Raw genomic sequence first — 44,008 nt, 5'->3', positions numbered from 1 at the left:
GGCTCAAAATAGGCTCAATCTGACTCCCGCGCTGCTGTAAAGATCCAATTTCCCAGACTTTCCCAAGAAACTGTGAACTGCTTGTCATCATCCAGGACTTCATTTTTCCCTATCCTGGACGTAAACCCCGATCAAACGATGCAAATGCCGGACCCAGTGTGGCGCCGTAGAACGAACCGGTCGGGTGCCAGCACAACACATCGGACCGTCGGCCTGTAACGGCCAAGATAATAATTGACTTCGCTGGGCTCGGAGCCGTCATTGGTGCGAGTTTCACAGATTCGCCGCCCCACTGCCTTGCCCCATTGGACCCCCAAGGCCTTGGCCTCGTTGTTGGGAAACTGGTTCAGGAAGGCAATGCGCTCAAACAGGAAAGGTTGTTGGAAGACTTCAGCCGCCGTCTCTGCAAAAGCAATCCTGTAGGTAACTTCCGAGTTGGCATCACGTGGTCCGGCGCCAATTCCAAAAGGTTCTCCATAGGCCTGAACAATCCCGTTGGCGGCAAGAAAACCGGCGGCCGTGGCCACGCTGTAATTATAGGCCGCCTGGCGTGGAGAAATCCCTTGGTCCCGCACCTCTGCAAGGCCGCATCCACAGACTGAAAGACGGTCTTCTAGTGCTGTGGTTTGATGATCTGTGCCCCATAGGAAGATCAGTGATAAAGGGCGCCATACGGGGAGAAGGGCAGCCTGTGATCAAAGTGGCGACGCTGGTGCGCCAGCGGTGGCCAGTAGAAATTTTCGCCTGGAAAGATTGATTTCCATAATTGTAATTATATGTGTCTAGAATAACTATCTTTCCCTCTGAAATTCAGTGGTGAAGAATCGCCGAATCTCTTGCGGGAATGTAATAAATTGTTGCAGAATGACATAAGAGATCATGAAGCCAGTTGCGTCTTGATGCAGATTAGCAACCTGCTGCATGCAATTCATGCAGTCCCCTTGACGGTCTGTCCTGGGTTGAAGACCTCAGCCCAACGCCGGCGCGTGTAGTCCAACTGGCAGAGACAGGCGACTTAAAAATCGCCTCAGTGCGGGTTCAAATCCCACCACGGGCATGGTTTCCCGCCACGTACGGTATTTTGAATCTCTGTGACCCCTCCGCTGGTAGACCCATGCCCATGCCATCATTCAACACCCTGCTGCTTCTGGGACTGGTTGGCGTTCTGGGGGTGACCTATCTGGTCCTGGCCCCTGGCGCCTTGATGGCCTGGCTCCACCGACGTTGGCACGGGATGGGCAAAGTGGAGCGGTTGCTAAGCTATGGACTGGTGTTTCTTTTGTTTCCGGGGTTGATTCTGCTGTCCCCCTTCGTGAATTTACGTCCTGCGGGACGCTATGACAAGCCATGACCAAAGGGCACGTGCTTCTGCTGGGCCTGGCCTTGTTGGCTGTTGGCGGGATGCTTCCCCAGGTGTTGCAATGGGCGGGCTTTGGTGAACTCAACGCAGGATTGGTGTCCACCGCCCTGCTGGTGCTGGTGGTGATCCTCTGGGTGGCCAGCTATGGCTGGCGGGTTGTGCGGGGCGACATGACCTTCATGCAAATGCGCAGGCACTACCGCCAGCGCTACGATCAGGCCACGGACGAGGAATTGCTGCGACGCTTTGAAGCCCTGAGTGAAACGGAGCAGCAGGAGTTGTTGTCCTCCACCGCCCCTGAGTCTGGCGACGCGTCGAGCCGGCAAACGGCTGAGTGAATGAGTTAAGTGATGGTCTGCAATCCCGCTTCGCCTGAACCCAGTGCCATCGGCGCCCGCTTTGCCACCCTGGCCCAACAGGGGCGTTGCGCCTTGATGCCCTTTTTGATGGCTGGTGATCCGGACCTGGACACCACAGCGGCCTGCCTGCTGGCCTTGCAGGACCAGGGGGCTGATCTGGTGGAATTGGGCATTCCCTACAGCGATCCCCTGGCGGATGGTCCGGTGATTCAGGCCGCGGCTGGACGGGCCTTGGCAGCGGGCGCCACCTGTGGGGGTGTGCTGGACATGCTGGCGGGTCTGCGTGGGCAGTTACACATGCCCGTGGTGCTGTTCACCTATGCCAACCCCTTGCTCAACATGGGGGTAGACACCTTCTGTGACCGTGCAGCCGCCGTGGGCGCAGCGGGGTTGGTGGTGCCGGATCTCCCCCTTGAGGAGGCGCAACGCCTGTCCCCCATGGTGGCGGCTGCCGGGCTGGACATGGTGCTGTTGGTGGCGCCCACCACGTCCCCCCAACGCATGGCCCGGATTGCCCGGACCAGCCGCGGCTTTATCTATCTGGTGAGCGTGACAGGGGTGACAGGGACCCGCGAGCAGATGGACCAGCGGGTGGCATCCCTGGTTGGCCAACTCAAATCCCTGGCCCGACAACCAGTGGCCGTGGGCTTCGGAATTTCCACTGCCGCCCAGGCATGGCAGGTGCGCCTCTGGGGCAGTGACGGGGCCATTGTGGGCAGCGCTTTTGTAAAGCGCATTGCTGCGGCCGGCCCATCCGACCCTCCAGCCACGGTGGTGGGGGCGTTCTGCGCCGAGTTGCGCCGGGGGTTGGATTCCCCTGTGTCCATCACCTGAGGGGCCAGTACACGTAAAGAATGGGAGGAGGCGTATCCGTCATGGGCCATGAAATTCGTGCTCTGGGGCCGCTACTGTGCAGATGCCCTCACCAAACGGACCCCCTATCGGGAGCAGCACTTGGCGGGGCTACGGGAGCAGTACGCCAGGGGGGTGCTGCTGACCCTGGGTCCCACCGCAGGGAGCACCCATGTGTTTGGCGTCTATGAGGCCCCGTCCCAGGAAGAGGTGGAGGCCCTGGTGAAGGGGGATATCTACTGGGCACAGGGCATTTGGACCCAGGTGGACATCTATCCCTGGACCGATGCCATCCCCTTCCCCAGCCCCTGACGGCGGCTGGTTGTTCCGGTTGAGCCTAGCCGGTCCCTCCGGCCATGGCCTGACCCGCAATGCCGCTCCATTGCACCGCCTTGCGTTGATCCCGTCGCCAACTGTGGAACAGCTTTGCCTCACGGAAGGTGCAGTAGGGGCAGGTGTGAATGGCGCTGGCCAGAATGCCTGAATCCTGAAGCTGCAAGGCAGCTGCTCCGCGAATATCCAGGTGATCCTGCAGGGGTTGTTGGTCACTGTGCTGGGGGTCGGGCGTCACATGGCCAGCCGCCAGGAGCCGTTGCCATCCATCCCCGTGGAGTGGGGCAGCCACCTTGCTGCTCACGGAGCGCTCCACCTGATAGCAGGGGCCGGAAACGGCTGGACCCAGGGCCACCTGCAGCGTGGCAGGCTCCATCCCCTGGACCATGAGCCGTTCCACGGCAGCGGCCAGCACCCCGGCGGCTAGGCTGCGCCAACCCCCATGACAGACCGCCACATGCCCTGTCCTGGGATCCGCCAGCAGCACCGGTGTGCAATCCGCCCCGCACACCCAGAGGCTTTGCCCCCCTGCAGTACTGATGAGCCCATCCGCCTCCGGCCAGGGGGGAGCCACCGCATCACGGGCCGTCACCACTGCGCCGCCATGCACCTGGCGCAGGCGATGAACCGTGAGGCCGGGGCTCAGGTAGCCCGCCAACTCCGCCGGTCCGCGGCCTGACCAATGGCGCGTAAAGAACCCATGGGCAAAGTCTTTCAGGGCATCGCATTGCAGTAGATAGCCCCCGTAGCAGCCCACCCAGGTCCAACCACTGAGAGTGTTGAAGGTGGAATCTGGCCAGTCTGCAAAGGGCGCAGAGGGGGGATCAGCCATCAGGGCAGGATCTGGTCGCGGAGAAGCCAAAAGCCGGCAAGGTGCTGCGTTTGGGAGGTATTTTGCACGGACAGAAACTGTAGGCCGGCCGTGGACTGACAGGACTCTGCCAGCGTGGTGGCAGCGGCTTTGGCCTCGCCGGGGTCCAGGCGGCCCAGGAGCCAGCGTTGATCCAGACCGGCCTCCAGCAGCAGGCAGTTGTCGCTGACGGCTAACTTCAGGGGCTCCAACCCTGCCACCCATCCCGCCACGGCCAGGGCCCGGTCTCCGGCGAAGAGGCGCACACCGGGTATGGTGGCCCCCGGTTCCACTGGGGCGGGCAAAGACATGAGACCCGAAAAGTCCACCGGCCAGCCACCAGCCTCCCTCAAGCTGGTCAACGGCAAGGATGCCCATTCCCAAGCGTCGCCTCTGGCGGCATCGGGCAGGGGCTTGGTGGGTGCAGGTGTTGTTGGCATGGGGGCAGCCCTTGGGCCGGCCAGATAGCCGTCCTGCCGGGGATAGACCGTGCGCTGCCGTTCCTGGAGCCAGTCAATCAAGGCGTAGCAACGGCGGCTTGGCACCACCGCCACACCAAGGGGTTCGGAGGCCCGCTGCACCATGGCCACCATGGCCTGGCGCCAACATCGCAATCGCCGTGGGCGGCTGTGGCCGCCAGCTTCCGCCTCGTCCAGAGCCTGCTCCAGGGCCTCTCCCAGCCAAAGGGAGTTCACCTGGTCCGCCGGGCAGGCTCTACGGAAACGAAAACCCGTTTGGGGTGGGGTGTCCATTGCCGGCGTGTCACACACCAGCAGTTCCCAGCGCTTGCGGCCGTCCGGATCCAACAGTGGACGGCTGTAAAAATCCACCTCCCAGTCACTCATGGTCTGCTGTCATCTCCGGATAACGGTGCCTGTGGCTTCTGCTGACGCTCCTGCTCCTGAAACAGGGCAGCCCGCGCCCGCTCGGCCCGCTGCTCCGCCTGGCCCATCACCTCAGCTTTGGCCACCAGCAGTTCACCGGGCAGGTTTTCCAGCAGCGCCGTATTGAGGGCGATGCGACCACGGGCAGCGTCAATGTCCGTCACCAGGGCGGAGATGGTCTCCCCCATGCTGAACACCTCCCGTAAATCGCGGATATGGCCGGCACTGATGCAGCGCTGATGCAGCAGGCCACTGATGGGTCCCAGGTCCACGAAATAGCCAAACCGCTTCAGACCACTGATTTGACCCGTCACCAAATCCCCCACGTTCAACTGGGCAAAGCGCCGGGTACGGGATGCCTGCTTCTCCGAGAGCACCAGCTTGGAGGTCTTGGGGTTGGCCTCAAGAACGGTGACCCCAAGGGTTTTGCCCACCAGTGCATTGTGGTTGTCCCCGTCCACCAGTTGCGAGCGGGGAATAAACCCCCGTAGACCCTCCACGGTGCAGGTGCAGCCACCACGGTTGAAGCCGCTGATGACGACTTGCACCACGGCAGCCTCCTGGGCGAGCCGCGTCACGGTTGTCCAACTGTCCCGCACCATGAGGGCCCGGCAACTGACGGTGACCATGCCTTCGGCGTTCTGCTCACCCGTCACCAGCACCTTCAGTTGCTTCCCTTGGGGGAACTGGGCCGCCATGTCGGTGATGACTCCGAAACCACACTCCTGCCTGGGCAGCCAGCCAGGGGCCTTGCCCTCGATATCCACATAGACACCGTCACTTTCGTGGCTAATCACCGTGCCACATACCTCCTCCCCTTTGGCGCCGCCGCTGGCGCTGTCAGCCAGGGCCGATTGGAAGGCTTCTTCATCAAAGTCAACATCATCCACGCTGCGGGGCGTGTAGGACGGCAGGCCCGCAGCGCTTTCCAACACCGGATCCAGCGGCCCATCAAGACCCACAGGCGACGGGGGCGGCCCTTCTGTTGGTGGTGAGCCGTCCTTAGTCCGCTGCCGCACCTCGGATTTGTTGATTTTGAGGATTGAGAGACCGATGTCTCTGTCGGTGGGGCGTTTGACGTCTTTCGCCTTCATCGGCAATGGGTGGGCTGGGGGCATTATGGACCGATTACCCCTGATCGTTAGTCTGCCCATGAATCCTGAGCAGCACCGTGGTCTCCACCACCTGAGTTGGCCGGAGGCGAAGCGAGCCGCTGCCTGTGACGGCAGCACCGTCGTGGTGCCCTGGGGTAGCCTGGAGCAACACGGTCCCCATTTGCCGTTGGGGACCGACGGCTTTTTTGCGGAGCAGGTGCTCCACCAGGTGCTGCAAGCTCTACCTCACCAGCTGCCCATTTGGTCCCTGCCGCTGCAAAGTCTGGGCTTTGCGCCGGAGCACCGGCGCTTTGGGGTGAGCTTCACCCAGCCGGCAGAGGTGATGCTGGCCCAGGTGGAGGCCATTGCGGAACCGTTAGCCCGCTCAGGCTTCCAGCGGCTGGTGCTCTTCAACGGCCATGGGGGCCAGATCAGTCTTCTGGACGTGGCGGCGCGGCAGGTCCACGGACGCCATCCCCAACTGGGTGTCCATGCCTGGTTTCTCTGGGATGTGGACGGGGTGATGGACCTGGTTCCGGAGCCTGAGCGCCGTGAAGATCTCCATGCCGGCCTGGCGGAAACCAGCCTGATGCTTTACATGGCACCAAACCTGGTGCAGCTTCACCAAGCCGTTGCCGAACCGCCGCCCCCACCGCCGGCCGGCCTGTCCCTGGAGGGACGCTGCCCCAGCGCCTGGACCACAAAGGCCCTGAGTCGATCAGGGACCGTGGGCAGCCCCCATGGGGCCACTGCGTCCTTGGGGGCTGCCCTGAATCAAAAGCTGGTGCAGGGGTGGATCACAACATTCACCACGCTACTGGGCAGTTCATGGCCGCCCCGGGGAGCGGCTGAGTCTTCGGATAGAGTATAAACCCATCACAACGCACCACAATTCATGTCAACTCCCGCCACTGCGCCTAGTCCTAATCTCTCCGCCCCCACAACCGGCCTGGTTGCCTCCTTGCCCGACTTCACGTCAGCAGCCTACAAGGACGCCTACAGCCGCATCAACGGCATCGTGATTGAGGGGGAGCAGGAGGCCTGCGACAACTACAAGGCCCTTGGCACCCTGGTGCCGGAGCAGGCCGAGGAGTTGGGGCGGTTGGCCCTCATGGAACTGAAGCACATGCGCGGCTTCCAGGCCTGTGGCAAGAACTTGAAGGTGACGCCCGATATGGACTTTGCCAAGGACTTTTTTGCGCCCCTGCGGAACAACTTCCAGGCGGCCCTGGCCGAAGGCAAGGTGCCCACCTGTCTGTTGATTCAAGCCATTCTGATTGAGGCCTTCTCCATTTCCGCCTATCACATCTATATCCCCGTGGCCGACCCTTTTGCCCGCCGGGTGACCGAAGCGGTGGTGAAGGACGAATATCTTCACCTCAACTACGGTCAAGCGTGGCTCAAGGCCCACTTCGACCAGGTGAAGGAGGAACTCATGACAGCAAATAAGGCCAACCTTCCCCTCATCAAAACCATGCTCAACACCGTGGAGACCGATGCCGCCCAACTGCGGATGGAGAAGGAAAACCTGATTGAAGACTTCTTGATCGGCTACCAGGAGGCCCTCAGCGATGTGGGCTTCACCACCCGGGAGATCATCAGGATGAGCGCCCAGGGGCTCGGCTGAGGCTTTAGGTTTCCCACAGATTAAAACTGTACATGTTTGGACTGATCGGTCACTCCACCAGCTTTGCTGTGGCCAGGAAACGGGCAGAGGAGTTGGGCTATATGGAGCACGCCAAGGGGGATCTGGACACTTGGTGCAGCACCCCCCCACAGTTGCTGGAGACCTTCACCGTGAAAAGCCCGACGGGCAAGGAGATCACAGGCGGCTACATCGACTCCTGCTTCTTGCCGGAGATGTTGCCGGCCCGCTTCAAAACGGCGGCCCGCAAGGTGCAGAACGCCATGGCCTATGCCCAGAAAAACGGGTTCAGTGTCACGGCCCTGGGGGGGTTCACCTCCATTATCTTTGAAAACTTCGACTTGGCCCGCTTTCAGAAGGTGCGCTCCACCATGCTGGAGTGGCAACGCTTTACCACCGGCAACACCCACACCGCTTGGATCATTTGCCGACAGGTGGAAGACAATGCGCCGCGCCTGGGCATTGCCCTGGAAAAGGCCGTGGTGGCCGTGGTGGGCGCCACCGGGGACATCGGCAGCGCCGTCTGCCGTTGGCTCAAGCAGCACACCGGTGTGAAGGAGTTGTTGCTGGTGGCCCGTCACCAGGGACGGCTGGAGACGCTCCAGCAGGAGTTGGCTGGCGGCAACATCCTGCAACTGGAGGAAGCTCTGCCACAAGCGGACGTGGTGGTGTGGGTGGCCAGCCTGCCCAAAAACGTGGAGGTCAACACCAACACCCTGCGGCGTCCCTGCTTGATGGTGGACGGGGGCTACCCGAAAAATCTGGACACCCGCATCCACGCCCCCCACCTCCATGTGCTGAAAGGAGGCATTGTGGAGTTCTGGCGCGATATTGGCTGGCACATGATGCAGATTGCCGAAATGGAGCGCCCGAATCGCCAGATGTTTGCCTGCTTTGCGGAGGCCATGTTGCTGGAGTTTGAAGGCTGGCACACCAACTTCAGTTGGGGGCGCAACAACATCAGCCTGGTGGCCATGGAGAAAATTGGTCAGGCATCCGTGCGCCATGGCTTCCGGGCCTTGGGCCTGAGTGATCTGGTGACGGCTCCCGCGCTTTCCATCTCCTGAGTGCTGTCATGGCCAAATCAAGCCAACATGTCCTGGACTTCGAGCGGCCCCTGGCGGATTTGGAGGCCAAAATCCAGCAGATTCGCCTCGACTCGGAAAACAGTGATCTGGACGTGAGTCAACAGGTGGAGCAACTGGAACAACTGGTGGCCAAGCGACGGCAGGAGATCTACGCCAATCTCACCCCGTCCCAGGTGATTCAGGTGGCCCGCCATCCCCAGCGTCCCAACACCCTCAACTACATCGAAACCCTGTGCGACACTTGGTATGAACTCCATGGGGATCGCTGCGGCAACGACGACACCGCCCTGGTAGGCGGTGTCGGCACCATTGACGGTGTCCCCCTGTTGCTGATGGGCCATCAAAAGGGGCGGGACACCAAGGAAAAAATGGCCCGCAACTTTGGCATGGCATCCCCGGGGGGCTACCGCAAGGCCCTGCGACTCATGCGCCATGGGAACCGTTTTCAGTTGCCCCTACTCATGTTCATCGACACCTCCGGAGCCTATGCGGGCCTCAAGGCGGAAGAACAGGGACAGGGGGAGGCCATTGCGGCCAACCTGCGGGAAATGTTTGCCCTGCGGGTGCCCATCCTCGGCTGCGTCATCGGTGAGGGTGGCTCGGGCGGCGCCTTGGGGATCGGCATTGTGGACCACCTGATGATGTTCGAGTACAGCATCTACACCGTGGCCAGCCCCGAGGCCTGCGCCGCCATCCTCTGGAAGGATGCAAAAAAGGCTGCTGACGCCGCCCAGGCCCTGCAGATCACCGCCCGGCAGTTGCGAGACTTGGAACTGGTGGATGAGGTGATCCCTGAGCCCCTGGGGGGGAACCACGCCTTCCCCAAACAGGCGGTGGCGGCCCTCAAGGAGGTGATTCTCCGCCACCTCAAGGTGTTGCAGGCCCTCGGCCCGGAAGAGCTTTTGGAGCGTCGCTATGAAAAGTTCCGCCGCATGGGCCGGGTGCTGGAGACAGGCGACGACGCCATCCCTTAAAGTCTTGTAATGATCCTGTTGGGGATCATTGCTTCCCTTGCACGCGTCCCTCTGACATTACCCACCTCATCCTCGTCGTCGATGCGCCGCTCTGCCCTGATCACAGGCGCCTCCCGAGGAATTGGCGCTGCCACAGCCCGCTGCTTTGCAGCCCGGGGTTGGGCATTACAACTCCTGGCCCGTGACGGTCCCGCGTTGGACGCCCTGGCCAGCGAGTTGCGGAGCCAGGGCGCCGTAGTTCACTGGGCCATGGTGGATTTGAGCAAGGCGGAAGACATCCCGACCAGTGTGGAGACACTCCTGGCTGCAGGGGGACCTCCCGGGGTGTTGATCAATAATGCCGGGGCCGGCTACACGGCTCCCCTGGCCACCATGTCCCTCCAGGACTGGCAGTGGCTGGTGCAACTCAACCTCACCAGTGTGCTGCAGGTGACCCAGGTGGTGCTGCCGGGGATGCGCTCGGCGGGAGGTGGCTTGATCATCAACATTGGCAGCCATGCTGCCGACCATGCTTTCCCGGAGTGGGGAGGCTACGGCATGACCAAGGCGGCCCTGGCGGCTTTCAGTCGCTTCCTGGCCCTGGAGGAGGCATCCCGAGACATTCGCGTCACAACCGTCACCCTGGGTGCGGTTAATACGCCCCTGTGGGACACCCCAACCGTCCACGTTGACCTGGATCGCCGTGCCATGCTGGATCCAGAACATGTTGCTCATGCTCTCCTCCAGTTGGCAGAACAGCCCCCAAGGCAGCGCATCGAGACCCTCACCTTGCTCCCGGCCGCTGGAGCGCTTTGATCACTTTTGAATGATGACTCTTGACGATCTGAAACCCATGCCGTCCCTGGAGGCGGATTTTGACGTGGCGCCCCATCTGCCGCTATCTGTCACTGGCACGGCTGACAGGGCGACAAGACCAGCCACCCCATCCACCACCAGCGCCCGCATCCGCCAACGCCTCCAGGCGGCGCGGGCCTCTTTCTTTGCCAACGACAATATCGCCGCCTACCTTGAAGAGGGGGAGTTGGAGAACTTACAGGAAGAGGTGGTGGAACAGGTGCGTGGCCTGCTTAAGACGTTGGTCATTGACGTGGACAACGACCACAACACTGCGGAAACTGCGGAGCGGGTGGCCAAGATGTACCTCCACGAGGTGTTCAAAGGGCGCTACCACCCCCAGCCCAAGGTGGCGTCTTTCCCCAATGTGAGGGAACTGGACGAGATTTACACCGTTGGTCCAATCACGGTGCGCTCCGCCTGCTCCCACCACCTGGTCCCCATCCTGGGCTACTGCTGGATTGGCATCCAGCCTGGTGAACGGGTCATTGGCTTAAGCAAATTCAGCCGCATCGCCGATTGGGTGTTTTCCAGGCCCCACATCCAGGAGGAGGCCGTGATCATCCTGGCTGATGAAATCGAGGCCCTCTGCAAACCCCGGGGACTGGGCATTGTGCTCAAGGCTCAGCATTACTGCATGAAATGGCGTGGTGTGAAAGAACCCCAGGCCTCCATGGTGAACAGTGTGGTGCGGGGCAGTTTCCGCAGCAATGCCTCCATGAAGAAGGAGTTCTTCGACCTCATTCGCCAACAGGAGAGCCTGCTCTGAGGTTCACACACCGGCGCCTCGCACCGCTGCCACAAAGGCGGCGCAGCGGCGCAGATCTTTCCGGCCCGGGGCGTACTCCAGGCCGCTGGATGCATCCACGCCGTCAGGGCGCACCCCCATGGTTGCCAATTGCTGAAGGGTGGCAGCCACGTTGTCCGGTCCCAGGCCTCCAGCCAGCCACCATGGACCGGAAAGCCGCTGGTGACCAAACCAGGTGAGGGGAAGCTGCCGGCCTGTTCCCCCCAGTTGCCGGGGAACATGGGCATCAAACAACCGGGCCGCGGCCCCGTCCCGGTGCTGCTGGGTTGTGCGCAAGTTCTCGGGACTGCCAATGCGGTGGGCTTTCCAGATGGGCAATCCCCAACGTTGGCCCAACTGACGGCAGCGTTCCGGTTGTTCCTGTCCATGAAGTTGAAGAACCGTGGGGCGTTGCCGGTTGTCTTGGGTGGCCAAATAGGCATCAAGCTGATCATCGTCCCCATTAGCAACGACCAGCACCCGCTCCACGGAAGGATTTTGTTCCTGGACAACGGTCCAAATGGCCTGACTGACTGATGGTGGTACCCAACGGGGCGAGCCCGCCACGGCAATCACCCCAATGGCCTGTACGCCGCAAGCCACCACGGCCTGGGCTTGCCGTGGCGTGGTCAGCCCGCAGATCTTCACTTGAACCGGGACACTGCCCATGGTTGGGATCTCCCCCATTACCAAAAGCGCTGCACGTTTGCTCCACTTTCTAAGATAAGGGAAGGCTGAGGGATTCCATGGGAAAAGCCTGGACAATCGGTGCCGTTTGCGGTATTCCCCTACGGGTTCATCCCAGTTGGCTGTTGATCGTGGGCCTGGCCACGGTGTTGTTTCAGGGGCAGTACGGCCGGTTGCTACAGGATCGTCAGTTGGCGGTCGCCGCACTTGGCATCTGGCTGCTGGGTTTGTTGACGGTGCTGCTGCTGTTTGGCTCCGTGCTGCTCCATGAGCTGGGCCATTCTTTGGTGGCGCTCCGCCATGGGGTCAAGGTGCGCAGCATTACCCTTTTTCTCTTCGGTGGCGTGGCCACCCTTGAAAAGGAGTGCCGCTCAGCCCTTGCGGCCCTGCAGGTGGCAGCGGCAGGACCTGCCGTCAGCTTTACCCTGGCCCTGAGCTTCTTCCTGCTGGCCAACCTCATCGAGGCGACCCAGCCCATTGCGGCGCTGGTCTGCCAGCGGCTGATGATCCTTAACCTTGTTCTGGGGGTCTTCAATCTAATGCCAGGTCTCCCCCTGGATGGGGGCCTGATTGTGAAGGCCCTGGTGTGGCACTTCAGCGGCAGCCGTCGTCGGGGCATTCAGGTGGCAGCTGCGACTGGCCTGGTTCTGGCCATTACGGCCATTGCTTCCGGCCTCTGGCTTGTCCTGGTGTGGCGCACCTCCTCCGGTCTCTGGCTCGGGTTGCTGGGATGGTTTGGGCTGGAAGCCGCCAGCGCCCAGTTGCAACTGCTGCGCCTGCAAGACCAACTCCTGCAGCTGCGGGTGCAACAGGTGCAGGGGCGGCGCTACCGTGTTCTGGATGCCCAGTTGGATCTCCGGACCGTCAGCCGCCAACTGGCTGGGGAGGCAGCGGAGATGGGACCTCAAGACTGGCTGCTGGTGTACGAGGGCCACCGCTGGCTGGGCCGTTTCCAGCCCGAGACGCTCAAGGCGCTGCCGGTGCAATGCTGGTCACGGGAAAGCGTGAGTCAACGGCTCCAGCCCAGGGAGGAGATCCCCAGCATCCGGGACAGCACCCCCCTTTGGCAGGCGGCCCTGGCCTTGGAACAGGCTCCCGAGGCGCGCCTACTGGTGCTCAGTGGGGCGGGTCTGCCCAGTGGCACCATCGACCGGGTGGACCTGGTGAAGGCAGTCTGCAAAGGTTTGGGCATTCGCCTCCCCGAGGCTTTCCTCGGCCAGATCCAACGCCTTGGCGGCTATCCTCCAGGCCTCCAGTTGGGCCTTGTGGCCAGCACCATGGCAGACAGTGAAGACACGAACTCCTCCGTCAAATCCTGAGGTTTCCCCCCGTCCCCCACTGCGCTTGGGGCCGGGTTTCCAGTTGGCGTTTCTGCTGGCCATGGCCCTGCTGGTGCTCCTGCCCCTTCTCTGGCTAGTGAGTACGTCCCTGAAGGGACCCGGTGAGGACATTTTCCAGACACCCCCCCAGTTGTGGCCCCGAACCCCCAGCCTGGCGGCCTACAAGCGCCTGTTCCAGGACACCCTGATTCTGCGCTATCTGCTCAACAGCGCGGTGGTGAGCGCCGTTGCGGTCACGGCCAATCTCCTCTTCTGCAGCCTGGCGGCCTTCCCTCTGGCCCGGCTCCACTTCCCCGGCCGTGGCCTGGTGCTGGCCCTGGTGGTGGCCACCATCCTGATTCCGTTTCAGGTGGTGATGATTCCCCTCTACCTGGTGATGGTGCAGGTGGGCTTGCGCAACACCCACATGGCCTTGATCCTTCCCAATGCCGCCACGGCCTTTGGCATTTTTCTTCTGCGCCAGAGTTTTCTCGGTGTCCCTCAGGAACTGGAAGAGGCTGCCCAGATGGACGGCTGCACTGCCCTGGGGCGTTGGTGGAACGTGCTGATTCCTGCCGCCAGGGCTGACCTGATCACCCTGGCGGTATTTGTGTTTATTGGCACCTGGAGCGATTTCCTCTGGCCTCTCGTCATTCTGGATGATCCACGGCTTTACACGTTGCCCCTGGGCCTGCAGCAACTCTCCAGCAGTTTTTCGCTGGACTGGCGCCTGGTGGCTGCCGGGGCCGTGGTCTCGATTCTGCCGGTGCTGGCGCTGTTCACCATGGTACAGCGGTTGATCCTGCCCAGCAGTGCCGCCAGTGGTGTGAAGGGGTGAGCGGTTCCCTCGCGGGTGCTGCCTTAGCTGGTAATGATGTCTTTGGGAGCAATGGGATAGGGAATGCGGTGATGGTGCATCCGCTTCCACACCTTCACAAAGGCGTCCACCACTAACTCCAGTTCCATGCGGCTGAGCCCCGACTGGACCAGTTGCCCATCCCGGATGCGGGAGTCCACAATGCGGCGCACGGTGGCGTGGGCTTCCCCCTCGCCCACCTCGGGCGGCAGGGAGCGCAGCGCTGCTTCACAACCATCGGCCAGCATCTGAATTCCGGTTTCCCGTGAGCGGGGGGTGGGTCCCCGATAACGGAAGTCCTTCTCCTGGGCCATGGGATCGTGCTTCCGGGCGGCGTGCCAGAAGTATTCCATGCGCATGGTGCCCTGGTGCTCCGGAATGAAGTCGCAGACGGACTGGGGTAGACGGGCCCGACGGGCCATGCGCAGGCCCTCGTCCACATGGGCCTGCAACACCTTGGCGCTGGTCCACGGATCGTTCAAGAGTTCATGGGGATTGAGCCCATCGGATTGATTCTCGATGAACCATTGGGGCCGGTGGAGCTTGCCGATGTCGTGATAGAGAGAGCCGGTACGCACCAGGTCCACGTCCGCCCCAATGGCCCTGGCTCCCTCTTCAGCCAAACCACAGATCATGAGCGTGTGCTCAAAGGTGCCCGGCGTTTCCCTGGAGAGGCGCCGCAGCAACGGACGTTGCAAATCAGCCAACTCCAACAAGCGGCTGCGGCTCACCAGGCCACAGGTATTTTCCAACGCCGGCGCCAGGTTAAGGCCGAGAAGCAGGATTGCCCCCATGACCAATCCTTCTCCCAGTGGCTCCCCACTGCTCAGCAATCCCACAGACACCACCCTCATCTGCTCCGCTACCCGGAACGTGAGCATCTGCAGAAGGAGCGCCGCCAGGGTCAGCAGGGTGGCGGTCTGCAACAGTTGGGCACGACTCCGCTGATAACCGGCTGTTAGTGCGGCGATGGCGGCGACAAGGAAGGCAACCAGCACCCGGAGCAGGCCCATGTTGTCCATGGGGAAGGGCCAAAGGGCTGAAGCCAGGGCCAACCAGCCCAAGGCTGTGCCCGTGCCCATGACCTCCGCCAGCAAAAAGGTGGGTGGAACCAGAACAGCCAGCGGGCTGACCGCTGCCCTCAACCAGAGCTTGACCCCCTGAACCAGGGCCATGGTGAGCAAAAGCACCAACCCGTGATGGGGCTGCAGTCGGGGGTTCCAGCGGCGCGCCACCTGCACCACCAGCCATGATCCCAGAACGGCTTCACCAAAGCGCCAGGCCCAGTTTTCCAACTGGAGCCGACGGGGCACAAAGTTGAAGTGGTCCAGCACGTCAAACTGCCGTGAACTGATCTGCTCACCGCGCCTAACAATGAGGTCGCCGGTTTTGACCTGGATCACCTCGGCGTTCTGATTCAGGAGCTTCTCGGTTAGCTTGCGGGTGAGGTCAGGATCTGCCCGCAGGTTGGTCTTGCCCAGGAGTGAGCGAACCAGGAGTTTGGCACCCACCTGCTGCTGCAGCTTGGATTCAGACAGGGCGGATAATTGCTGCTGGGCGGCACTTCGCAAACTCTGCTCGGAGATGGACGCCACCAACCCTTGAGCCAACATGCGCTGTTGGGCATCAAGAACCTCCTGCTCCCAGGCCTGCCGGTCGTCCCCCTGCAGTTGTTGCTGATCTTCCAGCTCTTCCCTCGATAGATCAATGGGAGGCACCGCCAGGTCGTCCGTGGCAATGCTGCGACCCAGTTCTCCAAGACTTCGCTCCAAGGCGCTCTTCAGGAGCAGGTTTTGCTGGCTGTCAGTCACGTGGACCACCGTGCGGAGACCCAGGTCGCTGCGCCTGGCCTGCAGGGCGGCCCGGTCAATCACCTGCGCAGATGCCGGTGCCCGGTAGTCCTGCTCTGCGATGGCCCCCACAGCCAACACCGGCTCCCGCAAGAGGGGCCAACTGGAGAGGATGCCCACCAGCAGTGCCGCCAAAACAACAGCCATCCACCCGGACCATGGCCACGGTCGCGACCATGGCCGCGGTTGTTGCGTCCACCAGAAGCAATGCAAGAGATGGGCAAGGTTCAACAGGGCTCTGGGCAGGCCACCGTTGCAGAGATGGCGGATCCAGCGGACTATGGTTCTATAAATTTTGCATCGGGCATCGATGCCCCAACTTTAGCCCCGCCCCAGCAGCTTGCTGCATGTCTTTCGGAGCCCATGGCAAAACGTCTTGATGGCCGGTTGCTGGCTGCTCGCCATGAGGCCAGCCTCAGGTCAGCCATTGCCCAGCACCTGGCCACCGCTGGTTGCACCACTTGTCCGCCTGGCCTGGCGGTGGTGCGGGTTGGGGATGATCCGGCCAGTGGAGTCTACGTGCGCAAAAAGGCGCAGGCCTGTGGCCGGGTTGGTATTGAGAGCCGGATCATCCACCATCCAGCCACCGCCAGCCAACAGCAAGTTCTGGAGAGCATTCACCAGCTCAACGGGAGTCCGTCCTGTAACGGCATCCTGGTGCAGCTTCCGATCCCTTCCACGCTGAATGCCCGCCAACTGCTCCTGGCCGTGGATCCAGCCAAGGACGTGGATGGATTGCATCCCCTCAACTTGGGCCGTCTGATGCGGGGTGAGCCGGGACTACGCTCCTGTACCCCGGCAGGGGTCATGGCCTTGCTGGACCATGCCGGCATTGCTCTGGACGGGATCCGCGCCCTGGTGATTGGCCGCAGCATCCTGGTGGGACGACCCATGGGGATCATGTTGCAGCAGGCCAATGCCACGGTCACTGTGGCCCACTCCCGCACCCGGGATCTGGTTGACCACTGCCGTCAGGCGGAATTGCTGGTGGTTGCTGCAGGGAAGCCGGGTCTGGTGGGGGCGGACTGGGTACGGCCTGGAGCCGTGGTGGTGGACGTGGGCATTCACCGAGTGCCACCTCAACAGCAGGGTACACAGGGAACCTTGCGGGGAGATGTGTGTTTCGCGGCGGTGGAACCCCTTGCCAGCCACATCACCCCCGTTCCGGGCGGGGTGGGCCCCATGACCGTTGCCATGCTGCTGTGCAACACCGTGCAGGCCTGGCAGAGATGCACAGCGCCTCCAGCCTGACCTTCGGTTCAATATTGGGCGCCTTCGGCGTCAACAAAGAGGAGTGAAGATTTTTCTAACGAATCCATTGATTCACCGTATCCGGGTTTGCCTCAATCCAGGCCTCGGCAACATCTTGGGGATCTTCGTTGTCGCGTCCAATTTTGAGAATCCATTCATTGATCACGTCAGGGTCCAGTTTAATCTGTGACAAGAATTTTGCGACAACGGGATTGCGCTGCTCAAGGGACTTGGAGTAAGCCACATAGACCCTTGCATTGTCGTACTTGCAAGTGAAGGTGGATGCCTCTAACCAATCCTCCTGATCCAGCTTAAGATCTTCACAGCCCTCCGTACGGTCGGGCTCCTCCAAGGCAACCAGGTCATAGGCTGCGTGGATCCATTCCGGTGTCCAGTAATAGAAAAGAATGGGCTCTTGGGCAACAATTGCTGCCTTTAACTGAGCCTTGAAGGTTGCATCGGAATAAATCTCCGGCTCCCAGAGTTCGCTGAGACCATAGCTCTCAAATTTGATCTGCAGCAGCTTGGTGGAACCCCAATTGGCGTCACCTGGCCAATACTCGCCTTTGCCGTTGCCGTCCTTGTCGAACAGGGCTGCAATCTCAGGGTCGGCCAAGTCCTCAAAAGACTGGATTCGATCCGCCATGTAGCGGGGAACAAACGTTCCCTGGGTGGCCCGATAGGGCTCGTTGTGGGCAATGGTTCGCGATTCCACAATAAACTTGTCCCAGATGTCCTGGTGATTGGGTAGCCAACTGTCGGTGAACACGTCAATGGAGCCGTCCCCTTTGTCCATCCCTGTCGCAATAATTGCAAAATCGCTCAGCCCCGGAATGATCTCCGCCTCGGAATCCAGTGGGCCTTCAATCACCGCCTTGATCACGTGGGCGATGGCCTTTGCCCCCGTCCAGTTCAAATCGGAGAGGGTGACTTTCTCTTGGGCATGAACGCCAGTGACGGAAAGGAAAGCAGCCGCAAGCAGGCCCGGTCCAAAGCGCATCATCAGACTTACCTCAGCCAAGTTTCATCCAGGACGCTAGCAGAGCAATGTTGAGGCCGGACTTGGGGGGTTACGTCCGGTTTACTTTCTGCACCACGCGGTCGATCATCATGGCAATGAGAGCAATGCCGATGCCGGCCAGGATGCCACGGCCTACTTGCGTTCGGGCCAGGGCATCCACCACGATGAAGCCCATCCCGCCCGCGCCGATGATGGCAGCAATGACCACCATGGAGAGGCTGAGCATCACCACTTGGTTCACCCCGGCCATAATGGACGGGAGGGCCAGGGGGAGTTCCACTTTCAACAGGAGTTGCCTCGGGCTGGCGCCAAAGGCAAGGGCCGCTTCCTTGGTGCTGGCCGGCACGTGTTGAATCCCCAGTGCGGTCAGACGCACCATGGGCGGCATGGCGAAGATGACCGTCGCGAGAATCCCCGGTGGCTTGCCAACGGAGAAAAACGCCACGGCCGGCAAGAGGTAGACGAAGGACGGAATGGTTTGCATGATGTCCAACGCGGGTGTGACCACGGCAGCGCCCACCTTGGACTTGGCCACCCAAATCCCCAGGGGCAGACCGGCAACCACACAGATGACCGTGGCGGCCACCGTCAGGGAAATGGTGCTCATGGCGGTTTGCCAGAAGCCGAAGAGCGCTAGATAGATCAGCACCGCGGCCGTGAAGAGGCCCATCCGGGAGCCAGCCAGCCTCACCGCCGCCATGACGAGCATGAGAGACGTGACAATCCATGGTGTTCCTACAAAGACCGCCTCCACCGCATTGAGGAGGACGCGGATCCAACGGGTCACGCCGTCAAACAGCCAGCCGTAGAAGGCCTTCACGTAGTCGATGCCCTGGTCAATGTGCTCGGACAGCCAGTTGTTCAGGTTGACCGGCCGCTGGCTGGAGGGCTCCTTGACAACAATGCTCCGGGTGCCGTCGTCGTTGCGGGGAAAGGTGTACTGCAGTGGACGCTGAAGCCAAACCAAGGTGGGGAACTCGGAGATGGTCCAGCAGTCGAAGCGGTCTTTCAGGGGAACCTGCTCCCCGTCCTGAATCATGTGGGCCAGCTTGATGCAGCTTCGCTGGTCGGGGGCGAACTGGGAGGCGCGGTAGATGGTCAAGGGGGCCACCAACAGCACCGCCAGCATCCCGATCCCCAACCGCTTGATTGCCTGGCCCGAAGGCAGGGAACGGTTGACGCGCCATTGGGTGTAGTGGTGATAGTACAAGCGATCCGCAAGCCATGCCAGCAGTAGCCGACCGGCAAAAAACAGGATTAATGCCGCCTGCAGATGGGCGTCACTCCAGCCGTCGTAGCGCTGGACCAGAAAGTCCTTGCCGTCAGTGGCGGCCTGCACCGCCGCCAGGTCGTACTTGTGGACCAGGGCCACGTTGACCGCCGCCACCATGTCCGTGGCGAAGCCGATCCAGAACAGGGGCCAGTTTCCCCGCAGGGCAGCCCACAGAAAACCTCCGATCAGAGCGGAGATGTTCAGGTGGTGTCCGGCCAGCTTCGCCTGCTGAATGCGAAGAAAGGTTCGTCCGTAGCGGTCGCCCCCGGGGCCGGCAAACTCCTTGAAGGAGGCCAGGGAGTCGCTGTTGTCCGGCGGCACCGTTGCTTGCCCGCTGTCTTGCTCGCCAGGTGCGTGTACTGTCATGACTGCCCCTGAATCCCCTTCAGTAGAGCGTCTTTGGTGACAATGCCAGCCAGCTTTCCATCGTCGCGGATGGCAATGGGGCATTGTTGTCCAACGATCAGGCTCACAAGGGAGTTGAGGTCGGCCTTGGGGTGGGCCTGGGGCCAGGTGTCCACATCGGTAAGGTTGCCGTGGGCCTTGTTGTAGGTTTCTGGCCGCTCCATGATCCTGTGGGCAAACACCAGCTTCAGACGCGATAGACCTTGCACAAAGTCCGCCACGTAGCTGTCTTTTGGATGGAGGATAATGTCCTCCGGCGTGCCAATCTGCACCATTTCCCCGTCTCGCATGATGCCAATGCGGGATCCCATCCGCATGGCTTCATCCAGATCGTGGGTGATGAAAACCGTGGTCTTGTCCATGGTGCGGGAAAGGGCCAGGAACTCGTCCTGTAGCCCACGACGAATCAAGGGATCCAGGGCGGAGAACGGCTCATCCATGAGCAGGATGTCCGGGTCTGCGGCCAGGGCTCTGGCAAGCCCCACCCGCTGCTGCATGCCGCCTGAAAGCTCACTGGGTATGGCATCGCCGTAGCCTGCCAGTCCCACGGTCTCAAGCAACCCGTTGGCCAACTGATGGCGTGTGAAGGGGTCGGTGTTGCGCAGCTCCAAAGCAAACGCGATGTTGTCCCGTACGGTGCGGTGGGGCAGCAGGGCCATGTTCTGGAACACCATGCCGATCCGGCTTGCCCGCAAGGCACGCAGTTCCTCCGCCGAGAGGGCGCCCATGTCTTGACCGTTGACCAGGATCTGCCCATGGGTGGGCTGAATCAGGCGGTTGATGTGGCGGACGAGGGTGGATTTGCCTGACCCGGACAGGCCCATGATGCAAAAGATTTCCCCCCTCTCCACGGCAAAGTCAATGTTCCGCACTGCCACCACGGCTCCAAACCGCTCCAGAACCTCGGCCTTATGGAGACTGTTCTGCCGTACGGCCCGTAGCACCTCTTCAGCCCGCTCTCCAAAGATCTTCCAGACCCCTCGGGCTTCAATGACCTGGCGCTCTTCATCCATGGCCATCGGTGCTCTTCAGAAAGGGCTCAGTGGGTTCCCTGCTGCGGGTCAGTCTTCATAGATGCGGCACTCCGGGGCTTCAGGGTTGCTGTCGCAATAGACCTCAAGGGTGGAAGGGTCGTGGGAATCGCCCGGATGATGCTGCTTGTACTCCTTCAGGTCACGAAGCTCTTCCTCCAGATGCCTGACTTTGCCATCCCTGCCCTCGGCCTTGGCCTTGAGCATTTCGTCCTCATCCTTGCGGATATGGTCGTCGATGGTTTTCATGGGTTCCTGACCAACAAAGTCTTCTGAAGGTTAGTGATAAACAGGCAAATTGGACCATGCCGTTCAGGAAGGAAATCCGAATTCTTCTCTCCACAGACGGACGGAAATCCGTAACGATCACCCATCCTCGGATTCGCCGTTCTGTTGATTGAGAAGGGACTCAGCAAGGGCACGGCAGACCACTCGCCTGAACTCCCGCAGTGGAACCCTGGTCCCCAACTCGTAGGGTGCCTTGCTGCGGCGACCGGCTTCACCCAGCATGGTTTCAATGGCGTCAGCCGCCTCGGCTCCCAAAACCTTGACGGTTTGCCTGGGCTTGAAGCGAATCCAGGCTTCCCCCTCGCTCAGGTCCATCAACACCTGGGTGAGCTGGTCAGGGGACATGCTGTGAGGTTGTGGCAAATCCATCTCGACCATGGGAGTTGTTTCCTGCCACTCTAGGTGGGTAAACGGGGCCGGTTCAAGGTACGGTGCGGCGTCGCCGCTCCAACTCCTCAAACACGCTCTTGTCGCCAATATCGGCTGCGGGCTCCAGCCGGAACTTCCCCACAGCCATCACCAGCAGCAGCATCGCTTCCAGAAACCAGAACGGGGCTTGCTGCTCCAGTGGCACCACCCCCACCAGGGCCAGCAGCAGCAGCAGCGGCACCAGCAAGGTCACCCCCACAGCCTCAAGGCGGCGGAAACAGAAGAACTCCTTGAAGCCCAACCCGGTCAACGCAGCAAAGTAGGGGCCGACGGCCATGATCCAGAGGGGTTGCGCCAGCAGGGCGTTACCCATCTGGGCTGGCCCCGCCTGATAAGCCAGAGCCACCCCACCGCCAACCCCTACCAGCCAGAACAACTGCAACGCCTGATGGAGTGGGCGCAGGTAGATGTGGATCCAGTGCAGTGCCAGTCCCAAGGCCATGGCCATGAGCACAAGCCATGGGCCAATCCAGGTGGATCCGGCCCAGCTCCATTGCACCAGGCAGCCCAGTTGCGCCACGGCCAATGTGAGTACGGACATCCGGTAGGCTGTCACCTCTCGCCGGTCAGCGGCCGTGATGCGATAAGGCCCGAACATCCCCTGGTGAAGCTGGTCTGCACTCTGGTCCGCTGGGCTGACGGCGGCCGGATTGGGGGTTGTCATCAGGAAATGGGAGGATTCAAGTCTAGCAGGCTGGACAGTGATGGCGCCTTGGGAACAATGCCTGAAGGGTTTAAGGGGAAGAGGCTACCGAAGTAGTCTTGCCGCCAGGTCTCGCTCGGGCAGGTTGCCGCCACGTTGGGCAGTTGGTAGAAACGGCGCCGCCATGCCCACAGGAAGGGAAAACTCCACAGGGGGCGCTGCCCGCAGCCGAAAAGATCCTGGTAGGCTGCTTCCCAGCGGGCCATGGTGGGGAAGAGGCGCACGTCCACCATGGTCAATGATTCCCCGCAGATCCAGGGGCGCCCGTCCGCCAGGGCCTGCTCCACGGCATTCAGCCCGGCAAACAGATCGCCCAACGCCCGTTCATGGGCCTCCTGGGTGCGGGCGAATCCACAGCGATACACCCCGTCGTTCACGTCGTCCTGAAGCCATGCGGACCAGGTCTGGATGGACGGGATCAGGTCGGACGGTCGGAGTGTGGCGGCGACCGCATTGGGTCCTGGGGGCAGGGTATCCAACTGTTCAATGATGTCGGCGCTTTCGTTGTTGATGATCCGCCCCTCGTGGCGGTCCCACAGGACAGGGACCGTGGCGCGCCTACCTGGTCCGGCGCCGGATTGCCTGTAGAGCTGCCATAACTGCTGGAACCCTTCAAAAGGTTCCCGAAACACCCAGCGGCCCGTGGCGGAATTGGGCCGAACCATGGCCATGTCAATGACGGTGGCCAGATCCTTGAGTTGGCGCACCAGCCATGTGCGGTGTGCCCAGGGGCAACTTTGGCCAATCACTAGCACATGGCGTGGCATCCCCTGCTCCTGGGCACTGCCCAGAAGCGTCTCGCGAAAACCGCTGGGCCGGCGCCGAAAGCTGCCCCTCTCGTCCGCCGGAGCCAGGCCGTTCATCAGCACCAGCCACTGGCCATGCCAAATCTGGCGACTGATGGAGACTATCGCTGGGGGAACGGGCATGGCGGCAAGGGTGGCCAGTGGGTGGCCATCTGGGCACAGTCAGTCTATTTTGCTGTTTTGTGTGTCGATTTCGTGCCGCTTCAGTCAACGGGTTCGACCTGCACGGTGCTGATTCCCCGTGAAGGGCGACCGGATGAGCCCCGCGTGGCAGGCAGTCCGGAAACAGCGCGACGGCTTGTGGGCAAGGGCTGCGTCGTGCTTGTGGAATCCGGGGCCGGTCGGGCCTCCGGGTTTAGCGATCAGGATTATCGCCAGGCAGGCGCAGAATTGGTGGAGGATGGCTGGGGGCACTGCCATGTGGCCCTCTGTGTCGGGGCGCCGGATCCTGGACGCCTGGAGGCCATGGCCACGGGCAGTACGGTGATTGGCCTGCTGGCGCCCTACGGCAACCAGGCCCTGGTGCAGCAGTTGAATCGCCGCAAATTGTCGTCCCTGAGCCTTGAATTGCTGCCGCGCATTAGCCGGGCCCAGGCCATGGATGCCCTGTCTTCACAAGCCAATATCGCTGGCTACAAGGCGGTTCTCCTGGCGGCTGCCGCGCTGGACCGCTACTTCCCCATGCTGATGACTGCTGCAGGAACAGTGCAGCCGGCCCGGGTTCTGGTTCTCGGGGCAGGGGTGGCAGGACTACAAGCCGTGGCTACGGCGCGGCGGCTGGGGGCTGTGGTCCATGTCTCGGACATTCGACCCGCGGTGAAGGAACAGGTGGAATCTTTGGGGGGCCGCTTCCTTGCGCCACCCCAGGTGACAGAGCAGCCTGCCGAGTCCGGTGGCTATGCCAAGCAGGCCTCGGACGCCTTTCTTGCGGCTCAACGTCGGCAACTCTCCGACCAACTGGGCTTGGCGGATGTGGTCATCTGCACAGCCCAGGTGCCGGGTCTCCGTGCCCCCCTGCTGATTAGTGAAGCCATGCTGGAGCGCCTGCGGCCCGGAGCCGTGGTGGTGGACCTGGCCGTCAACGAGGGGGGCAATTGCGCCGCAACCGTGCCTGGCCAAACCATCGACCGCAAGGGAGTCAAACTTATTGGTGCGAGTGATCTCCCCTGCACGGTTCCCTATCACGCCAGTTGCCTCTATGGGCGCAACCTGGCGGCACTGCTGGAGCAGTATCTACAAGACGGGGTGTTGGAATTGGACCCCCAGGATCCGTTGCTCAAGGACTGTCTGCTCACCCATGGGGGTCAGTGCCACCGTGACGACATTGTCAACGCTTCAAGGTGTGTGTGATGGACGGTTTTCAGGAACAGCTCTGGGTGCTGCTTTTGGGTGGCCTGTTGGGGCTTGAATTGATTGGTAAGGTGCCCCCCACCTTGCACACACCGCTCATGTCCGGCGCCAACGCCATCAGCGGTATCACCATGCTGGCGGCCCTTACCCTGATCACCAGGGCCGGAGATAACACCCTCCTGCTGATCCTGGGCTCGCTGGCCCTGGGATTTGCCCTCTTCAACGTGGTGGGTGGCTTCCTGGTGACGGATCGAATGCTGACCATGTTCCGCAGTGGCCGCAAACGCTCTGGAGGGGGCCGATGAGTTCCGCCGAACTGTTCCAGGGTGGCCTGGATCTGCTGGCGGTGGCCCTGCTGGCGCTTGGCATCAAGGGCTTGTCAAAGATCCGCTCTGCCCGGGCCGCCAACCAACTGGCGGCCGCCGCCGTGGCCATGGCCGTGGTAGGTCTTCTGGTCAGTGCCCAGCCCACTGCGGTGACCTGGGTCTGGATTGCGGGAGGCACTGCCGTGGGCGGTGTACTGGGGATGCTCACCGCCCGGCTGGTCCCCATGACCGCCATGCCGGAGACCGTGGCGTTGTTCAACGGCTGTGGGGGCCTCTCTTCCCTCCTGGTGGCCCTGGGCGTACTGTTGGCCGCCGCCGGGGACGGCCTCACCCCCAGCCTGCTGGTGCTGGTCTCCATTGGTTTTTCCATCGTGGTGGGGGCCGTCACCTGCACCGGCTCGGTGGTGGCCATGGGCAAGTTGCAGGGATGGTTGCCCACACCCGGTTGGATGCTGGGCCGCTGGCGCCACGGGTGCAACGTTGCTCTGGCCACCGTTGTACTTCTGGCCGCCGTGCTGACAGTGGGTGGCTCCGGTGATGCGCTGTGGCCTCTGGTCATCAGCGCCAGCCTCCTGGGCATTGGCCTGACGCTCCCCATTGGTGGCGCCGATATGCCCGTGGTCATCTCGCTCCTGAATTCCTATTCAGGTGTTGCGGCAGCAGCGGCCGGCTTTGTTGTGGGTCAACGGTTATTGATTGTGGCCGGGGCCATGGTGGGGGCCGCGGGCTTGATTCTCACCCAGGTGATGTGCGCCGGCATGAACCGCAGCTTGCCTGCCGTGCTCTTCGGGGGCGCGCTGAGTTCGGCATCCACCGGCAGCAAAGGGAGCGGCGAATACACTAACATCACCTCCTGCTCGGCTGAGGAGTGTGCCTTGACCCTGGAGGCGGCGGAGCGGGTCGTGGTTGTGCCTGGCTACGGCCTGGCCGTGGCCCAGGCTCAACACACCCTGCGGGAGGTGGCCCGCCTCCTGGAAAAGCATGGGGTGACAATTACCTACGCCATTCATCCTGTGGCTGGGCGCATGCCGGGGCACATGAACGTGCTGCTGGCGGAAGCCGACGTGCCCTATGAGCAACTCAAGGAGATGGACGTCATCAACCCCGAGTTCCCCGCAGTGGACGTGGTGCTGGTGTTAGGGGCCAACGACGTGGTGAACCCCCAGGCCAAAACCGACCCTGAATCGCCGCTCTACGGGATGCCGGTTCTGGACGTGCAGGAGGCTCGGACTGTGTTTGTGGTGAAACGGGGCATGAGCGCCGGCTACTCTGGCATCAAAAACGATCTCTTCGAGCATCCCAACACCTCCATGGTCTTTGGGGATGCCAAGCAGGTGCTCGGCAATATCTTGGGTGAACTGAAAATCCTGGGCGTTGGGCAACGCTGACACGGACAACCATGGACCATCAACACGGTCGCTTGTTGCTAGTGGGGGGGACCCACGGCAACGAGCGCACGGCACCCTGGATCTTGCAGTGCTGGAAGGCCCAACCTGCGCTGCTCACCTCCCCCCTGCCCACCACCACCTGTATCGGCAACCCTGAAGCCTATGGGGCCAATCGCCGCTACATAGATCGGGACCTGAACCGCTGTTTCACGGAAGCGCTGTTGAGGGATCGGAGTTGCACCATCCGCGAGGTCATCCGTGCCCGAGAGCTGGTGGATGCTTACGGACCCGGCGGCAACGATCCCCACGGCCTAGTGCTGGATATGCATACCACCACAGCAGCCATGGGTTCATCAGTGGTGACATGTGGAGAACGTCCTGTGGATCTTGCCTTGGCCGCACTGATGCACCAGGCCGTTGGCATGCCGGTCTATCTCTTCCAGATCAACGAGGACCAACCTGAGGAGTGTGGTTTTTTGGTGCGGCGTTGGCCCTGCGGCCTGGTGCTGGAGGTGGGGCCGGTGGCGCAAGGCATTGTGGACGTGCGAACCGTCCGGAAAACAACGGCTTGCCTGGACGGTCTTCTGGACGTATTGAGGGATTGTCTGACCGGCAAAGCCAGGATGCCGGAGACCATGGTGATTCACCGCCATCTGGCCAGCCTCGACTGGCCACGGGACAGGGACGGCCGCCGGATTGCATGTCTGCATCCGGATCGTCCCCGGTGGGATTGGACCCTGTTGTACCCGGGCGACCCGCTGTTTCTCATGGAGACCGGTGAGACCGTCGCCTACCAGGGGGAGGAACCCGTCTGGCCCGTGTTTTGCAACGAAGCTTCCTACGAAGAAAAGGGCATTGCCCTGAGCTTGACCAGGCGGGAGACGATGACGCCGCCAGCCGCTGGACTGGAGGCTTTGCTGGCCCTGCTCAGATCCTAGACGCTGTTCTCAGGCCCCAGGCCTGGCTTTCTTCAAGTGTGCCCATGTGCGTCAGCAAGGATGAGGGTGGTGAACCCGCTCACTCCAGTAGACAACCGCACCCTGGGCCTCCAACTCACGGCGGCGGTGACGCGCCTCGTGGAAAGCCACGGTTTCGTGGTTTCGATCACCAGAGAGAGACCAACTAATCCGAACCATTGCGTCTCAAAGCGGAAACAACAGCGCTCCCACCCTAAAACAGTGACCAGGAACACAATTCCTGGTTACTACCCCATCAAGCCGCTGGCCGGACTTGAACCGACGACCCACGCTTTACGAAAGCGTTGCTCTACCAACTGAGCTACAGCGGCTAACCATGGAATCCTAGTTGTTAGAACAACAGTTGTCTGGCGCCAGCCCAAAGCACCCATGGCTTCTCCATCGCAAGATCCCCTTGACCCTCAATTGAAAGCCAAGCTTCAACAAGAATTAAGGACACCATGGCAAAGCCTGCGGCGGGCGCTGTGGATTGCGCTGGAGGCCTCGGCAGCCCTGGGGCTGGTGATCATGGTGTTACGGCTTGTTGGTGGAGAGACGGTACAGCCCAATGACGTCGTCGTTCAAGTGGGAGCGGTGGTGCTGTTTGCCTACTTGCTCTGGAAGGATCGCTCCCCAAGGTCAGAGGCCGGCCCTGGGCAGACCAGAAACAGCGGTTCCCAGAAAAGGCCCTGACACTGGAGACCCGGTAACAAACACCCTGCCAACTCACACATTCAACGTCCGCTTCACCATGACCATGGAGAAGGTTTCCAGTCGGTCCCCCTCCCGCCAATCCGTGAAGCGGCTCACCCCCACGCCACACTCGTAGCCGGAATTGACTTCCTTCACCCCGTCCTTGATACGCCGGAGAGAGTCCAAATCTCCCTCGTAGACCACTTGTCTGCCCCGATGCACCCGTAACCGGCAGTTGCGCTGCAACTTGCCTTCCGTGACGTAGCAGCCGGCCACGGCGCCGTGGCCGACGGAGAAGACGGCGCGCACCTCTGCCCAGCCCAGGGGTTCTTCCACCAAATCCGGTTCCAGGAGGCCCTCCATGGCCCCCTGGATATCCTCCAGCAACTTGTAGATCACGTCGTAATTGCGCACGTCCACGGATGCGGCTTCCGCCACCCGTCTTGCACCAGTGGCCATGGAGGTATTAAAGCCAATGACAACGGCGCCGGAGGCTGTGGCCAAATCAATGTCGGTTTCCGTGATTTCTCCGGGGGAGGACAGCAGGACACGGATCTGCACTTCTTCCTGGGAGAGTTGCTCCAGGGACCCCAGGATGGCCTCCAGGGACCCCTGCATGTCGGTCTTGAGAATGAGGTTGAGTTCCTTGAGTTCACCTTCGGCGGCTTGATCCGACAAAGCAGTGAGGCTGACGCGACGATTGGCCATCTGCTGAGCCAACCGGGCAGCCCGGGCGTCACTGACCCTGTCACTCACCACAGTGCGGGCAGCCTTCTCGTCCTCAAACACCTCAAAGGCATCCCCTGCAGTGGGCACCTCACCAAAGCCAAGGGCTTCCACGGCGGCAGAGGGAAGGGCCTCCATGAGCCGCTCGCCCCGGTCGTTGACCATGGCCCGCACCTTGCCCAGCACCGGACCGGCAGCGATCACGTCGCCGGGTCGCAGGGTGCCGTTCTGAACCAGCAACGTGGCCACCGGGCCCTTGGCCTTGTCCAAGTGGGCCTCCACCACGGTTCCTCTGGCCAGACGCTCGGGATTGGCTTGTAGATCCTCCACGTCACTGACCAGAAGGATCATCTCCAGCAATTTGTCAATGTTCTGGCCCTTGAGCGCGCTGACAGGGACCATGACCGTGTCGCCCCCCCAATCCTCACTCATCAAATCGTGCTCAGCCAACTCCTGGCGCACGCGGTCCGGATTGGCGCCCTCTTTATCCATCTTGTTGATCGCCACCACGATGGGCACCTCCGCGGCCCTCGCATGACTGATGGCCTCAATGGTTTGCGGGCGTACCCCGTCGTCAGCGGCCACCACCAGGACAGCAATGTCGGTCACCTTGGTGCCCCGGGCCCGCATGGCGGTGAAGGCTTCGTGACCAGGGGTGTCCAGGAAGGTGATGAGGGCAGGCTTCTCCTCATGGACCACCTCCACCTGGTAGGCGCCAATGTGCTGGGTAATTCCGCCAGCCTCTCCTGCCGCCACCCGGGTGCTGCGAATGGCATCCAGCAAGCTGGTCTTGCCATGGTCCACATGGCCCATCACCGTCACCACGGGCGGGCGCCGGCTGAGGTTCTCAAGATCCTCGTCCTCAATCATGGTCACGGTCTTCTTGGCTGCCGCCTCGACGTCGTCTTCCACAACCGGCACTCCGAATTCCTCGGCCACCTTTTCGATGGCGGACAGGTCCAGGGATTGAGTCACCGTTGCCGAGATGCCTTTGAAGAACAAGGACTTGATGATGTCCGAGCTGTCCACGCCAAGGGCCTCGGCCAACTCCTGGACCGTCAAGTTGCCTTCCGGAACCACAAGCATTTCGGGACGCTGCTGCTTGGCCTCCCGCGCTTGACGCAGTTCCATGGCCCGCCGCCGCTGTCGCTGCCGGGCCGTCTCCTTGGGCTTCTTGCGCCGTTTTGCTTTGACTGCGGGCTGGTCCGTCGCACCCTGGGGTTTGCCGGAAGGGCGCGCCAAGGACGCAGACAGCACCGCAGCAGCCCCTTCACTGGCAAAGCCTTCGCCAGCATTCACATCTTCGTCGTGGATGCCGATGATGTGAACCTTGGTGCGCTGCTTGCTGGCTGCACCGCCACGGCGCAACTGCTCCAGGCGCGCTGAATCATCCCAATCCTGGCGTCGCCGTCCGCCGGCGCCACTGCGGGAGCGGCCACCGGGGGCACCGCTGCGGGGCGGGCCAGGACGACGAGGTGGCGTGGGGGAGGCTGTTGTGGTTTTGGGTTCGGTCTTGGGACGGGCCACAGTTGTGGTGGATCCCGAGGTGGCCTCCTTGCCCAGAACTTCACTGGGGGCTGCGGGACGGCGCACCCCTGGTGGCAGCCCTCCCTGAAGGCGCTCGGACCCTGACCCTCCCGGACGGCTAACCCCCGGAGGTCCACCTGAGCTGCGCCGCAGAGGACGACCAACAAGCTCTGCTGAGCGGGGGGTGGTGGGCCTGGCGCGACGCTCGCCAGTGGCGGGGCTGGTGCGCTGAAGTCGCCCCATGACTTCCGGACGATTCTGCTGTGGTGGCCCATCCGCCTCTCCGGGGCGCTGTGGTGTGCCAGGGTCGCTTGCCCTGGCGCTGGGACGGCGCGCCACGATTTGGGGTTGCCGTACAGGTGGCTGCGCCTGGGGTGTAGATTGGATGGACCGGGCGCCGTCAGGACGTCCCGCTAACGCTGACGACCGGGACCGCGGCATCCCGGACGCCACCACGGAGCGTGGCGGCCTTGCACTGGGGCGCCGGGGTGGTTGATCCACTGCCTTTGCGGGCAGTGGGAGGTGAACGGGGCCCTCAGGGGCGGCAGACAGGGGTGGTTTGGCTGGGGGGACTGATGCTGACTTGCTCCCTGGTCGAGCCCATTGACCTTTTACTGGCTTCCTGGGGCGTGGTGTGGAGGTTGCGGATAGGAAACTGGTGGGACCCTGGGACTTGCGAACAGGTTTCTCGGCCACAGGAGATTTGGCGGACGCAAGCTTAGGTGGCGCCATAAGCTGGGGCGGCTGCTTGACCGGCTTCTTGGCGACCGTCTTCTTGCTCACCTTGTCCGATAGGTGTGCATCCTTGGGACGGCGATTGCCAGCTGCGGAGGATTGTCGGGTCACCTTCGCCTGCTTGGTGGCGGCCGCAGACCCCTTGAACGGCTTATCGGCTAACGGCTTACCACCAACGGATGGTGACCTGACCACCACAGGAGTTGCTTTTGTCCTGGATGGCTTGCTCTCCAGAGCAACTGCGGCTCCGGGAGCCTTGGGCGCCGTGGGCTGGATCACGGTGGGCCGCACTGGCTTGGGCTTCTGGGACGGACGTGATGCAGCGGATGGTGGTGTCTTCACCGCTGCAGGGACCGCCTTTGCCGACGGTTTGTCCTTGGTGGCAGCCGCAACTCCAGGAGATTTTGGTGCAATGGGTCGCACCAGCTTGGGCTTCCGGGATGGCTTGGGTTCCACAGATGGCGGCTTCGCTATCGCAAGATCTGTATTGACCTTGGTTGCCGTCCCCTTGCCAGCGGTCTTGCCTGTGGTGTGCTGGTCCGCTGTTTTGGCCTTGAGCTTGACCACACTGGGGCGCCGGGGACCTTTGTTGGCCGTGGTGGTGCTATTGGTCGCGGTGGCGTTGGCCAGTCTGACAGGGCCGGGAGCCGTCTCCCTGGCTGGTGGGGAGGGCTTTCTATGGAGTTTCTGGGTGGCCGATGGCGTCGTGCCAGGGGTGAGCTGACGTGGGGCGGTGGCTTGTGGTGGCGTGGGTCGTGCGGTCAGCACTGCCTTGGATTTCAGCCGGACCGTGAACGCTTTGCCGGTGGGTTTGGCCTGGTGCCTGGGGTCTGGTTGCACTGGACCAGACTTGTCTGATCCAACAGCCGTCTTCTTTTGAGCGGCCTTGGTTTTGTAGGCGGCTGCCGAATCTTCAGTCAGATGACCTTCGGCCACAAGGTGGCCAACGATGGTGCTGGCCTGGCCCTCGCTGATTGAGCTGCTGTGACTCTTGAACGGGATGGAACGGGTCTTGGCAGCGTCAAGAATGCACGAGTTCGGAAGGCCAAGGTCGCGCGAAAGATCATAGATACGGACTTTTTTGCCGCTGTTGGTCATGCGTACTCCAAATGAGCGATGAGGGTTGCCCCCCATCGAGCCCTCCTTATGCAAGGGTCATTGACATCTTGCCCCAGGAAAGGCGAGTACTCCTTGAGAGTCTCACCAAAACCTTGGCTCCACAAGATTTCCCTTGAGAAAAGCTTGCAGACGAGGACCACTCGGGCCTACAGGACAGAAGCCATGGGGCTTGTGGTATCGGCCTGGAGCGTGAGCGTAAGACCAAACTGCTGCGGCACTTGAGGGCAGCGTCATTCTACAGGAGAATCTTGAACCTGTTTCCCGTTGTCCGACTCAGCGTTGTCCAACTCGGCCGCCAGGGCGGCGTCAATAGCGGGATGATTGGGGATGCGCAGGCTTTTCTGGATCCGTTTTCGTTGCCGTGCGTCTTGCAGGCAACGTTGGGAACGGCACACATAGGCGGAGCGGCCAAACCCCTGACCCAGACCAATCCTCCCGCCCGCCAACCGCACCAGGCGCAGCATCCGGGTGCGGTCCTTCAGGTGTGTGCAACTGACACAACGCCTCACCACAGGCTTCTGGGTGGTGCTCATGGCTGTTGTTGCCAAAGCGTTTGACCATCCAGTTCATCCCGCTGTGGATAAAGCTCCCGCAGGCGGGCGTCCTCCTCGGCGCGCATGGCCTGTTCCGCCTTGATGCGCGCTTCTGTTTCAATTTGCGCTTTTTCCTCCTTCTGCCGCTGGGCAACGAGCTTGGCCACCACAGCTTCCTCTTTCCCCTGGTCGTACTCCGCCGAATTTTTAATATCGATCTTCCAACCCGTGAGTCGCGCAGCCAGACGGACGTTTTGGCCCTGGCGGCCAATGGCCAGGCTCAACTGGTCCGGGGGAACAAGCACGTGGGCGTGGTGCGCTTCAGGATCCACCAGCCGCACCTGACCCACCTTGGCGGGGCTTAAGGAATGGGAAATGTATTGGGCCGGGTCCGCCGACCAGCGGATCACGTCAATCTTCTCGCCCCGCAACTCGTTAACCACCTGCTGGATCCGCGAGCCACGGGCTCCAATACAAGCGCCCACAGGGTCCACTTCCCGCTCCGTGCTGTCTACGGACACCTTGGTCCGTGTCCCCACAGAGCAGCGGGAGGGAGGGTTGGCTTCCCGGGCCACGGCCACAATGCGCACAGACCCCTCCTGGATTTCCGGGACCTCATTCTCAAACAGGTAGACCACCAGCCCCGCATTGGCGCGAGAGACAAACAACTGGGGTCCGCGCCGCGGCACCTCAGACACCTCCTTGAGGAACACCCGGAAGGTGGCGTTGGCACGATAGTTGTCATTGGGAAGCTGATCTCGCCGTGGGAGCTCCGCCTCCACTTCCGGCCGTCCAAGGCCGGAACTGACAGCCATGATCACGCTCTGGCGCTCAAAACGCAGGACCCGGGCGGTGAGCACAGGGTCCTCCAGGTCTGCGAACTCCTCCTGGATCATGTGACGCTGGTGGTCCCGTAGCCGCTGGGCCAACGTCTGCTTCGTCTGTGTGGCGGCCATGCGGCCGAAGTCGTCCCGCTCTGGCGTCACGTCCAACACCACCGTGTCGCCAATCTGGGCATCCTCCGCCACCTGCTGCACGTCGGCCAGAGCAATCTGATGGTCTTCACTATCCACCTGGTCGACGATGATCTTGCTGGCCAGAATCCGGAAGCATTCCTCGTCAAGGCTGAGGGAGACGTCAAAATTCGCAAAATAATCCCCGTCAAACGGATCTTCACCGCTCCCCAGCATCTGTGTGCGCCGGTACTTCTCATACCCCTTGAGAAGGGATTCCCGCAGGGCTTGCTCAACCGTACTGGGGGGTAGCTTCTTCTCTTCGCTGATGTTCTCGATCAGGGCCGCCAGGCCCGGAAGCATTACGAGCGCCATGGATGGTCAGGTTGTGGATAGCAAAAGAGTGGTTGGCCTAGCCGAATTTGCCGGTGGTGAGTCGTACCTGGAGCACATCACCACGGGGAATACGGGTAATGCGGCCCTTGCGGTTCAGCCAGACCACAGTCTCGTCCCGGCCCATTAAGGTGCCGTGGACAACATCATGACGTTCCTGCCGCTGACGGTGGAGTTCCACGGGGAATCCACGGAAGCTTTGGAAATCACGATCACTGACCAGGTCCTCGCCGAGACCGGGGCTGGACACCTCTAGGACAAAGGCCTTGGGAAACAGTTCGGCTTCGTCAAGGAGAACCCCCAGGCGATGGCTGAGCTGTTCACAGTCAACGATGGATACGTCATCTCCATCCAGGCGGCGGATGGCCACAACCACCGTCAGCGGTTGACGGTGGGCCTGAATGGCCACGTCGGAGACAACCAGGGCGAGGGGGGTGGCGGCCGTCTCGGCGTGACTGCGGACTGTGGGAATTAAGGCGTGAGTCAAGGTACTGGACCGGACAGACTCCCTAAGCCAACTGAGGGGGATACTCCTGGCCCAATCTCCACAACTGCACCGTGCTCCGGCAATGGGCACGGACACCATGAAAATCGAACGGACCCAGTGGCAATGTGAAGAAAAGCTAGCAACCTTTCAGACCATTGGCACATCCAACGGCATGGACAGTGGCTCAACTGACAGACCTCCACCTGCTGGCCGACCCTGGGGGATACTATCGCGGCGTCAACAGTCATGTCCAGTTCCAGACCTGTCTTCGCGCTGTCTGCAGCGCGGATCCCGACCTCATCCTGCTGACGGGTGACCTGGGCCATGATGAAACCTGGGCAGCCTGTGGGTTGCTTCGGGATCAGTTGGCCACCTGCGGCATCCCTGCCCTGGTGATGGCGGGGAACCATGACCAACCCCAGTTGCTGAGAAGTTGCCTGGCTCGACACGCCTCGGTTGCGCCCTGTGGGGTGGCTGTGGGCAACTGGCTGGTGATCGGTCTGGATTCCCACGTGGCCGGCTGCATGGGTGGCCGTCTCTCCGCTGTGCAACTGGACTGGCTTGTGGGCATCCTCCGCCCTCATCCGGGCCCCTGCCTGGTGGCCCTTCACCACCCACCCACCGCCATTGGCTCTCCACGCATGGATGCCATCGCCCTGGAGGAGCCGGAGCGTCTTCTGGACCTGCTCCAGGCTTTTCCCCAGGTGAAGGGGGTGGTGTTCGGCCATGTGCATCAAGCCTGGCAGCAGCAGGTCCCCCTGCCGCTGATGGCCTGTCCATCCACGGCAGTGCAGATTGCGCCAATCCAGCCCAGTGCCCATCCCGACGCCCCGGGCTGGCGCCTTCTGCGGTTGGAGGCCGACGGCCGGTTGCACACCCGGGTGATGCGGATCGTCCATGGGCAAGTCACCCCTGACGAGCCCCTGACCCAGGGTGTACCCGGCTAGCTTGTGGGGCAAAACGGTACTGTGTTGTTGTTGTTCTACCATCACGGACCGAGGTTTATCGCCAGGGCTCGACTGCTGTTGCAGGGATGGGCTGCCGCCCTTGCCGCTGCCGCAACCTTTGCGCTGGTACTGGCACTGGCCTTTCCCCAGCCCCTTCTGGCCCAGGCTGACGGCCCGACCGCAGTTGACGGCTTGACCACAATGGCGCTGCCGGACCCGGCCGCCACATCCCAACTCCACGACCACAGCTTTGTTGCCGTGGCTGTACGGCGTGTGGCGCCGGCCGTTGTCCGCATTGACACGGAACGCCGTGTCCAGGATCCTAGTCTCAATCCCCTGCTGCTGGAACCTCTGCTGCGGGATGCCCTGGGGGATCTGCCCAACACCTATCAGCAGCATGGCCAGGGCTCAGGGGTGGTGATTGCCGCGAATCCGGAGAAGAACCGTGCCCTGGTGCTCACCAATGCCCACGTGGTGGATGGGGTTGACCGTGTGGAGGTGACGTTGGCGAATGGGCATTCCTTAACCGGCACGGTCAGCGGCAGTGATTCCGTTACGGACCTGGCCCTGGTGACCCTGTCCAGCGGCGGCAACGCCATCCAGGCCGCGCAACTGGGAGACTCGGCAAGTCTTGAGGTGGGGGACTGGGCCATTGCCCTGGGCAACCCCTACGGACTGGACAGCACGGTCACCTTGGGCATCGTCAGCCACTTGCACCGCAGCATTGCCAGTCTGGGATTTGCCGATAAACGCCTGGACCTCATCCAAACCGATGCTGCCATCAATCCCGGTAACTCCGGCGGTCCCCTGGTCAACGCCGCCGGCGAGGTCATCGGGATCAATACCTTGGTGCGCAGTGGGCCGGGGGCTGGACTGGGATTTGCCATTCCCATCAACCTGGCCCGGCACGTGGCCATGCTCCTGGAAAACCAGGGGGAGATCACCCATCCCTATCTGGGACTTCAGATGGTGCAACTGACCCAGCGACGCGCTCGCCGGCACAATGCTGATCCCAACACACTGCTGAAGCTCCCCGAGCGGGATGGTGCCTTGATTCAGAAGGTGGTTGAGGCCAGTCCGGCGGAGCGGGCCGGATTGCGCCGGGGTGACCTGGTGGTGGGGGCTGATCAACAGACTGTCCGTGAACCGGCGGAGTTGCTGGCCCTTGTGGAAGCATCCCAGGTGGGCCAGCCCCTGCAACTCCACATTCAGAGGGGGGAGCAAGAGCTTCAGTTGGAGGTGACGCCCGAAGCCATGCCCAAAGCAGCCATGCCTGGTTGAGACTGAGGAGACACTAGTACCCTGCTAACATCTACCCGTCTGTCTCTGGAGAATGAGCGACCTGGAAAGCCGTGTCAAGCAGGCTGTGGCCGAGGCGGCAGTGGAGCAAGTCCGGAGTGGCATGGTGCTGGGCCTGGGATCGGGATCAACCGCTGCTCTCATGATTCAAGCTTTGGGGAAGCGGTTGAGCCAAGGTCAATTGGACAACATCACGGCGGTGCCCACATCCTTCCAAAGCCAGGTTTTGGCCAGCAGTCTGGGCATTCCCCTGGTGGATCTCAACCATGTGGAGGCCGTTGATTTGGCCATCGATGGCGCCGATGAGGTGGATCCCGGTTTCCAGTTGATCAAAGGAGGGGGCGCCTGCCATGTGCAGGAAAAACTGGTGGCCTCGGCGGCGCGCCGCTTCGTGGTGGTGGTGGATGCCAGCAAGCTGGTGGAGCGCCTAAATCTGGACTTTCTCCTGCCGGTGGAGGTGCTCCCTGGTGCTTGGGCCCTGGTGAGTCGCCGTCTTCGGGCTATGGGGGCCGAGTGTGAGTTGCGGATCGCACAACGGAAGGCCGGACCGGTGGTGACCGATCAAGGCAATCTGGTGCTGGATGCCCACTTCCCCGGGGGCATTGGTGATGGCGCAGAGTTGGAGCGTCAACTCAACTCAATTCCTGGCGTGGTGGAAAACGGCCTGTTTGTCAACCTGGTGGACCAGGTGCTGGTGGGGGAGGCGACGGAGCAAGGCATTCATGTGCGCACGCTGGTGCCCCCTGACGGCCCCTGATTCTTGTGCTTGCCGCCTATTCTTTTTGAGTCTTGAGCCGCCGCCGTACGGATTCCCCATGACTGTGGAGACCCTCGCTGGCCGCCATGGCCATCACGTGTTGACCTGTGGCCTCCAGTGCCCCATGGGTGTAGTGGATCAGGCTCATGTTGGTCATGAAGGTTTCCACGCCAAGGGCGCCGGCAAAGCGAGCCGTGCCGCTCGTGGGTAAGGTGTGATTGGGACCAGCCAGGTAGTCCCCCACCGCCTCGGGCGTCTCGGGGCCGATGAAGACGGCTCCGGCATGGCGGATGCGGGGCAACAATGTATCGGGCTGGGCCACCAGGAGTTCCAGGTGTTCCGGTGCAAATTCGTTGGCCAGATCAACGGCGTCCTCCAGGGTGGCCACCTTGGCGGCCAGACCCCAGTCCTGGAGTGATCGGGCGCTGGTGGCTGGCTTGGGGTGCTCCGCCAGTTGCCGAGCCAGACAGGAGGGGAGACGGGACAGCAGATGGTCGCTGGTGGTGAGCACAACGGCGGCAGCCAGGGGGTCGTGCTCGGCCTGGGCCAGGAGATCAGCTGCCACCAACTCCGGGGCTGCCGTCTCATCGGCAATGACCAGCACCTCGCTGGGACCGGCCAAGGCATCAATGGCCACCGTGCCGTACACCGCCTTCTTGGCCATGGTCACGTAGACATTCCCGGGTCCCGTGATTACGTCCACGGCAGGGACGGTCTCCGTGCCATAGGCCAGGGCAGCAATGGCCTGGGCCCCTCCAATCCGGTAGATCTGGTCCACGCCCGCCAGGGCTGCGGCCGCCAACACCACCGGATTGACTGAACCGTCCTTGGACGGTGGAGTCACCATCACCACCTGCTCCACCCCGGCCACCTTGGCAGGAATGGCATTCATCAAGACGGTGCTGGGATAGGCGGCTCGGCCACCGGGAATGTAGAGCCCCGCCCGGGTCATGGGCCGCCAACAGCGTTGCAGCCGTTCTCCGTAGGGACCGGTCATGTCAATGTCCGGGGGGCGCTGTTGGCAGTGGAACGCCTCGATGCGGCTGTGGGCGGCTTCCAACGCCAGCCGCAACTCCGTTGGCAAACTGTCCAAGGCCCGCGCACCAGCCTCCGGGGCCACCAGCAACTCCTGGGCGGCAAAGCGCTGTCCGTCAAAACGGGCTGTAAAGTCCAGGAGGGCGGCATCTCCCTGCTCCCGAACAGCAGCAATGATGGTCTCCACCTGCCGGGTGTGTTGCTGGTTGCTGTGGAGGCGCGCTGCAATCTGCCGCAGACGGGCGCGGGTGTCTTGGGCCGTCCGCAGAACCGGCAGACCGGGCAATGCCATTGTTGCGGCACCCATTGCAGAGGCGATGGCTGAGGGTATGGGCTTAGGATAGACTCTCAAATCCCTTACGAAACGGTTCAGCCACCTTTGGCCAACATCAAATCGGCACAAAAGCGTATTGCCGTTGCCGAGCGCAACCGACTGCGCAACCGCATGTACAACGCCGGGGTGCGCACCCTGGTAAAGAAATGTCTCGGGGCCTGCACAGCCCATGGCACTCATCCTGATGAGACGGGTCAGGAACTGGTGACCACCAGTGTTCGTGCCGCCTTCAGTCGCATTGACAAGGCGGTGAAGCGGGGTGTGCTCCACAGGAACACTGCCGCACGCCAGAAGTCCCGCCTCAGTCGAGTTGTCAAGCAGGCCCTGGAGCCGGCAGCACCGGCCCCTGCCGCCGATGAGTAAGGCTGACGCCCCACCACTCGTCGGCGCCCCCTTGGTGGATAGCCACTGCCATGTGGTCTTTGCAGATTTTCAAGACGACCTGGATACGGTGGCACAGCGTTGGCGAGAGCAGGGGGTCTGCGCCCTGGTCCATGCCTGTGTGACCCCTGAGGAGATCCCGGCCATTCGCCAGTTGGCAGACCGCTTCCCGGAGTTGCGTTATGCCGTTGGTCTTCATCCGCTGGAGACGGGGTGTTGGCATGAAGCCATGCCAAATCTTTTCCTGGAGGCCTGCCATCGGGATGAACGGGTGGTGGCGGTGGGAGAACTGGGCCTGGATCTTTACAAAGCCACCAACCTGAAGCAACAGGTCCGTGCCCTTGAGGCCCAACTGGACGTGGCCTGGGAGGTGGATCTGCCCGTGATTATCCACTGCAGGCAGGCCGCCGTGCTCCTGCGGGACATTCTGGTGGCGCGGCGCCAAGCCGGACGACCGGTGCGCGGGGTCATGCACTGCTGGGCCGGCACACCGCAGGAGATGGACTGGTTCCTGGACTTGGGCTTAATCATCAGCTTCAGTGGAATTGTCACCTTCAAGAACGCCAAGGCCGTCCATGCCTGTGCCCAGCAGGTGCCTGAGGACCGCTATATGGTGGAGACGGATTGCCCGTTTCTGGCCCCAACGCCCCATCGGGGCCAGCGCAACGAGCCCGCGTTCGTGGTCCGTGTGGCCGAGACAATGGCGGCTTTGCGCCACTGCTCCACCGAGAGGGTCCGCCACGTGAGCAGCCAGACAGCGGCACGCCTCTTTGGTCTGGAGTCGTTGCTGCAGGGATCATTGACTGCCATGGGGGAGCAATTCTCCAGAACTCCCCCGTGATGCTGGCCCCAAACACTCCGGCCCACTGTAGACTAAGCTTTCACACAGGACTTGGTGATGCCCTGTGGCAAACTGAGTCACAATTACCCCCACAAGGCACTTGTCCAAGGTTGAGGAACTTCACTACAGGTCTTTGAGCAGCCCAGCAGGGCCGAGCGTTCCCCCCTTTGAAGAATCGCCTGCCTCTTCCTGTTGCCTTGCATGAAGCCCTCTCCCGACAACCCCCAACCCAGCCGTCTTTGTCATTTCTCCAACAGGGACACCACCCTATGAGCAGCGCCATTCAGGTCGCCAGAGCCGCCACCCATCTTCCTGACCTCGTGGAGGTGCAGCGGAGTAGCTTCAAGTGGTTTCTGGAGAAGGGGCTGATTGAGGAGTTGAACAGCTTCTCGCCCATCACCGACTACACGGGGAAGCTTGAGCTCCACTTCGTTGGTGATCAGTACCGGTTAAAGCACCCTCGCCATGACGTGGAGGAAGCCAAGCGCTGTGATGCTACCTATGCCTCACAGATGTACGTGACCTGTCGCCTGATCAACCGGGAGAGCGGCGAGATCAAGGAGCAGGATGTGTTTATCGGGGAGCTACCGTTGATGACCGAGCGGGGTACGTTTATTATCAATGGAGCAGAGCGGGTCATCATCAATCAAATTGTCCGTAGCCCTGGTGTCTATTTTAAGGATGAGCAAGACAAGAATGGTCGTCGCACTTATAATGCCAGCATGATTCCCAACCGTGGAGCCTGGCTCAAATTTGAAACGGATAAAAATGGTCTTCTCCATGTTCGGGTGGACAAGACCCGCAAGATCAACGGCCATGTGATGATGCGTGCCATTGGCCTGTCCGACACGGACGTGCTGGACAAGCTTCGTCACCCTGAGTACTATAGAAAAACCATTGAGGCCAGCGCGGAAGAGGGAATCTCTTCGGAAGATCAGGCCCTGTTGGTGCTTTACAAGAAGCTGCGGCCAGGGGAGCCCCCCTCGGTCAGCGGTGGTCAGCAGTTGCTACAAAGCCGCTTCTTTGATCCCAAGCGCTATGACCTGGGCCGTGTTGGCCGCTACAAGGTCAATAAAAAGCTGCGACTCACCATTCCTGATTCGGTGCGCATTCTCACCCCGGAGGACGTGCTCTCCACGCTGGATTACCTGATCAACCTGGAGTTGGACGTGGGGGGGACGAGCCTGGACGACATTGATCACCTGGGGAATCGCCGCATCCGCTCCGTGGGTGAGTTGCTACAGAACCAGATGCGGGTTGGCCTCAGCCGGCTGGAGCGCATCATCCGTGAGCGCATGACCGTCGGCGAAGCCGATACGCTGACACCTGCCCAGTTGGTCAATCCCAAGCCTTTGGTGGCTGCCGTCAAGGAATTTTTTGGCTCCAGCCAGTTGAGCCAATTCATGGACCAGACCAACCCTCTGGCGGAACTCACCCACAAGCGACGCATTTCTGCACTGGGTCCTGGCGGCCTCACCCGAGAGCGGGCGGGCTTTGCCGTGCGAGATATTCACCCTTCCCACTATGGGCGCATCTGCCCTATTGAAACTCCGGAGGGTCCAAATGCTGGCCTGATTGGCTCCCTGGCGACCCATGCCCGCGTGAATGAATACGGCTTCATCGAGACCCCCTTTTGGAAATGCGAAAACGGCCGCGTGATCAAAGAGGGAGATCCCATCTACCTGGCGGCTGACGTGGAGGATGAATGCCGTGTGGCTCCCGGTGACGTGGCCACCGATGGCGAAGGCTACATCCGCGCTGAACTGGTACCCGTGCGCTACCGCCAGGACTTTGAGAAGGTGCCTCCTGATCAGGTGGATTACGTGCAGCTCTCGCCCGTGCAAATCATCTCCATCGCCACGTCCCTGATTCCCTTCCTGGAGCATGACGACGCCAACCGCGCCTTGATGGGCTCTAACATGCAGCGCCAGGCCGTACCGTTGCTCCGTCCCACCCGGCCCCTGGTGGGCACGGGTCTGGAACCCCAGCTTACGCGGGATTCCGGCATGGTGCCCATCACCCGGGTGGACGGCGTTGTCAGCTTTGTGGACTCCGCTACTATTGTGGTCACCACGGTGGATGGAGGGAAGCATGTTCACTATCTGCAAAAGTACCAACGCTCCAACCAGGACACCTGCCTCAACCACCACCCCATTGTTCAGGTGGGGGACCAAGTGATCCGTGGTCAGGTGCTGGCGGATGGCTCCGCTTGCCAGGGGGGGGAATTGGCCCTGGGGCAAAACCTCACCGTGGCCTACATGCCCTGGGAAGGCTACAACTACGAGGACGCCATTTTGATCAGCGAGCGGCTGGTTCTGGACGATCTCTACACGTCCATCCACATTGAGAAGTATGAGATCGAGTCCCGCCAGACGAAACTGGGGCCTGAGGAAATCACCCGTGAGATCCCCAATCTTGCTGAAGAAGCCCTCGCCAATCTGGATGAAAACGGTATCGTCCGTATTGGCGCCTTTGTCACCGCGGGAGACGTTCTGGTGGGGAAGGTGACACCCAAGGGAGAGTCCGACCAGCCCCCTGAAGAAAAGCTGCTGCGGGCTATTTTTGGCGAAAAGTCCAGAGATGTTCGGGACAACTCCTTGCGGGTGCCCTTCAAAGAAAAGGGACGGGTGGTGGACGTGCGCGTCTATACACGGGAGCAGGGGGACGAACTGCCGCCGGGCGCCAACATGGTGGTCCGGGTCTACGTGGCGGTACGGCGCAAGATCCAGGTGGGGGATAAAATGGCGGGACGCCACGGCAATAAAGGCATCATTAGCCGCATCCTGCCCCGACAGGACATGCCGTATTTGCCGGACGGATCCCCTGTGGACATTGTTCTCAACCCTTTGGGCGTGCCTAGTCGCATGAACGTGGGCCAAGTCTTCGAGTGCTTGATGGGTTGGGCCGCCGAGCACCTGGGGATCAGGGTCAAGGTGATCCCCTTTGACGAGATGCACCAGCCGGAGATGTCCAAGCAGACGGTCACCAGTTTTCTGAAACAAGCCGCAGCACAGGAGGGCAAAGAGTGGATCTACACTCCCGACCATCCAGGCAAAATTCAGTTGACGGATGGCCGTACAGGCGAACCTTTTGATCAACCGGTCACCGTCGGCAAGGCCCACATCCTCAAGCTTGTGCATATGGCGGACGACAAGATCCATGCCCGATCCACTGGCCCCTACTCCCTGGTGACCCAGCAACCCCTTGGCGGCAAGGCCCAGCAAGGGGGGCAACGACTTGGGGAGATGGAGGTGTGGGCCCTGGAGGCCTATGGCGCCGCTTATACGCTCCAGGAACTGCTCACGGTCAAGTCTGACGATATGCAGGGTCGTAACGAGGCCCTCAACGCTATTGTCAAAGGCAAGCCCATCCCGCGGCCAGGGACACCGGAGTCGTTCAAGGTGTTGATGCGGGAGTTGCAGTCCTTGGGTCTGGACATTGCTGCCTACAAGGAGAGCGGCATGGAAGTGGACCTCATGCAAGACGTAAATCCTCGCCGCAGCACCCCCAGCCGTCCCACCTATGAGTCTTTGGGCATTCCTGACTACGACGACTAACCCCGCAACGGTGACCGGAAAGCGTTTCCGCCTCCCCGAAGTCACCCTTCTTCTCTTCCCTTTCTCTGATCCTAATTCTTGAAAGCCATGTCCACCAGCAACATCCGTTCCGAAAACCACTTTGACTACGTCAAGATTACCCTGGCCTCTCCGGAGCGAATCCGTTCCTGGGGGCAGCGCACCCTGCCCAATGGTCATGTAGTTGGTGAAGTCACAAAACCGGAAACCATCAACTATCGTACATTGAAGCCGGAAATGGATGGCCTCTTCTGCGAGAAAATCTTTGGCCCGGCTAAAGACTGGGAATGCCATTGTGGTAAATACAAGCGGGTGCGTCATCGGGGAATCGTTTGCGAGCGCTGTGGCGTTGAGGTGACTGAAAGTCGGGTGCGTCGCCATCGCATGGGTTACATCAAGTTGGCGGCACCTGTTTCCCATGTATGGTATTTGAAAGGGATTCCAAGTTACGTGGCGATTATCTTGGATATGCCATTGCGGGATGTGGAGCAAATTGTTTATTTCAACTGCTATGTTGTTTTAACAAAAAACGAACAATACAATAAGATGATTGATCAGTTTTTCAATGTGGCTACCTATTCTATTACCTTGGGTGAATTGCCAAGCTCTGACGTAACTGTTAATCTTAATGCTAAAAGTAATAACTCTTCCACTGCAAAAATTAGTCCGGATAA

At 61.5% G+C, this 44,008-nt stretch carries 45 protein-coding genes, 1 tRNA gene and 1 pseudogene; 27 read left to right on the top strand and 20 right to left on the bottom strand.

What is annotated here, in order from left to right; genetic code table 11:
• Positions 1-131: 131 nt before the first annotated feature.
• The gene (locus tag FLM9_RS06205) at positions 132-575 is read right to left on the bottom strand and encodes a hypothetical protein (protein WP_074457751.1); all 444 of its coding nucleotides are present in this window, start codon (positions 573-575) and stop codon (positions 132-134) included.
• 539 nt (positions 576-1,114) lie between these two features.
• Here FLM9_RS06205 and ndhL point away from each other — a divergent pair.
• Genes ndhL through FLM9_RS06185 form a run of 4 tightly spaced genes read left to right on the top strand, consistent with a single transcriptional unit; the run spans position 1,115 to position 2,883 of the window.
• On the top strand, positions 1,115-1,351 hold the full coding sequence (ndhL, locus tag FLM9_RS06200; protein ID WP_074457750.1) for an NAD(P)H-quinone oxidoreductase subunit L: 237 nt from the start codon (positions 1,115-1,117) through the stop codon (positions 1,349-1,351).
• Positions 1,348-1,698, top strand: coding sequence for a DUF3007 family protein (locus FLM9_RS06195; protein WP_074457749.1), 351 nt, complete (start codon positions 1,348-1,350; stop codon positions 1,696-1,698). Before ndhL ends, FLM9_RS06195 begins: the two co-directional genes overlap by 4 nt.
• Before the next feature lie 12 nt (positions 1,699-1,710).
• Positions 1,711-2,553, top strand: coding sequence for a tryptophan synthase subunit alpha (gene trpA / locus FLM9_RS06190; protein WP_074457748.1), 843 nt, complete (start codon positions 1,711-1,713; stop codon positions 2,551-2,553).
• 48 nt (positions 2,554-2,601) lie between these two features.
• A complete protein-coding gene (locus FLM9_RS06185) occupies positions 2,602-2,883 on the top strand; it encodes a YciI family protein (protein ID WP_074457747.1) in 282 nt (93 codons plus the stop codon).
• Positions 2,884-2,908: 25 nt separating this feature from the next.
• Here FLM9_RS06185 and pgeF read toward each other — a convergent pair whose 3' ends face one another.
• From pgeF to FLM9_RS06170, 3 genes are read right to left on the bottom strand one after another with little or no spacing between them, the layout of a single operon-like run.
• Positions 2,909-3,736: a peptidoglycan editing factor PgeF gene (gene pgeF / locus FLM9_RS06180; protein ID WP_074457746.1), complete on the bottom strand. Its 828-nt coding sequence runs from the start codon at positions 3,734-3,736 to the stop codon at positions 2,909-2,911.
• Positions 3,736-4,599, bottom strand: coding sequence for a Tab2/Atab2 family RNA-binding protein (locus tag FLM9_RS06175; protein WP_074457745.1), 864 nt, complete (start codon positions 4,597-4,599; stop codon positions 3,736-3,738). Before FLM9_RS06175 ends, pgeF begins: the two co-directional genes overlap by 1 nt.
• Positions 4,596-5,732, bottom strand: a complete 1,137-nt coding sequence (locus tag FLM9_RS06170; RefSeq protein WP_257243031.1) for a S1 RNA-binding domain-containing protein — start codon at positions 5,730-5,732, stop codon at positions 4,596-4,598. The genes FLM9_RS06175 and FLM9_RS06170 overlap by 4 nt, the downstream gene beginning before the upstream one ends.
• 58 nt (positions 5,733-5,790) lie before the next feature.
• Here FLM9_RS06170 and FLM9_RS06165 point away from each other — a divergent pair, with 58 nt between their 5' ends.
• The 6 genes from FLM9_RS06165 to folE all read left to right on the top strand — a co-directional run bounded on the left by FLM9_RS06165 (position 5,791) and on the right by folE (position 11,042).
• A complete protein-coding gene (locus tag FLM9_RS06165; RefSeq protein ID WP_074457743.1) occupies positions 5,791-6,603 on the top strand; it encodes a creatininase family protein in 813 nt (270 codons plus the stop codon).
• Between the two features lie 24 nt (positions 6,604-6,627).
• Positions 6,628-7,359, top strand: coding sequence for an aldehyde oxygenase (deformylating) (locus tag FLM9_RS06160; protein ID WP_074457742.1), 732 nt, complete (start codon positions 6,628-6,630; stop codon positions 7,357-7,359).
• A 32-nt stretch (positions 7,360-7,391) separates the two neighbouring features.
• The gene (locus tag FLM9_RS06155) at positions 7,392-8,444 is read left to right on the top strand and encodes a long-chain acyl-[acyl-carrier-protein] reductase (protein ID WP_074457741.1); all 1,053 of its coding nucleotides are present in this window, start codon (positions 7,392-7,394) and stop codon (positions 8,442-8,444) included.
• Positions 8,445-8,452: 8 nt separating this feature from the next.
• A complete protein-coding gene (locus FLM9_RS06150; RefSeq protein ID WP_074457740.1) occupies positions 8,453-9,439 on the top strand; it encodes an acetyl-CoA carboxylase carboxyltransferase subunit alpha in 987 nt (328 codons plus the stop codon).
• Between the two features lie 81 nt (positions 9,440-9,520).
• Positions 9,521-10,234 carry an SDR family oxidoreductase gene (locus FLM9_RS06145; RefSeq protein ID WP_074457739.1) on the top strand — a complete coding sequence of 238 codons (714 nt, stop codon included), beginning with the start codon at positions 9,521-9,523 and terminating at the stop codon, positions 10,232-10,234.
• Positions 10,235-10,271: 37 nt separating this feature from the next.
• Entirely contained in the window at positions 10,272-11,042 is a 771-nt protein-coding gene (gene folE, locus FLM9_RS06140) for a GTP cyclohydrolase I (protein WP_074457757.1), read from the top strand.
• Positions 11,043-11,045: 3 nt separating this feature from the next.
• On the opposite strand, the gene FLM9_RS06135 is transcribed toward folE, so the two are convergent.
• Positions 11,046-11,729 carry a phosphoribosylanthranilate isomerase gene (locus FLM9_RS06135; RefSeq protein WP_074457756.1) on the bottom strand — a complete coding sequence of 228 codons (684 nt, stop codon included), beginning with the start codon at positions 11,727-11,729 and terminating at the stop codon, positions 11,046-11,048.
• Between the two features lie 77 nt (positions 11,730-11,806).
• Here FLM9_RS06135 and FLM9_RS06130 point away from each other — a divergent pair, with 77 nt between their 5' ends.
• On the top strand, positions 11,807-13,066 hold the full coding sequence (locus FLM9_RS06130) for a site-2 protease family protein (protein ID WP_074457738.1): 1,260 nt from the start codon (positions 11,807-11,809) through the stop codon (positions 13,064-13,066).
• 61 nt (positions 13,067-13,127) lie between these two features.
• A complete protein-coding gene (locus FLM9_RS06125; protein ID WP_081340251.1) occupies positions 13,128-13,904 on the top strand; it encodes a carbohydrate ABC transporter permease in 777 nt (258 codons plus the stop codon).
• A gap of 23 nt (positions 13,905-13,927) precedes the next feature.
• Here the strand turns inward: FLM9_RS06125 and FLM9_RS06120 are convergent, their stop codons facing one another.
• The gene (locus tag FLM9_RS06120; protein ID WP_074457737.1) at positions 13,928-15,919 is read right to left on the bottom strand and encodes an HDIG domain-containing metalloprotein; all 1,992 of its coding nucleotides are present in this window, start codon (positions 15,917-15,919) and stop codon (positions 13,928-13,930) included.
• A 216-nt stretch (positions 15,920-16,135) separates the two neighbouring features.
• Here FLM9_RS06120 and folD point away from each other — a divergent pair, with 216 nt between their 5' ends.
• The gene (gene folD / locus FLM9_RS06115) at positions 16,136-17,023 is read left to right on the top strand and encodes a bifunctional methylenetetrahydrofolate dehydrogenase/methenyltetrahydrofolate cyclohydrolase FolD (protein WP_074457754.1); all 888 of its coding nucleotides are present in this window, start codon (positions 16,136-16,138) and stop codon (positions 17,021-17,023) included.
• A gap of 55 nt (positions 17,024-17,078) precedes the next feature.
• Here folD and FLM9_RS06110 read toward each other — a convergent pair whose 3' ends face one another.
• The 7 genes from FLM9_RS06110 to FLM9_RS06080 all read right to left on the bottom strand — a co-directional run bounded on the left by FLM9_RS06110 (position 17,079) and on the right by FLM9_RS06080 (position 23,102).
• Positions 17,079-18,044: an ABC transporter substrate-binding protein gene (locus FLM9_RS06110; protein WP_218969746.1), complete on the bottom strand. Its 966-nt coding sequence runs from the start codon at positions 18,042-18,044 to the stop codon at positions 17,079-17,081.
• A 49-nt stretch (positions 18,045-18,093) separates the two neighbouring features.
• Entirely contained in the window at positions 18,094-19,683 is a 1,590-nt protein-coding gene (locus tag FLM9_RS06105) for an ABC transporter permease (RefSeq protein WP_074457736.1), read from the bottom strand.
• The gene (locus FLM9_RS06100) at positions 19,680-20,735 is read right to left on the bottom strand and encodes a quaternary amine ABC transporter ATP-binding protein (RefSeq protein ID WP_218969745.1); all 1,056 of its coding nucleotides are present in this window, start codon (positions 20,733-20,735) and stop codon (positions 19,680-19,682) included. Before FLM9_RS06100 ends, FLM9_RS06105 begins: the two co-directional genes overlap by 4 nt.
• Positions 20,736-20,783: 48 nt before the next feature.
• The gene (locus FLM9_RS06095; protein ID WP_074457734.1) at positions 20,784-21,002 is read right to left on the bottom strand and encodes a CP12 domain-containing protein; all 219 of its coding nucleotides are present in this window, start codon (positions 21,000-21,002) and stop codon (positions 20,784-20,786) included.
• A gap of 117 nt (positions 21,003-21,119) precedes the next feature.
• On the bottom strand, positions 21,120-21,419 hold the full coding sequence (locus FLM9_RS06090) for a hypothetical protein (protein WP_074457733.1): 300 nt from the start codon (positions 21,417-21,419) through the stop codon (positions 21,120-21,122).
• A 43-nt stretch (positions 21,420-21,462) separates the two neighbouring features.
• Entirely contained in the window at positions 21,463-22,134 is a 672-nt protein-coding gene (locus FLM9_RS06085) for a DUF2301 domain-containing membrane protein (protein WP_074457732.1), read from the bottom strand.
• Positions 22,134-23,102, bottom strand: coding sequence for a glutathione S-transferase C-terminal domain-containing protein (locus FLM9_RS06080; RefSeq protein WP_074457731.1), 969 nt, complete (start codon positions 23,100-23,102; stop codon positions 22,134-22,136). The genes FLM9_RS06085 and FLM9_RS06080 overlap by 1 nt, the downstream gene beginning before the upstream one ends.
• 72 nt (positions 23,103-23,174) lie before the next feature.
• Here FLM9_RS06080 and FLM9_RS06075 point away from each other — a divergent pair, with 72 nt between their 5' ends.
• The 4 genes from FLM9_RS06075 to FLM9_RS06060 are packed head-to-tail and all read left to right on the top strand — an operon-like array spanning position 23,175 to position 26,981.
• The gene (locus tag FLM9_RS06075; protein ID WP_257243030.1) at positions 23,175-24,329 is read left to right on the top strand and encodes an NAD(P) transhydrogenase subunit alpha; all 1,155 of its coding nucleotides are present in this window, start codon (positions 23,175-23,177) and stop codon (positions 24,327-24,329) included.
• Positions 24,329-24,634 carry an NAD(P) transhydrogenase subunit alpha part 2 gene (locus FLM9_RS06070; RefSeq protein WP_074457729.1) on the top strand — a complete coding sequence of 102 codons (306 nt, stop codon included), beginning with the start codon at positions 24,329-24,331 and terminating at the stop codon, positions 24,632-24,634. The genes FLM9_RS06075 and FLM9_RS06070 overlap by 1 nt, the downstream gene beginning before the upstream one ends.
• Positions 24,631-26,043, top strand: a complete 1,413-nt coding sequence (locus tag FLM9_RS06065) for an NAD(P)(+) transhydrogenase (Re/Si-specific) subunit beta (RefSeq protein WP_074457728.1) — start codon at positions 24,631-24,633, stop codon at positions 26,041-26,043. The genes FLM9_RS06070 and FLM9_RS06065 overlap by 4 nt, the downstream gene beginning before the upstream one ends.
• Before the next feature lie 11 nt (positions 26,044-26,054).
• The gene (locus FLM9_RS06060) at positions 26,055-26,981 is read left to right on the top strand and encodes an aspartoacylase (RefSeq protein ID WP_074457727.1); all 927 of its coding nucleotides are present in this window, start codon (positions 26,055-26,057) and stop codon (positions 26,979-26,981) included.
• Between the two features lie 51 nt (positions 26,982-27,032).
• Here FLM9_RS06060 and FLM9_RS08850 read toward each other — a convergent pair whose 3' ends face one another.
• Positions 27,033-27,179, bottom strand: coding sequence for a YWSERL motif small protein (locus FLM9_RS08850; protein ID WP_498039858.1), 147 nt, complete (start codon positions 27,177-27,179; stop codon positions 27,033-27,035).
• Positions 27,180-27,258: 79 nt separating this feature from the next.
• A tRNA-Thr gene (locus FLM9_RS06055) sits at positions 27,259-27,331 on the bottom strand.
• A gap of 58 nt (positions 27,332-27,389) precedes the next feature.
• Between FLM9_RS06055 and FLM9_RS06050 the strand changes: the two genes are divergently transcribed.
• A complete protein-coding gene (locus tag FLM9_RS06050; RefSeq protein WP_074457726.1) occupies positions 27,390-27,692 on the top strand; it encodes a DUF3493 domain-containing protein in 303 nt (100 codons plus the stop codon).
• 33 nt (positions 27,693-27,725) lie between these two features.
• Here FLM9_RS06050 and infB read toward each other — a convergent pair whose 3' ends face one another.
• Complete coding sequence (infB, locus tag FLM9_RS06045; RefSeq protein WP_438801340.1) at positions 27,726-30,188, bottom strand: translation initiation factor IF-2; 2,463 nt, start codon at positions 30,186-30,188, stop codon at positions 27,726-27,728.
• On the opposite strand from infB, the gene FLM9_RS08810 reads away from it, so the two are divergent.
• The gene (locus FLM9_RS08810) at positions 30,187-30,441 is read left to right on the top strand and encodes a hypothetical protein (protein ID WP_438801339.1); all 255 of its coding nucleotides are present in this window, start codon (positions 30,187-30,189) and stop codon (positions 30,439-30,441) included. The two genes, infB and FLM9_RS08810, sit on opposite strands and share 2 nt — an antisense overlap.
• A gap of 264 nt (positions 30,442-30,705) precedes the next feature.
• The gene (locus tag FLM9_RS08580) at positions 30,706-31,404 is read left to right on the top strand and encodes a hypothetical protein (protein WP_438801338.1); all 699 of its coding nucleotides are present in this window, start codon (positions 30,706-30,708) and stop codon (positions 31,402-31,404) included.
• A 625-nt stretch (positions 31,405-32,029) separates the two neighbouring features.
• Here FLM9_RS08580 and FLM9_RS06040 read toward each other — a convergent pair.
• Genes FLM9_RS06040 through FLM9_RS06030 form a run of 3 tightly spaced genes read right to left on the bottom strand, consistent with a single transcriptional unit; the run spans position 32,030 to position 34,165 of the window.
• Positions 32,030-32,332 carry a YlxR family protein gene (locus FLM9_RS06040; protein ID WP_074457724.1) on the bottom strand — a complete coding sequence of 101 codons (303 nt, stop codon included), beginning with the start codon at positions 32,330-32,332 and terminating at the stop codon, positions 32,030-32,032.
• The gene (nusA, locus tag FLM9_RS06035) at positions 32,329-33,660 is read right to left on the bottom strand and encodes a transcription termination factor NusA (protein WP_081340246.1); all 1,332 of its coding nucleotides are present in this window, start codon (positions 33,658-33,660) and stop codon (positions 32,329-32,331) included. Before nusA ends, FLM9_RS06040 begins: the two co-directional genes overlap by 4 nt.
• 37 nt (positions 33,661-33,697) lie before the next feature.
• Complete coding sequence (locus FLM9_RS06030; RefSeq protein WP_074457752.1) at positions 33,698-34,165, bottom strand: LSm family protein; 468 nt, start codon at positions 34,163-34,165, stop codon at positions 33,698-33,700.
• Positions 34,166-34,344: 179 nt separating this feature from the next.
• Here FLM9_RS06030 and FLM9_RS06025 point away from each other — a divergent pair, with 179 nt between their 5' ends.
• From FLM9_RS06025 to rpiA, 3 genes are all read left to right on the top strand, one after another.
• Entirely contained in the window at positions 34,345-35,112 is a 768-nt protein-coding gene (locus FLM9_RS06025; RefSeq protein ID WP_074457723.1) for a metallophosphoesterase, read from the top strand.
• Between the two features lie 201 nt (positions 35,113-35,313).
• Entirely contained in the window at positions 35,314-36,393 is a 1,080-nt protein-coding gene (locus FLM9_RS06020) for a trypsin-like peptidase domain-containing protein (RefSeq protein ID WP_081340249.1), read from the top strand.
• 52 nt (positions 36,394-36,445) lie between these two features.
• A complete protein-coding gene (rpiA, locus tag FLM9_RS06015; protein ID WP_074457721.1) occupies positions 36,446-37,168 on the top strand; it encodes a ribose-5-phosphate isomerase RpiA in 723 nt (240 codons plus the stop codon).
• 16 nt (positions 37,169-37,184) lie between these two features.
• Here the strand turns inward: rpiA and hisD are convergent, their stop codons facing one another.
• A complete protein-coding gene (gene hisD, locus FLM9_RS06010) occupies positions 37,185-38,495 on the bottom strand; it encodes a histidinol dehydrogenase (RefSeq protein WP_074457720.1) in 1,311 nt (436 codons plus the stop codon).
• An 87-nt stretch (positions 38,496-38,582) separates the two neighbouring features.
• Between hisD and rpsT the strand changes: the two genes are divergently transcribed.
• The 4 genes and pseudogenes from rpsT to rpoC1 all read left to right on the top strand — a co-directional run.
• Positions 38,583-38,900 carry a 30S ribosomal protein S20 gene (gene rpsT, locus FLM9_RS06005; RefSeq protein ID WP_074457719.1) on the top strand — a complete coding sequence of 106 codons (318 nt, stop codon included), beginning with the start codon at positions 38,583-38,585 and terminating at the stop codon, positions 38,898-38,900.
• Positions 38,893-39,759, top strand: a complete 867-nt coding sequence (locus tag FLM9_RS06000) for a TatD family hydrolase (RefSeq protein WP_074457718.1) — start codon at positions 38,893-38,895, stop codon at positions 39,757-39,759. Before rpsT ends, FLM9_RS06000 begins: the two co-directional genes overlap by 8 nt.
• 269 nt (positions 39,760-40,028) lie before the next feature.
• Positions 40,029-43,316 carry a DNA-directed RNA polymerase subunit beta gene (rpoB, locus tag FLM9_RS05995; RefSeq protein WP_074457717.1) on the top strand — a complete coding sequence of 1,096 codons (3,288 nt, stop codon included), beginning with the start codon at positions 40,029-40,031 and terminating at the stop codon, positions 43,314-43,316.
• An 87-nt stretch (positions 43,317-43,403) separates the two neighbouring features.
• Positions 43,404-44,008, top strand: a pseudogene (rpoC1, locus tag FLM9_RS05990) (DNA-directed RNA polymerase subunit gamma); the annotation flags it as partial.

It is taken from the genome of Candidatus Synechococcus spongiarum, from assembly GCF_900047545.1.
GTDB lineage: Bacteria > Cyanobacteriota > Cyanobacteriia > PCC-6307 > Cyanobiaceae > Synechococcus_B > Synechococcus_B spongiarum_C.
This window is presented reverse-complemented; position numbering and strand designations above follow the sequence as displayed.

Coding starts and splice junctions, on each gene's coding strand:
- FLM9_RS06155 (WP_074457741.1), top strand. CDS start 7,392: ATGTTTGGACTGATCGGTCACTCCACCAGCTTTGCTGTGGCCAGGAAA.
- FLM9_RS06060 (WP_074457727.1), top strand. CDS start 26,055: ATGGACCATCAACACGGTCGCTTGTTGCTAGTGGGGGGGACCCACGGC.
- FLM9_RS06000 (WP_074457718.1), top strand. CDS start 38,893: ATGAGTAAGGCTGACGCCCCACCACTCGTCGGCGCCCCCTTGGTGGAT.
- FLM9_RS06185 (WP_074457747.1), top strand. CDS start 2,602: ATGAAATTCGTGCTCTGGGGCCGCTACTGTGCAGATGCCCTCACCAAA.
- infB (WP_438801340.1), bottom strand. CDS start 30,188: ATGGGGCGACTTCAGCGCACCAGCCCCGCCACTGGCGAGCGTCGCGCC.
- FLM9_RS06040 (WP_074457724.1), bottom strand. CDS start 32,332: ATGAGCACCACCCAGAAGCCTGTGGTGAGGCGTTGTGTCAGTTGCACA.
- FLM9_RS06080 (WP_074457731.1), bottom strand. CDS start 23,102: ATGCCCGTTCCCCCAGCGATAGTCTCCATCAGTCGCCAGATTTGGCAT.
- FLM9_RS06170 (WP_257243031.1), bottom strand. CDS start 5,732: ATGAAGGCGAAAGACGTCAAACGCCCCACCGACAGAGACATCGGTCTC.
- pgeF (WP_074457746.1), bottom strand. CDS start 3,736: ATGGCTGATCCCCCCTCTGCGCCCTTTGCAGACTGGCCAGATTCCACC.
- FLM9_RS06050 (WP_074457726.1), top strand. CDS start 27,390: ATGGCTTCTCCATCGCAAGATCCCCTTGACCCTCAATTGAAAGCCAAG.
- FLM9_RS06095 (WP_074457734.1), bottom strand. CDS start 21,002: ATGAAAACCATCGACGACCATATCCGCAAGGATGAGGACGAAATGCTC.
- FLM9_RS06105 (WP_074457736.1), bottom strand. CDS start 19,683: ATGACAGTACACGCACCTGGCGAGCAAGACAGCGGGCAAGCAACGGTG.
- FLM9_RS06160 (WP_074457742.1), top strand. CDS start 6,628: ATGTCAACTCCCGCCACTGCGCCTAGTCCTAATCTCTCCGCCCCCACA.
- trpA (WP_074457748.1), top strand. CDS start 1,711: ATGGTCTGCAATCCCGCTTCGCCTGAACCCAGTGCCATCGGCGCCCGC.
- FLM9_RS06150 (WP_074457740.1), top strand. CDS start 8,453: ATGGCCAAATCAAGCCAACATGTCCTGGACTTCGAGCGGCCCCTGGCG.
- FLM9_RS06130 (WP_074457738.1), top strand. CDS start 11,807: ATGGGAAAAGCCTGGACAATCGGTGCCGTTTGCGGTATTCCCCTACGG.
- FLM9_RS06175 (WP_074457745.1), bottom strand. CDS start 4,599: ATGAGTGACTGGGAGGTGGATTTTTACAGCCGTCCACTGTTGGATCCG.
- folE (WP_074457757.1), top strand. CDS start 10,272: ATGCCGTCCCTGGAGGCGGATTTTGACGTGGCGCCCCATCTGCCGCTA.
- FLM9_RS06125 (WP_081340251.1), top strand. CDS start 13,128: ATGGCCCTGCTGGTGCTCCTGCCCCTTCTCTGGCTAGTGAGTACGTCC.
- FLM9_RS06085 (WP_074457732.1), bottom strand. CDS start 22,134: ATGACAACCCCCAATCCGGCCGCCGTCAGCCCAGCGGACCAGAGTGCA.
- FLM9_RS06120 (WP_074457737.1), bottom strand. CDS start 15,919: ATGGCTGTTGTTTTGGCGGCACTGCTGGTGGGCATCCTCTCCAGTTGG.
- rpoB (WP_074457717.1), top strand. CDS start 40,029: ATGAGCAGCGCCATTCAGGTCGCCAGAGCCGCCACCCATCTTCCTGAC.
- hisD (WP_074457720.1), bottom strand. CDS start 38,495: ATGGCATTGCCCGGTCTGCCGGTTCTGCGGACGGCCCAAGACACCCGC.
- FLM9_RS08850 (WP_498039858.1), bottom strand. CDS start 27,179: ATGGTTCGGATTAGTTGGTCTCTCTCTGGTGATCGAAACCACGAAACC.
- FLM9_RS06165 (WP_074457743.1), top strand. CDS start 5,791: ATGAATCCTGAGCAGCACCGTGGTCTCCACCACCTGAGTTGGCCGGAG.
- FLM9_RS06100 (WP_218969745.1), bottom strand. CDS start 20,735: ATGGATGAAGAGCGCCAGGTCATTGAAGCCCGAGGGGTCTGGAAGATC.
- FLM9_RS06020 (WP_081340249.1), top strand. CDS start 35,314: ATGGCGCTGCCGGACCCGGCCGCCACATCCCAACTCCACGACCACAGC.
- FLM9_RS08810 (WP_438801339.1), top strand. CDS start 30,187: ATGACTTCCGGACGATTCTGCTGTGGTGGCCCATCCGCCTCTCCGGGG.
- nusA (WP_081340246.1), bottom strand. CDS start 33,660: ATGGCGCTCGTAATGCTTCCGGGCCTGGCGGCCCTGATCGAGAACATC.
- FLM9_RS06145 (WP_074457739.1), top strand. CDS start 9,521: ATGCGCCGCTCTGCCCTGATCACAGGCGCCTCCCGAGGAATTGGCGCT.
- FLM9_RS06195 (WP_074457749.1), top strand. CDS start 1,348: ATGACCAAAGGGCACGTGCTTCTGCTGGGCCTGGCCTTGTTGGCTGTT.
- ndhL (WP_074457750.1), top strand. CDS start 1,115: ATGCCCATGCCATCATTCAACACCCTGCTGCTTCTGGGACTGGTTGGC.
- FLM9_RS06090 (WP_074457733.1), bottom strand. CDS start 21,419: ATGGTCGAGATGGATTTGCCACAACCTCACAGCATGTCCCCTGACCAG.
- FLM9_RS06070 (WP_074457729.1), top strand. CDS start 24,329: ATGGACGGTTTTCAGGAACAGCTCTGGGTGCTGCTTTTGGGTGGCCTG.
- folD (WP_074457754.1), top strand. CDS start 16,136: ATGGCAAAACGTCTTGATGGCCGGTTGCTGGCTGCTCGCCATGAGGCC.
- FLM9_RS06065 (WP_074457728.1), top strand. CDS start 24,631: ATGAGTTCCGCCGAACTGTTCCAGGGTGGCCTGGATCTGCTGGCGGTG.
- FLM9_RS06135 (WP_074457756.1), bottom strand. CDS start 11,729: ATGGGCAGTGTCCCGGTTCAAGTGAAGATCTGCGGGCTGACCACGCCA.
- rpiA (WP_074457721.1), top strand. CDS start 36,446: ATGAGCGACCTGGAAAGCCGTGTCAAGCAGGCTGTGGCCGAGGCGGCA.